The organism is Haemophilus haemolyticus, assembly GCF_003493605.1.
Classification (GTDB): Bacteria; Pseudomonadota; Gammaproteobacteria; order Enterobacterales; family Pasteurellaceae; genus Haemophilus; species Haemophilus haemolyticus_J.
On record NZ_QQKA01000002.1, the window covers coordinates 230,687 to 288,357 of the forward strand.

Genomic DNA, 57,671 nt, shown 5'->3' on the forward strand with positions numbered 1-57,671 from the left:
CCGCCGCAATCCCCGTTTCTTTCTCCACAATAGAAGCCAAAATCAGCATCTGATACGGATCCGCTAATGGGAGGTTTTCATCACGTTCATTCCACGCTTTATCTAAGGCTTTTTGTAGACGAGTCGTTGAACGTTTTAATAATTCAAGATCTGTTGAGTTTGGCGTGTAATTATAGGTATCTGGATACAACCACCCATCCATGTTATTCCATTCGTAAACGGCTTTTGCAATGGCTGGAATATCCAATAACGCCATAATTTCTTTATCACTTTTACCTTGCAAGGTTTGTTTTAAGTGCGGTGCGTTTTCAAGGTTTTTACGCCATTCCTTGAACGTTTTACCTTCAATAAACTTCACACTAAATTGCGCTTCCTTGCCGGAATTAATGATATCCAATAAATCTTGCAACGTTTTCACACCCTTAAGAGAATAAGTTCCTGCTTTTATTTTATTTAGCTCAGGTTTCAACTTCAGTAAATAAGGTAATAATTTCCCATCATCAATTAACTTTTCTTGCTCAAAAAGTGCGGCTAATTTTGAACCTGTTGTGCCACGTTCAATCGTTAAAAGCTGATCTGCCTGCGCATTTACTGGTGTTTTTACAAATTCAGTCATTTTGTAATAAGCAAAACTCGCCACGCCCGCTAAAATCAAAATTAAAAGTAAAATCGCAATTAAAAATTTCTTCATAAGATATAAGAAAGAGAAAATAAAAAACAACAAAAGGGGCAATTAAGCCCCTTTATTTTTGATACTTTGTTATTTATTAAAATACTGAATATTCGCTCTTTTACGCAATGCTTTAACCCAATCCTTTGTTGCATCTTGTAATTGAGTATTTACTAAACGTTCATACGCTTTTTGTGTGTAGGCTTCTGCTGTAAGATCGCCGTCACGTGTGCCAGTTACTTCCAAAATATGCCAACCAAACTCAGTTTTAAATGGTGCAGAAATCACACCTTGTTTACTTTTCACGACGGTTTGCGCAAACTGTGGTGCATAAGTTTCTGGGAACGCATAACCTAAACTACCGCCATTCGCACCCGATAAATAATCTTTAGAATATTTTAATGCGGCATCAGCGAAAGTTGTTTTACCTGCAATAATATCAGAACGGATTCTGGTTAATTCTGTTTTGGCTTGTGCATCATTTAATATCGGGTTAAGTTTTAACAAAATGTGACGCACTTCGTATTCTTTACCTGTAACTTTTTGTGCGCTGCCTTGTGATTTTGCTTCATCTAACATTTTTTGACCAAGTGCAACCACTTCTTCACGCGTTACATCAATACTTTCTTGAATAGCTTTGTTACGTACAGCCCCCATCACCATTTGATTGGCAATTTGCTGACGAAATGCATTTAATGAAATGCCTTGATAATCTAACGCATCCAAAAATTGACCATAAGTTAAGCCATTTCTAGCTGCAGTGTCTTCCACAATATGATCAATTTCATGCGGATCAATTTTTACACCTGATTCTTGAATTGCTTTCTGCACTAAAATATCATCAATAATTTTATCAAGTGCACTTTGGCGATCGCCTTTTTTACCTATATTTGCACGAACTTGGCTTTCTAAAATAGGAATACCATCTACTGTTGCGACAACACGTTCCCCAGCTTGAGCCATAGAAGTAAAAGCAACACAACCTAAAGTAGCCAATAAAAAAGATTTTAGAATAAATTTTTTCATTTTCATCTCATCAAAAAAGAGTCAATAACGTTGGTTAGAGTAACAATTCTACTGAAGGTTCACAATAGGCAAGATTTATTTCCCTAGGATGGCAACTTCGTAACAGCCATCTTGTTTTTCAGTGCGAACTTGTACAAGTTCATCACGGCTTGTTGGCACATTTTTGCCTACATAATCAGCGCGAATTGGTAATTCACGATGGCCACGATCAACAAAAATCACTAATTCAATTTTTGCAGCACGACCAAAATCAGTCAGAGCATCCATTGCAGCTCGAATGGTTCGACCAGTAAACAACACATCATCAACCAAAATGACGGTTTTATCTTGAATATTCAAATATTGTGATGAACCACTATAAACTGGCATTTTATCTTCCTGATCAACCAAAGTTAAATCATCGCGATAAAAGGTGATATCCAGCTCCATTGAGGGTAAATTTATACCACTTAATTCTTCAACTCGACGTTGTAATAATTCTGCAATTTCCGCGCCACGGCGTTTAATCCCAACAATAACAAGATCATCCAACGTTTGATGTTTTTCAATAATTTCGTGAGAAATACGCGAAATCGTGCGAAGAAAACGATCGTGGTCGATAATAATTTTTTCCATTTTTCCCAGCTTTATCAATAATGTTTTAATGTGCAAAGTATAAAGAAAATACGCCTAAAAAGCGATGGTATTTGCACCATTTTTATCCTTCGTTATACTATCCAAAACATTCCATCAAAGGAAATAAAATTATGCGCTACTCCATTCAAGATTTTATCCAACTCATTGCCCAACTTCGTAATCCAAATGGCGGATGCCCTTGGGATTTAAAACAAAATTATGAATCCATGATTCCCTGCTTAACGGAAGAAACTTACGAAGTAATTGAAGCGATTGAGAAAAAAGATATACCAAATTTACGCGAAGAATTAGGGGATTTATTGTTACAAGTCGTTTTCTTCAGCCAACTTGCTACAGAAGATAAATACTTTACTTTTGACGATGTGTTACAAGATGTCGCTGAAAAAATTGTGCGCCGTCATCCCCACGTGTTTGGCGATGCAAAAGCGGGGGACGAAACAGAAGCCCTTTCCCGTTGGAACGAAATGAAAGCCAAAGAAAAACAAGGTAAAAGTGAAGAAACCTCTATTTTAGATAATGTGCCTCGTGCTTTACCTTCTCTTACGCGAGCAGCAAAATTACAAAAACGTTGTTCAAAAGTAGGGTTTGATTGGGAAGAAATTTCACCCGTATTAGACAAAGTGCGGGAAGAATTAGAAGAAGTTCAAGCTGAAATGAACCGCACTTCGATTGAACAAAATAAAGTGGAAGAGGAAATGGGCGATTTATTGTTCGCAACCGTCAATCTTGCTCGCCACTTAAAATGTGATCCTGAAGATGCATTACGGAAAGCAAATTTAAAATTTGAACGTCGTTTTCGAGCAGTAGAACAAGCGGTTCAACAACAAGGTAAGCAAGTTAATGATGTGCCACTTATTGAATTAGATTTATTGTGGAATGAAGTGAAAAAACAAGAAAATTAATTGAAAAGTGCGGTAAAAATTTCTCTCATTTTTACCGCACTTTCTTCGTTAAAGTTGCTGAATATCCAATGCCATTTGGTCTAACATTTCATAACGTTTACGATACATAGAACGTTTTTTACTTGCGATATCTTCTAATTGTTTGCGTTCAAGATCTAAAGGTAATTGCCAATAATTATGGCGATATTCCCCTTGATTCTCTTGCCAGAACTCATCGTAATTAAACAAAATCTTACTGCGCGCAGAAAGACGATATTTTCCTTGTGCTTTGTGCGGAATACCCACTAACTCACATTGCCATTTTTCAGCAAGCATTTTGAATGCATTAACCAACAGAAACATTGGACGCATACCGTGCAATGCTTTCGTAGCCTGTTTTACAAGTTCTTGAGCATTGTCACTTGAAGGGCCTTGAATCGAGGCGATAAGCAATTTATTCGGGCTCAAAAAAGTGAAAGAAGCATCATATACTCGCTCATTATGTTGATTGCGAATATTAATAGAAAAATACCCTTCAAATGGATCGATATGATTGATACTCAAAGATAAACGCAAATCATCAGTTAATTGCGTTAACACGATATTTTGTTGTTCCAATAATTGTTGGCAAAGCGAACGTCCCATTTTCTCTTCTGCCAAACGTAAATTCTCCGTAATCGCCGTTAAACGTTCTGAAGCAGAAAAGCGTTTATCGCAAAAAGTAGTAAGAATTGTATTGATACGATAATAATCTTGTGTAAATAAAGGCTGCCATTGAGTTTCTGTATTAAGAAAATCCACTAATTGGCTACATTGCTTTTGATAGAGCCATTTATAGCCATAATAACGTAATTTTTCCCGCACTTGTTTGAGAAAAGGGCGATCCTTGGAATAAGGATACATTTGAACGTAAGTGGGGAAAATAAAATTATTTTTCGTGGACATAACTCAATATTTTGTGAAATTTAATAAAATTATCAGTCATTTTAGCGATTATCACTTCATTTGCCAAAATTCTTTTTTGTTTAAAACCCACTTTACAACTCAGATTTTGTTATAATCTTTTCCTTGAATTCCTTTTTCCCTACCCCAATATTTACCCAAATTATCAGAAAGAATTAAGAGAGATAAATTATGGCGAAGAATACCCAACGTACGATGCCCGTATTGCCATTACGCGATGTCGTCGTTTTCCCTTATATGGTGATGCCACTTTTTGTAGGGCGTGCAAAATCAATTAATGCTCTTGAAGAAGCGATGAACGATGATAAACAGCTTCTTTTGGTATCTCAAAGAGAAGCCGATTTGGAAGAGCCAACCCCTGAAGATTTATTTGATGTGGGTACCATTGCTAACATTATTCAATTACTAAAACTACCTGATGGCACAGTGAAAGTGCTAGTTGAAGGTCAAAATCGCGCGAAAATTAACAGCCTTGAAGATGGCGAAAAGTGCTTTTCCGCAAAAATTACATCTATCGAAACCACTTATGGTGATGAAAAAGAGTTAGATGTTGCGAAAAAAGCGGTACTTTCTGAATTCGAAAATTATCTCACCTTAAATAAAAAAATCCCTGCAGATGTATTAAATGCACTTCATCGCCTTGGTGATGCAGATCGTTTATCAGACACAATAGCGGCTCATTTACCGGTAAGTGTTCGCCATAAACAAAGCGTGTTGGAACTTGCTAACGTACAAGACCGCTTAGAATATCTGCTTGGTATGATGGAATCAGAAGCGGACATTCTTCAAGTTGAAAAACGCATTCGCGGCCGCGTAAAAAAACAAATGGAGAAAAGCCAGCGTAACTATTATCTAAGTGAACAAATTAAAGCCATTCGCAAAGAAATGGATAGTGGTGAAAATGAAGACACGATTGATGAAGTTGAACAACTTCGTCAAAAAGTTGAAGCAGCAGGCATGCCGGCAGAGGTACGCGACAAAGTTGAAAATGAGTTACAAAAACTCAAAATGATGTCAGCTATGTCTTCTGAAGCGACCGTTGTGCGTAGCTATATTGAATGGATGATCCAAGTACCTTGGCATCAACGTTCTAAAGTGAAAAAAGACATTTCAAAAGCACAACAAGTATTAGATGCCGATCACTATGGTTTAGAACGAGTGAAAGAACGTATTCTTGAATATCTTGCAGTACAAGCTCGTTTAAACAAAGTGAAAGGGCCAATTCTTTGCTTAGTTGGCCCTCCAGGTGTGGGTAAAACTTCTCTTGGTCAGTCTATTGCCAATGCCACGGGTCGTAAATATGTACGCATGGCATTAGGCGGTGTTCGCGATGAGGCAGAAATCCGTGGTCACCGTAAAACCTATATTGGTGCATTGCCGGGTAAATTAATTCAAAAAATGGCAAAAGTGGGGGTGAAAAATCCATTATTCTTGCTTGATGAAATCGACAAAATGGCATCCGATATGCGAGGTGATCCAGCGTCAGCATTGCTTGAGGTACTCGACCCTGAGCAAAACACCACGTTTAACGATCACTATTTAGAAGTGGATTATGATCTTTCTGATGTGATGTTTGTGGCAACATCAAACTCCATGAACATTCCAGGCCCATTATTGGATCGTATGGAAGTTATTCGTCTTTCTGGTTATACCGAAGATGAAAAACTTAATATCGCGATGCGCCATCTGTTAGCGAAACAAATTGAACGTAATGGTTTGAAGAAAGGCGAACTTACCGTCGAAGAAAGCGCAATTTTAGATATTATCCGCTATTACACGCGTGAAGCGGGTGTTCGTGGATTAGAACGTGAAATTTCAAAAATCTGCCGTAAAGCAGTGAAAAATTTATTGGTAAATCCAAAACTTAAATCTATCACGGTAAATTCAGATAATCTGCACGATTATCTTGGCGTAAAACGTTTTGAATTTGGCAAAGCTGACACGCAAAATCGTATTGGCGAAGTGACTGGTTTAGCTTGGACAGAAGTGGGCGGCGATTTACTTACCATTGAAACAGCCTCCGTTGTGGGCAAAGGAAAACTTTCTTTCACTGGTTCATTAGGTGATGTGATGAAAGAATCCATTCAAGCAGCCATGACGGTTGTGCGCGCACGTGCGGATAAACTGGGTATTAATTCTGAGTTCCACGAAAAACGTGACATTCATATTCACGTGCCAGATGGTGCGACACCAAAAGATGGTCCGAGTGCAGGTATTGCAATGTGTACTGCATTAGTTTCTTGTTTAACAGGTAATCCTGTACGTGCGGATGTAGCCATGACAGGTGAAATCAGTTTACGCGGTAAAGTATTACCAATCGGTGGATTAAAAGAAAAACTTCTTGCAGCACATCGTGGCGGAATTAAAACCGTATTAATTCCAAAAGAGAACGTTAAAGATCTCGAAGAAATTCCAGAAAACGTAAAACAAAATCTTGCGATTCATGCTGTAGAAACCATTGATGAAGTGCTTGGTCTTGCGTTAGAAAATCCACCAGAAGGCATTGAATTTGTTAAAGTAGAGGCTAAACCTAAAGCACCACGCCGTAAAGTGACGAGTAAATCGGAAAGAGCGGTCAATTAATTGAATGTTTTAGGGCTTGTGAAAACAAGCCCTTTTATCGACATTTAGGGCATCAGCAACAATTTCATTTTTACACAAGGTTAATTTATACTTTTCCAAATTGAAAACTTATTAATAACACAATGCTCAAACTTCCTCCACTTTCCCTTTATGTACACATTCCATGGTGCGTTCAAAAATGTCCTTATTGTGATTTCAATTCGCACGCACAAAAAGGCGATATACCAGAACAAGACTATATTTATCATCTTCTGCAAGATTTGCAGGCTGATTTACAACGCTTTAAAGATTCTATTCAACAACGAAAACTCCATTCAATTTTTATTGGTGGCGGTACACCAAGTTTGTTCTCGGCAGAAAGCATTGCGTATCTCTTAAAAGAAATAAAAAAACAGATTGATTTTGAAGATAATATTGAAATCACATTAGAAGCGAATCCTGGCACGGTAGAAGCTGAACGCTTTAAAGGTTATGTTTCAGCAGGCATTACGCGAATTTCCATGGGAATTCAAAGTTTCAATGATGACAAATTACAACGTCTTGGGCGGATTCATAATGCAGCAGAGGCAAAAAGTGCGGTCAATTTAGCGAAAGTTTCTGGGCTAAAAAGTTTTAATTTGGATTTAATGCACGGTTTGCCGAACCAAACGCTGGAAGAAGCCTTAGATGATCTTCGCCAAGCTATTGAGCTATCTCCTCCTCACCTTTCTTGGTATCAGCTCACTATTGAGCCAAATACGATGTTTGCTTACCGCCCACCTAAATTACCAGATGACGATGAGCTTTGGGATATTTTTGAGCAAGGCCACCAACTTTTAACGGTGGCAGGCTACCAGCAATATGAAACCTCGGCTTACGCAAAAGCGGGTTTTCAATGTAAACATAATTTGAATTATTGGCGGTTTGGGGATTATTTAGCCATTGGCTGTGGCGCACATGGAAAACTGACCTTCCCTAATGGCGAGATTACCCGCTTTTCTAAAACCAAACACCCGAAAGGTTATTTGCGTGGCGAATATCTTTACGAAGAAAAAAATGTGCCAGAAATTGACCGCCCTTTTGAGTTTTTTATGAATCGCTTTCGTTTGTTAGAAGCAGTGCCCAAACAAGAATTTGAAGATTACACAGGTTTATCGAAAAGTGCGGTAAAAAATCAAATTGATTTTGCAATTCAACAAAACTATATTGTGGAAAACGCTGATTCTTGGCAAATCACTGAGCATGGCAAATTATTTCTCAATGAACTATTGGAATTATTTTTAACGGAATCGTAGCTCATCCGTTAAACCTCTCATTGCTAAAAAATTACACTTGTTTATTAAATACTCTCGTAATAAAGTAAAGCAATCGTTTACTTATTAAAATAAGGAAAAGAAATGAATCAATTAGAAATGAAAAAACTCGCCGCACAAGCCGCATTACAATATGTAAAAGCAGATACGATTGTTGGGGTGGGAAGCGGCTCCACAGTGAACTGCTTTATTGAGGCTTTAGGTACAATCAAAGATAAAATTCAAGGCGCCGTTGCAGCTTCAAAAGCATCAGAAGAATTATTACGTAAACAAGGTATCGAAGTATTTAATGCAAATGATGTCTCGAGCTTAGATATTTATGTGGATGGTGCAGATGAAATCAATCCACAAAAAATGATGATTAAAGGCGGCGGCGCAGCGCTCACTCGTGAAAAAATCGTCGCTGCATTAGCGAAAAAATTTATTTGTATTGTGGATTCGAGTAAACAAGTGGATGTATTAGGTTCGACCTTCCCATTACCAGTTGAAGTTATTCCAATGGCTCGTTCACAAGTAGGCAGAAAATTAGCCGCACTTGGTGGTGCGCCTGAATATCGTGAAGGGGTGGTGACTGACAACGGCAATGTGATTTTAGATGTGCACAACTTCACTATTTTAAATCCAGTTGAAATGGAAAAAGAATTAAACAACATTGCAGGTGTCGTCACTAACGGGATATTCGCGTTACGTGGCGCAGACGTTGTGATCGTCGGGACGCCTGAAGGCGCCAAAATTATTGACTAATTCATAATAAAAATCATAAGGAAGCAAACATGACAAACAAAGTTTCACTCGACAAATCAAAAATCAAATTTGTATTGTTTGAAGGTGTGCATCAAAGCGCACTTGATACGCTCCATGCGGCAGGCTATACCAATATTGATTACTATAAAAAAGCGCTAGATGGTGATGAATTAAAAGAAGCCATTAAAAATGCACACTTTATCGGCTTGCGTTCTCGCACCCATTTAACGGCAGAAATGATTGAAGCCGCACCCAAATTAATCGCTGTGGGATGTTTCTGTATTGGTACCAACCAAGTGGATTTAAATGCAGCAAAAGCGCGTGGAATCCCTGTATTTAATGCCCCATTCTCAAACACTCGTTCCGTCGCAGAACTTGTATTAGGCGAGATTTTATTACTTATGCGCAATGTGCCACAGGCTAATGCCGAAGTACATCGTGGTGTCTGGAATAAATCAGCGACTGGATCTCATGAAGTGCGGGGTAAAAAACTAGGAATTATTGGTTACGGCCACATTGGTTCACAATTAAGTATTATTGCTGAATCATTAGGCATGGATGTATATTTCTACGATATTGAAAATAAACTTCCGCTCGGTAATGCCAAACAGGTTCGTAGCCTTGAAGAATTACTCAGTTACTGCGATGTGGTTTCATTACATGTGCCAGAACTGCCATCCACCAAAAACTTAATGAACGCTGAGCGTATCGCACAATTAAAACAAGGTGCAATTTTGATCAATGCTGCGCGTGGCACAGTAGTAGATATTGATGCGCTCGCTCAAGCATTAAAAGACGGTAAAATTCACGGCGCTGCCATTGATGTATTCCCAATTGAACCTGCGTCAATTAATGAAGAATTTGTCTCACCGTTACGCGAATTTGATAATGTGATTTTAACGCCACATATCGGCGGTTCAACAGCAGAAGCACAGGAAAATATCGGTTTTGAAGTGGCAGGCAAATTTGTCAAATATTCAGACAATGGTTCTACGCTTTCTTCCGTCAACTTCCCTGAAGTATCTTTACCAGAACATGGAGGAACAAAACGCTTATTGCATATTCACGAAAATCGTCCTGGTATATTGAACAAACTGAACCAAATTTTCGTCGAAGCCAACCTCAATATTGCGGCGCAATATTTACAAACTGATCCGAAAATTGGTTATGTTGTCGTTGATGTAGAAACGAATGATGCATCGCCATTACTGACGAAATTAAAGGAAATCGATGGCACAATTCGTGCGCGGGTACTTTACTAAATAGAAAAAAGATCAGGTTAATGCTTGATCTTTTTTGCTTTATTATTCAGTAATCGAATAAGGTAATTGCACTCGCTCTAACAATATTTCACTATTCGGCAATCTAAATTGTTGTTCCGAATCAATGTCGTTATTCATCACAACTTGCAACCATAAAACACCGTCTAAATTGACCGCACTTGTAATCGTACCAGTCTTACGCCAATTGGCTTCAAGCTGCATTTCAATTTCACTGCCAATTTCCGCTTCCTGCTGAGTTTGTGCTTTAAAAATAAACATTGCGCGTTTGTTTGCACCACGATATTTCGCACGAGCTACCGTTTCTTGTCCAATATAGCAACCTTTGGTAAAAGAAATGGCTTGCTCAATAACCTGTAAATTTAGCGCTTGTGGGATAAATTCATTTTGCGTTTTCGGGCTTAAATTTGGCAATCCCGCTTGAATATCGGCTACATCCCAAATTTTTTCATCGCCATTAAAATTCACGGGCAATTCGGTTTCATTCAATAAAATTGAACGCTGTCCATCAATTTCCCATGAAAAGTGCGGTGTGATTTTTCCACATTTTTCACCTATCACACCAATGATTTTCCAATCACGTAAATCAAAACTGACTTTTGAAAATACCGCATATTTTTTCAAAGCATCTAGCCCACTTGGCAATAGATCTTTCTTAATGAGCAAAAAGAATTGTTCGCTACTTACTTTAAACAAACGGTAAATTGCATTCATTTTACCTTTTGGATCGCAGTGAGCAGTAAGAGTTGTTGCTCCACTTGCTAATCGCACAACATCCGTTGTTAACTGCCCTTGCAAATATTTTTCTGCATCCGCACCATGTGCCTCAATCAGTTGATATTGAGTAAGAGAAATAAATTGAGACATTCTGCTTTCCTATTCTAAATTCTGAATTTGCTCACGCATTTGTTCGATAAGCACTTTTAGCTCCACCGCAGAAGCCGTGATATCGGCATTAATGGATTTGGACGCAAGGGTATTCGATTCACGATTCAATTCTTGCATCATAAAATCTAATTTACGCCCAACCGCACCACCTTTTTTCAAAATATTCGTGGTTTCTTTCACGTGCATTTGTAAACGATCGAGTTCTTCCGCCACATCAACGCGTTGAGCGAGTAAAATCATTTCTTGTTCCACACGTTGCGGATCAAGATTCACTTGAGCATCTTCAAAACGTTGCAATAAACGTTCACGTTGCCATTGTAAAACTGCCGGCATTTGTGACCGCACTTTATCGGCCTCCACAGCAATAGCATCTAAGCGTTGTTGAATAATGTCGTTAAGTTTTTCCCCTTCACGACCACGCATTGCAATAAAATCTGTCAGTAAATCATCAAAGGCTGTCAACAAATCTTGACTAATCGCATCTAAGTCTTGCTCTTGCGCTTCTACCACACCGGGATAACGCAACACGTCTGTCAAATTAATTTCACCTTCTCCAGCTTGAGTTTTAATCCATTGCAAAGACTGAATCACTTGATTCGCAAGCTCTTTATTTAAATTCAATTCTGCATTTGCTTGTTTTTTTATTTCAATGCGCAAAGAACATTCAATTTTACCGCGAGTAAGACTCTGACGAAGTTTCTCACGCAACGTGTTTTCTAATCCGCGAAATTGCTCGGGCAAACGGAAAAAGTTTTCTAAATAACGTTGATTGACGGAACGAATTTCCCATACTGCATCGCCCCAATCTTTTTTCACTTCAAGGCGTGCAAAGGCGGTCATACTGTAAATCATAAGCTCTCCTATTTTGTCTTAGCTCTGTCTTAGTTGATTCGCTAAGTATTTTAACGAGATGAACACAGAAAGGGAAAAGAAAAGTGCGGTAAATAATAAAGATATTTTGTATTCTGTTGTTTACATGATGTAAATTTTAAAATACAATCACCGTAAATTTTTTATTACACAATAAGGAAGCAAACATGAACAAAACTGTAGGCAGCACACTTCTTGTTGCCGGTACGATGATTGGGGCGGGAATGTTGGCTATGCCACTCACTTCCGCTGGCATCGGATTCGGATTTACTTTAGTCTTATTATTGGGGCTTTGGGCATTATTAACTTTTAGCGCACTTTTATTTGTTGAGCTCTATCAAACCGCAGAAAGTGATGCAGGCATCGGCACACTCGCTGAACAATATTTTGGTAAAGCAGGACGTATTATTGCCACTGCAGTGCTAATTATTTTCTTATACGCATTAATTGCCGCTTATATCAGCGGTGGCGGTTCACTACTAAAAGATTTATTGCCTGAAAGTTTTGGCGATAAAGTCAGCATCTTATTATTTACCGTGATTTTCGGTTCATTTATTGTCATCGGCACACATAGCGTAGATAAAATTAATCGCGTGTTATTTTTTGTGATGCTTGCAGCCTTTGCGGTGGTGTTAAGCTTAATGTTGCCGGAAATCAAATTTGATAACTTAATGGCGACGCCAATTGATAACGCTTTAATTATCTCTGCAAGCCCTGTATTTTTCACAGCATTTGGTTTCCACGGTTCCATTCCAAGTTTAAATAAATACTTAGACGGCAACGTAAAAGCATTACGCATTTCTATTTTGGTCGGTTCAGCAATTACCCTTTGCGCTTATATTTTATGGCAAATGTCCACTCATGGTTTGCTCACACAAAATGAGTTCTTACAAATCTTAAAAGAAGATGCCACCTTAAATGGCTTAGTAAAAGCAACGCTTGCTATCACTGGCAGTAACATGATCGCAGGTGCGGTAAAATTATTCTCAACTTTGGCGCTGGTTACTTCTTTCTTAGGCGTAGGGCTTGGCTTGTTGGAATGTATCGAAGATTTATTAAAACGATCCTTTAATATTTCTGCAGGGCGCATCTCACTTGGCTTAATGACGTTCATTCCTCCACTCGTCTTTGCGCTTTTCTATCCTGAAGGTTTTATTTTAGCGCTAGGCTACGCAGGCCAAATGTTTGCATTCTATGCCGTAGTATTGCCAGTTAGCCTCGCTTGGAAAGCTCGTCGAGCTCACACCAATTTGCCATATAAAGTATGGGGAGGAAATCTGACTTTAATCATCGTATTGGTATTAGGCGTAATCATTACATCTATTCCATTTGCGATTCGTGCGGGTTACTTGCCATTTGTGGTGGGTTAATAATATAAAAACACCGTTCAATTTTGAACGGTGCTTTTTTAACGCCAAATCATATTCAGTTTACGATGATTTATTGCGCAATCTTTTAAATAGGCATTAATTAAAGTTTGATAAGGAATACCTACCTCTTTAGATAATGCCTTAAAGTAATCAACCGCATCATCGTCTAAACGAATTGTCACCATTTTTTTCGCTTTCAATTGTCCCGCATAAGGGTTACGAATCCCCTGAGAAAAATCATATTCATCTTTCATCATAAATTCTCCTTATATTGTTTGCTTTCATAAATAGTTGCTAAGCGAGCTGAAATAATCCGAATATTCTCATCTCGTTCACAATGAACAACCACAAGTGTATTATTTTTTTCACTACGTCCTAACAATAAAAAACGTTCTTCATAAAAAGAATGCTCTGGATCGGGTATTAACAATGCATAATCATCATAAAATACTGTCATCGCTTCTTCAAAGCTTATACCATGTTTAATTTTATTGAGTTCTGCTTTATTACGATCCCATTCAAACCCATTTAGCATAAGTATTATTCAATATTAAAATGTCAATATATTATATTTATAATTTGATGAAAAAACAAACGACATATAAGTTATCATTACCGAACATTAACAAAAAACGCTAAGATTTTTATTTTTAGTGCTTTAAAAAATGCGGTGAATTTTTAATGAGTTTTATGGCTTGTGCTATACAAAATTTTGTCCGTATAAGCTAAAGCAATTGCCGACACTAAAAAGCCTAAATGCAACAATAATTGCCACATCATCGTTTTTTCTGGCATATTGCTTGCATTCACAAAAGTTTGCAACATATGGATAGATGAAATGCCGATAATAGACATAGAAAGTTTAACTTTCAACACGGTGGCATTTACGTGGCTCATCCATTCAGGTTGATCAGGATGATTACGCGTACGCAATTTAGATACGAAAATTTCATAGCCACCGATAGTCACCATCACAAGCAAGTTTGCGATCATCACGACATCAATCAAATTCAACACGCATAACATAATTGTGTTGGAATCCATATCATTGACATTAATCACCAACGCCCATAAGCCTTTAATAAACTTATAAGAGTAGATTGCAAGGGTGACAATCAAGCCCAAATAAATCGGCACTTGCAACCAGCGACTAGCAAAAATTATTTTCGCGATAATATTCGATTGTTCGTTATATTTCGCATAAGGATCAACAGGTTTGTTTTCTTTCATAAGATTTTATTCCTAAATTAAACAGTGGGTTAAATAAACAAAAAAACCGCAAGAAAATAGCAGTTTTTTTGAAAATAGCAATAGAGAAATCGAGTTATTCTAATTTTATTTGAAACTGTAAATAGACTCTCTTAACACACAAGTCGGTTCTAAAACCAAAGTGCGGTAATTTTCATTAGGATTTTTAATTCGTTGCAATAGTGTTTCAACAGCGAGTTTGCCAAGTTCAGCTTTCGGTTGGCAAATGCTGGAGAGAGGAGGCGAGAGGTAACGAGCCAATTCAATGTCATCATAACCCATAATTGAAAGATCTTGCGGAATACGTAAGCCTTGTTGCTGAATAGCTTGGTATGCACCAACAGCAATGGTGTCACTACAACAAAAAACTGCTGTTGGACGTGAAGATTGAGTAAGTAAAGATTGTATGCCAAGTACACCGCCTTCAAAGTCAAAATGACTTTCGACAATCCAATGAGGATTTAACGCAATTTTTGCTTCCGACAGTGCATTTTTATAACCTTGCAAACGATTTTGTGCGACAGATTTTTTGAGATTTCCCGTAATAATGCCAATTTTACGATGTCCTGCATCGATTAATGCTTTTGTCGCCAAATAGCCACCAAGTGCTGAATTTTCGAGTATTTTATCTGCATTTAACTCGGTAAACCACCAATCCATTACAACTAAAGGCAAAGATACTGTAAGCTCCATATCCGCTTGAAAACGGCTATCACCACACATCAAAAGCAAACCATCTACTTGTTTGTGCATTAGAGTTTGCAGATTTTGTTGTAGGCGTTTGGCATCACCGCCAGTGGTGGCAATAATAAGATTATATTGATGCTGCTGACAATATTGCTCCACGCCAGCCATCACTTCCGCAAAGAATGGATTATTTGTTGCGGTGACAAGTAGCCCGATAGTTTTGGTTTCGCGCACCTTAAGGCTTCGTGCAACAGCTGAGGGGGTGTAATTCAGTTCAGCGACAATACGCATCACTTTCTCACGAATTTCATCGCTAACAAAACGCGATCCATTAATGACATGCGAAACTGTGGAAGTCGAAACTTGTGCCAGTCGTGCAATATCTTTCATTGTCGCCATAAAACACCCTAAAAATTCACCGCACTTTAAGCGTGTTCAAGATAATCTAAAGTTTCTTGACGTGTTGGAATAGAGGATTGAGCCCCTTTTTTCGTCACACTAATCGCAGCGGCAGCTTGACCAAAACGAATGGCTTCATCAAAGGATTTTTCTTCCAATAAAGCCGTAACAAAACCGCCATTAAATGTATCACCAGCTGCGGTAGTATCTATTGCTTGCACACAAAAGCCCTTAATGATACGGCTTTTACCTTTTTGACTGACAAACACGCCTTTCGCGCCAAGAGTAATCATTACGGTTTCAATGCCTTTATCGTGAAAAACACTCGCAGCTTTCACCGCACTTTGCTCGTCGGTTACCGCTACCCCAGTCAGGATCTCAGCTTCAGTTTCATTTGGTGTAATAATATCAATCAAACTCAATAATTCGTCCGATAAAATCTGCGCTGGAGCAGGATTTAGCACAACCTTAACACCATTTTTCTTAGCGATTTGAGCAGCCAACTCCACACCAGAAAGTGGGGTTTCTAATTGCATTAACAAGCAATCCGATTGTGCAATTTGCGCCTCACTTTGACGAACAACCATCTCACCCAAATGTGCATTTGCACCGCTAGCCAGCACAATACTGTTCTCGCCCGATTGGGCAACTTGAATAAATGCCATTCCCGTCATTTCCTGTGAAACGGTATTAATATGGGTTGTATCAATTCCTTCTTGCGCAAACGCATTTTTCATTGTTTTGCCTAGGCTATCTGATCCAATGCAACTAATGAACGCGACCTTTGCCCCTAAACGAGCGGCTGCCACTGCTTGATTGGCACCTTTGCCACCATAGGCAATTTGATAATTTTGACCTGTTAGCGTTTCACCGGGTTTAGCAAAGTAAGGCACAGAAATAACGTGATCAGCATTGATACTACCGAGAATTGTGAGAGTCTTCCCTTTCATAATTATTCTCCACTATAAAAGTAGGCATATATCAAGCAATTATAAACCTAAAGTGCGGCTATTTTTACCGCACTTTTGAAACTTAAGCTAAAGCGACACCACTTAAACCAATAAAAAAACCTGCAATAGTTGCGCTTAATAAATTAGCTAAAGAGCCAGCAATAACAGCCTTAATTCCTAATCGAGCAATATCTCCTCGACGATTTGGCGCCATACCGCCAACACCTCCAATTAATACAGCAATAGAACCAAAATTGGCAAAACCACAAAGAGCAAAAGTAATTATAGCCTTTGTTTTATCAGTAAGTTCCATTGGCGGATTTGCTCCTAAATAAGTAGAGAATTCAGAGTAACCGACAAATTCATTTACAGTTAATTTAATACCAATCATATGCCCTGCAACTTCAGCATCACTCCAAGGTACTCCCATAACCCACGCTAATGGTTTAAAAATCCACCCCAAAATCATGCCTAAAGAAAGATCTGGTCGATTAAACAATTCTCCAATTCCACCTAACATACCATTAACAAGCGCAATTAAAGCGATAAATGCAACCAACATTGCCCCTATATTTAATGCCATACTCATTCCAGCCCCGGCACCAGAAGCAATAGCTTCAAGCGCATTAGCAGGTTTATCTAATTCAACCTCTTCTATTTCGTCATTAAATTCTTCTGTTTGAGGATATAACATTTTTGCAAATAATAAGCCTGCAGGCGCAGCCATAAAGGAGGCTGCAATTAAATATGTCAAAGGAACACCAAGCCCAGCGTATCCAGCTAAAACAGAACCTGAAATAGACGCCAACCCTCCACACATAATAGCGAAAAGTTCAGATTCAGTCATTTTACTAATGTAAGGTTTGACAACCAAAGGAGCTTCGGTTTGTCCAACAAAAATATTAGCTGCTGCAGACATTGATTCAGATTTTGATGTACCCAATACTTTTTGTAATGCACCACCAATTAATTTGATAATCCATTGCATTACACCGATATAATAAAGCAAAGAAATCAATGCAGAGAAAAAAACTATGACAGGAAGGACCTTAATAGCAAAAATAAAACCAACACTTTCACCCGATGCCAATCCACCAAAAACAAATGAAATACCTTCATTTGCGTAAGCAATAACTTTACTTACTGCATTAGACATACCCAAAAGGGCATCTCGACCAATAGGCACATATAAAATAAATGCTCCTATAACAATTTGAATTACTAATGCGCCCAAAACAGTTCTTATACAAATAGCTTTTCTATTATTGGAAAGGAGATAGGCTATGCCTAACAATACAACAATCCCTAAGATACTAATAAATGCATCCATAGTTTGACCTCATTGTAAATAAAAGGAAGATAATAAAAATAAACTTTTTTGTTAATTTAATCGTTTGATTGCATCAATAATTAAATTCCAAAATCTCTCTTTATCTAGCTTTGTAGCTACTTTCGTATTGCAAAGCTTAGGTGGATAACGGAAATCAGCAACTGTCATTCCTAGGGTATGTGTACCAGTTAATTCAATATTAACTGGTACACTTACTGTTTCTATTAACGTTGGATCAATAACATAAGCTACAGCACAAGGATCATGAACTGGAGGATAATTAAAGCCTTGGGCTTGTTTATACATTTTTCCAAAAAATTCAAGTAATTCGACAACAAATTCAGCAGGCTTAGTATCAATTTTCGAGATACGCTCAACAACATCGGGGGTGGCTAATGCTTGGTGTGTTAAATCTAATCCAACCATAGTTACTTTCCATCCAGCATTAAATACAATATGCGCAGCTTCTGGATCAATTTTTATATTAAACTCAGCTACGGCACTCCAATTTCCAGTATGATACCCTCCCCCCATTAATACAACTTCTTTTACTCTCTCAATAATTTTCGGTTCTAATCTTGCAGCTAAAGCAATATTCGTCAACCCTCCTGTTGGGACAAGAGTAATTGTTTTCTCTGGGTGAGACATAATAAGATCAATGATTAATTCCACAGCATGCTTTTTATTGAAAGTTCGATTAGATTCTGGTAGTTTTGGACCATCTAATCCTGATTCACCATGAATACTAGGTGCAACCTCAATTTCCCTAACAATAGGTCTGTCTGCGCCCTTCGCAAAAGGAACATTTTTCATTTGCGCAATTTCAGCAATTGCCAAAGCATTTCGTGATACTTTCTCTAATGTTTGATTACCTACTACGGTAGTGACTGCTAGCAGTTCAATCTCAGGATTACCATAAGCAAGTAACATAGCTATGGCATCATCATGTCCAGGATCACAATCCAAAATAATTTTTTTACGCATTCTTTACTCCTATATTTTTCATAGTCATAAACTGCTGACCTCTACATCGAAACGTTTCGACAAAACAAATATAAAGAACAAAAATAGAAAAACAACAAAGAAATATCAGATTTGAGAACTTAATCACAAAATATTTATGTTCTGTACCTGATAATGATCAATGCATTGAAAACGCCCTGTTAAACAACAGGGCGTTCATATTTCACTACCATTGATACATTGCACCAGCGCCTACGCCGACTTTACCTTGCGTGTTGCTGGAAAACGAGCCTTTAAAAATCCATTTTCCATTATCAGTCATTCTTGATGCACCAAGGGAAATTGAGGATTGATCACCGTAGAAACCACTTCCGATACCTATGCCCATTTTACCAGGGGCTGAAACTTGTGGAATTGAGCCTTGAGCAATTGCACTTGCCGTACCAGCATCTGCTTTTTTACTCACTTTATCAATGCGGCGTTGGATATTCCGTTCTGCCTGATCAAGCTGGGCTTTGTTTACCGCATCCATCGGATTAACCCCCGAAGCTACATTGACAATACGGTTTCCACCATTATTTAGCCCCTTCTCGGTTAGCGAGACTTGGCTATCGCCACTGCCAATAGTTACGCCTTTTTCATTCATTACCGTCTCGCCAGATTTAAATTCTTTGGAGGAAACGCTGTTTAAATTTTTGATGTCTTTATTCAGGCTAATTTTTACCTGTTTTTTTCCACCTTGGGTTTGATGAATAATCTCAAGATTGCTGTCTTGGTTGTCCATAACGATTTCAGTGGATTGCCCATCTTGACCATTCTTACCGTCTTTGCCGTCTTTTCCAGCTAAGCCAGTATCTCCTTTATCTCCTTTATCTCCTTTTTCCCCTTTATCTCCTTTAAAAGCAGGATCATTTTGGAGAGAGGTTTTGTCTAAACCTACGAAGAGAACCTTTTTATTTCCAACTGTTTTTATCTCTGCTTTCAAGCCATCAGTGAAATTAATATTCAAATTGTTTAATGGAAGTGAGGCGGCATTTCCCAATTTCGTCTCAGAACCCTTGTTATAAAAAGAAACAGGTGCATTTGCCAAAGCTTTTAATTGCGCCACATTAACTGCATCGGTATCTTCAGTACCCGCTGCAAGATTATTAATTTGGCGACTGATGCCTAATTCTGAATTACCAACAGACACACCAGCTCTTGTAGACTGCCAAATATGCACGAGTTTATCCGCCTCAGCTTTTTTCTTACTTGCGTTTTGTCTGTGTAGGTTACGTTTATCCACAGTCTTCTGCCATTCTTGAGCCGCTTGGTTTCTTTGAGTTTGTAGATTTGCTTTTTCAGAAGGATCTAACTCAGCTTTAATCTTTTCATCTAATTCTTTGATGCGTTGAGATACATTAAGAAAATCCTGATTAGCTGTATCTGCTTTTTGGATCTCTTCATGATATTCAGTATAAAGATTTGTGTACTTTTCATAATTTTCCTGACTAACCACTGCTTCGATATTGGTTAATCCAATTGGCGAATAACCAAAAATTTTTTCATTTTTTTCAGTTAATGAATGTGAACCAATCGCCACACCATCATTCAATGTTGCTTTTGCAGAATAACCAAGCCCTATTGATCTATCTGCTGATGAATGCGCCAAAGAACCTAAAGCAACGGAGCCATTACCTGATGAGGAAGAATTTCCACCAACGGAAATCGCATAAGTACCATTGGCATTACTTTCCACCCCAACGGCGATAGCATAAGCATTATAATTACCTGCACTATTTGTCGATGTATTCGCTTTTGCATTATTCCCTAAAGCAGTTGAATTAAATCCAAACGCTTGCGCTCCACGTCCAAACGCACCACTTCCCCAACCTTTAGCTTGCGCATCTGCACCAACAGCTGTAGCCCAAGATTGAGTTGTTAATGCATTTTCACCAATAGCAACACTACGCTCCCCAGATAAAACATTTTCGCCATGATTTGTTGTTGGTGTATTTTGCGAACTTTCAACTCTTGCATTTTGACCAATCGCAACAGAATGGAGGCTTTTTGCATCAATATAAGCCTTAGGACCTATCGCGACGGAATTAACACTTTTCGCGCCATCATTATTGAAATTAGATCCTTCCCCAGTTTCTGTAGAATAAATAGACACATATTTTGTTTGGCTACTCCCAGTTCCAATTTTAGATACGACCTCTTTTAATTGCGCGACATTAACCGCATCGGTGTCTTCAGTACCCGCCGCCAGATTATTAATTTGGCGAGTGATACCTAATTCTGAATTACCAACAGATACACCTGCTGCAGTACTTTGCCATGGGGTAATATCTTTTATCTTATTCTTACGCTCCTCGATATTCTCTCTATTCTTTTTAATCTTTTCCTTTAATGTATTGATTTCACTTGTTAGTCTCGTGTTTTCTTCTAATGTAACTGTGGAATACGCTAATTTATCTTCTTTTTCTTGAAGTAATATTTCATTATTTAGTAGTTCATCACCTTCAGTTTTTAGCTTTGTTAGAGCATCATCATACTGCTCTTTAGTCATAGAGCCTCTAATAGCTTCTATATTTTTACCCGCAGGATGATAACCAAATTGATCTTTATCAATCTCTGTTTTTGATCGAGAGCCTAACGCCACCCCCTCAGAAATATTTGCATTTGCTTGATAGCCTAAAGCTAACGCTCTATCTTGTGTTACTCTGGTTTTAAAACCTAAAGCAACGGATTCTGCGGAGCCTCTTTCAACAAGAGCGTGATCACCAATAGCAATTGCACTAGAAGAGAATGTTTTTACTTGGGCATTTTGACCTATAGCCACAGCTTGCTCAGATGCAAACGAAGATCTACCAATTGAAATACCGCCCGTTTGCTCCGCTCTTGCTTTTTCACCTATACTTATCGTGCCATTATTTAACGATTTTGCGCCGTAACCAATCGCAATTGAAGAGACATCACTTCCCCCGCAATTACCATCGTAACATTCTGTTCCAGCTAGACTTTCTGTACCGATGGCAATTGAACTTTGCGATGTCGCTTTAGCTTTTACACCGATTGCCATTGCATTTTTAGAATTTTGTAACCCATTCTTACTCTTATAAATTGCACCACGATTATCATAATTTGAGTCCTCCCCTTTTTCATCTGCATTAATGCTGAAATAGTGGGTTTCTGCTTGCTTTAACTGTGCCACATTCACTGCATCAGTATCCTCTTTGCCTGCAGCCACGTCTTTGATTTGGTGTAATTTGCTATCAGTTGTGCCGAGATTGTGGGCAGTGCCAATATAATTCGGCATTGGGAACAAAGCGTCAATTTGGGCTTGTGCCGCTTGTTTCTCACTTTCGTCTGCTGAACCATTTGCGACAATAGTCATATTATTAATAAATGTCGTGACTTTCTCGTCAGTGCCTAAAATCGACTTCCATTTATCTTTGATGGCTTGTACTTTATTTTGAGCTTCTTGTGCCTCGCTGAAACGTGCTGTCCATTCAGCTCTAGCAGCATCCATCTCTGGACCTGAATAAATTCCTCTGCCTACTAGAGCAGTCATTTTTGCTCTGGCAGCATCACGTTCTGTAGCTTTTGTTGCGTTCAACGTTACCTGTTGTTGATATTCCTGCCATTTGTCTAAACCAAAAGCAGGATCTTTTGCGTTAATAGTTTGAGAGATTTTCGGATCATATCCACCCATTAATGGATTTACATCAGTAGCAAACACTGGGGCATTTAACACCGAAAACACAGCGAGGGTAGCAAAAGAAAATTTTGTATAAAAGTGCGGTGATTTTTGGATGGATTTAGCTAGACTTGTTTGTTTGTTTGTTTGTTTGTTTGTTTGTCTGTCGGAGTGTATTCATTTGATATATCCTTAGATACAAGTTATTACAACAAAATTCCATTTACTATTTTGTAAAATAGGAAGAGGTTTAAATTCTAGCACGCCCCTCTCCCCGAGGGGGAGCAATTTTTGAGAAATAATAGATTTATTTAGATAAGTTCAATGCTTCTAACCTCGCCAAATCCACCTGATTATTTAACAGATCCACATCGGACATTGTTTTATTGGCTTTTGCGGAAAGGGTTTTAAATCGTTCTACTTTACCAACTAAACCTTGTTGGCCAACAAGTGCGGTTACTGTGCTGTTGTATTGGTTGCTGACGGTGGAAAGGGTATTACCAAGCTTACTTAAACGTTCTGCGACCAAGCAAATTTGGTTATAAATTTCGCCCGCTTTTTCAGCGATTTCTTTGGCTTCAGCATTGCCGCGTTCGATGCGCCATAGGTTTGCCACGGTGCGTAAAATCGGCATTAGCGTAGTGTGAGAAACCATAATTACATTACGTTCATAACCGTAATTAAATAAAGCAGGATCAGATTTTAAAGCCTCAATATACGCCGGTTCTACCGCAATAAACATAAGAACAAAATTTGGGCTACGCATGCCAATAAGATTGCTGTAATCTTTTTTATGCAGATCGTTAATATGGGTTTTTAATGCAGAAATATGTTCTTTGAGTAAACGCTCACGTTCAAAATCATCGTCAGAATTTACCGCACTTTCGTAAGCCACGAGCGACATTTTACTGTCGATAATTAAATGTTTATCATCGGGTAAATTCAACACAAAATCAGGGTAATTGCGTCCACCTTGTTCATCTTTAAAATGCGCTTGAGCACGGTAATGCACATTTTCTTCAAGCCCTGCCAGTTGCAACGCTCGTTCTAATTGTACTTCGCCCCAGTTACCTAACGTTTTCTTTTCGCCTTTCAGTGCAGAAGTTAAATTACTCGCCTCTTGTGACATATTCAGACCAATTTCCAGCACTTTTTTGATTTCAGCTTCCAAGCCTGCATTGCCCTTTACGGATTCGGAGTGAATTTCATTGACACGTTTTTGGAAACCTTCAATTTGCTCACGGAAAGGCTTGAGCAAGGTTTCCAATGCCGTTTGATTTGATTGACTAAATGATCGACTTTTTTCATCTAAAATCCGATTGGCTAAATTTTGAAATTCCACGCCCAACTGCTGCTTAGATTGTTCAAAGTTCTGTTGTTGTTCCGAAAAATGTTTTTCTTTCTCTGCTAAAGTTGTTTTTAATCCCGTCAATTCTTGAGAAAGTGCGGTCAATTTTTCGGTCAAATTTTGTCGTTCTTGCGTGAGATGATGTATTTGTTCATCACGTTCAGTTAAACGATATTGCAGTCCTTGATTTTCAGTCTGTACTTTAATTGTTTGTTGTTCAAACTGGTTTTTAACGCCACTGAGCTCATCAAATTTACTAGCAAGTTGATTATAATCTTGAGTCGTTTTCGATAATTCTTGATGAAGATGTGTATATTTTTGCTGGCGTAGAATAAGCAATAAAATCAATAGAGCAACGATTGCTAACAAGCTAAAAAGCCACAAATTCTCTGACATATATCCCCCTTAAAATGATGCCTTAAATTGTAACATAGAAATGTGACTTAAATTTTAGCTTTAAGTGCGGTGAAATTATCTTACTCACCGCCCTTATCATAGGCTGCATCAGTCAACGTTTTCAAAAATGCTTCCAACGCATCAATTTCTGCATCAGTAAGAGGTTTACCTTTAAGATCACTATGGCTTACCGTTGGCGCATATTCTGCTGCCGACCAAGGCTTGCCCGTTTCGGGATTAATCTTACGTTCAGGATTGTTATGGCTATCTAAAAATAATAATACGGTATGTAGTTCTTTAAATACGCCGTTATGCATATAAGGTGCGGTCACGGCGACATTACGCAATGTCGGCACTTTAAATTTGCCTTTTTGAGCGATGTCACCTTTCACCATTGGATTATCTAACAATCCATTATCCACCCAATCTTCGCCTAATTTATTGTGAGCAATCAATGCCTCATTTTTCGGTACGCCGAGATTGAAATAACGGTAATTTGTAAAAGTTTCTTCACGATGATCTTTTTCATTCAGCTGATGACAATTACTGCAAGTTGTTTTTTCTTTATCAAAAAATAACGCCTTGCCTAATGCCTCTTGCTCAGTAAATTTATCTTGCCCTGCCAAAGTGCGGTCATATTTAGAACTGAATTGAGCAAACAAATCTAATTGCTGAAATGCAGCAAGTGCCTGTTCCATAATGGCGTAAATTTTCTCATCATCTTGCCAAATTTCCTCGCCCCAATGCTTGGTAATGTAATCTTTCACTGCTTGATTTTCGGCAATACGTTTTACCACGCTGGCTTTGTCTTTCATGCCCATTTCAACTGGGTTGATTGGAGGCCCCCCCGCCTGCTCAGCTAAATGTTTTGCTCGACCATCCCAGAATTGGCCGCCAACATAATCCTTAATTTTTTCATCAAAATGAAAATCAGGGGAATATTTTGCATAAATTGCCGTTGGTGTATTGCGATTACCAAACTTTGTCGGATCATCACCTTGTGAAACCATTTTATCGATATCATTTTCACGTAAATCCGCAAAAGCGGCTGCAGGCATATGGCAAGTAGAGCAACTCTGTGTTTTATTGTGAGAAAGTGATTTATCAAAAAAGAAAGCCTGACCCAATCCAAGCAATGCGGGATTTATGGGTTCTTCTTGAGCAAAACAAAAAATAGGTAAGGCAAATAATGACAAGAAATATTTTTTCATTCTAACTCCATGGGTATAAAAAATAACTGCACTTAGTCAAAGTAAATCCACTATTATAAATTTAGACTGTACACAAATTAACTTAAACATTGATATCTTACACCAAACTCAAATTTTTAAACCTTGTCTTACATACTTAAATTAACTACTACTTCTAGTAGAAAGGCAATACTTTTGGGAATTGAAAAACTGTTAAAACATTTTTTAACTGCGCTTTTTGGATGATCTCGATCAAAAATAACCTACTAATTTAGTCAATTACTTTATTATAGGTATTATTTTAGTGTCATAATACCCGATATAATTAGTCGGGTATTTTGCTTTGTGTAAAATATTTACCTATGATTTTAATAGGAAGTTAATTTTTCAATAACCTAGGAGTGATAAAATGGGACAGTATAAAAAGTTCTGGTACCTATTAGTCGCCGTATTGATTGGAGCATTCTCCATTCTCGGTTACTATGGGTTTGAAGTTTATCGTGAAGCACCACCGATTCCACAACAATATGTTTCAGAATCAGGTGAGAAAGTGATTACTCACGATGATATTTTACATGGTCAAACAGCTTGGCAAACTACTGGCGGTATGCAAGTGGGTTCTGTTTGGGGGCACGGTGCATATCAAGCACCAGACTGGACAGCAGATTGGCTTCACCGTGAATTAACTAATTGGTTGGACATTACAGCGAATCAAGAGTTTAGTAAAAACTTTGCAGATTTAAATGATGAACAACAAACTTTATTAAAAGCGCGTTTAACCAAAGAATATCGCGGCAGCAAAGTTGAAAACGGTACCGTTGTGCTTTCGAACACCCGCTTAGCGGCAATGGAAAAAACAGCACAATACTATATCTCTTTATACGGTGATGATCCTGCAACCAAAGTGACCCGTGAACACTTTGCGATGAAGGATAATACTCTTCCTGATTTACAAGCTCGTAAAGACTTAGCTAAATTCTTCTTCTGGACAGCATGGACTGCATCAGCTGAACGTCCAAACACTCACGCAAGTTACACCAACAACTGGCCACATGAACCGTTAATTAATAACGTACCAACACCAGAAAATGTGATTTGGTCTATTGCGAGTGTGGTATTCCTAATTGCAGGTATTGGTTTTGTGGTATGGATTTGGTCATTCAAAAAACGTGAAGATGAAAAAGAACCACCAATGCCTGAGTTCGATCCACTCACAAAATTACAACTTACTCCTTCTCAACGTGCGTTAGGCAAATATCTCTTTACGGTGCTTGCACTATTCTTATTGCAAGTGAATTTAGGGGCGATTGTTGCTCACTATACTGTTGAAGGTCAGGAATTCTATGGTATTGATATTTCTCAATACTTCCCATATTCATTAGTGCGTACATGGCATATTCAAGCTGCCTTATTCTGGATTGCAATGGCATTCTTAGCCGGTGGTTTATTCCTTGCACCAATCATTAATGGCGGTAAAGATCCGAAATTCCAAAAATTGGGTGTGGATGTTCTCTACTGGGCATTAGTAGTATTAGTCGTCGGTTCATTCACCGGTAGCTATTTAGCGATTGCGCATATTCTCCCTGAAGAATGGAGCTTCATGTTCGGTCACCAAGGCTATGAGTTCATTGACTTAGGTCGTTTCTGGCAAGCAGTGAAATTCGCAGGCATCTTATTCTGGTTAGTCTTAATGCTTCGCGGTACAGTGAACGCATTCAAACAACCAGGAGACAAAAACTTATTAGCGTTATTCTTCGCTTCTGTCATTGCAATCGGCTTATTCTATGGCCCTGCATTATTCTACGGCGAGCACACTCACATTTCTGTGATGGAATACTGGCGTTGGTGGGTAGTTCACCTATGGGTAGAAGGCTTCTTCGAAGTATTCTCTGTAGCGGCGCTTTCATTCATCTTCGTAAGTTTAGGTTTAGTTTCACGTCGTACAGCGACAGTGGCAACCATTACTGAAGCAGCATTATTCTTAATCGGTGGTATCCCAGGTACATTCCACCACTTATACTTCGCGGGTGCAACCACACCAATTATCGCAGTAGGTGCGTCATTCTCAGCACTTGAAGTAGTTCCATTAGTGTTATTAGGTCATGAAGCTTGGGAACACTGGGCAATGCAACAAAAAACACCTTGGATGGACCGTTTAAAATGGCCTCTTTACTGCTTTGTTGCCGTCGCATTCTGGAATATGTTAGGTGCAGGTGTATTTGGTTTCTTAATCAATCCACCAATTTCACTCTACTATGTTCAAGGCTTGAACACGACTGCCGTTCACGCTCACGCTGCATTATTCGGTGTGTATGGTTTCTTAGCATTAGGCTTCGTATTCTTAATCGCTCGTTATTTACGTCCAGATACGCCATTTAACGATAAGTTAATGAAATGGGGCTTCTGGTTATTAAACGGCGGTTTAGTACTCATGATCGTATCAAGCTTACTACCTATCGGTGTTATTCAAGGATATGCAAGTATCTCTGAAGGCTTATGGTATGCACGTAGTGAAGAATTTATGCAACAACCATTATTCGATACCTTACGTTGGGTTCGTTTAGGGGGCGACGTTGTCTTCATCTTCGGTGCACTCGCCTTCTTCTGGCAAATCTTTACGATGATTTTCTTCAGACCTAAACATACTTAGTTAGGTTATCCCCCAAAGCGGCTTATGTGAAAGTAAGTCGCTTTTTTATTCTTATCTACAATACCTTATATATAAGCTTACAAAGTTTTTTATATTAACTTAGCATTAATATTAGATAAACATTAAAAATATTAGAGGCTAAAGTAGATTAGCAATGATGTTAATCTGCTTCAGCCCCTTAAATAATATCGAATAATGCTTGTTAATAATCTACACCTTAATCAATTGGTTATTTAGTCCAAATTTTGGGGACAGATCAAAGTGCGGTCAGATTTATGATTATTCTTCTTTTGGTAATCGAATCAGGGCGTAAACCAATCCACCCCATACCAAAGCGAGAGACACGATCATCATAATAATTGCACCAGTACTCATTTTATTCTCCTTTAGTTTCATCAATCGTTAATTTGGTTTCGCTTTTCCATTTTAAGCGAGAAAGGAAAAATGCCACGACAAGTAAGCTAATAGACATTCCCCAACCAAAGGTGTTTACGAACCAGTTTGGATAACCTTCGTAACCTTCAGAGAAGACTTTCGCGCCTTCACTGAAAAGCATGAATGCTAAAACACCACTCGTTAATACAATGCATAAACGCCAGAAGAAACCTACTTTGAAAGATGATGTTTCGTTTAAGTGATTACCTAATAAACCGAGTTTTTCATTTGCCACAATCGCAATTAAAGAAGCAAATGCTACGGCAACAATACCGAAATAGTTCACGAATTTATCGAATACATCTAACATTGGTAAGCCAGTTGTCGTACCGAATAAGATGACAGAAACTAACATCATTGGCACACCCACGATGAATGCTACTTTCCCACGGCTAATACGAATTTTATCTTGAATTGCGGAAATAATTACTTCGATAACGGAGATGAATGAAGTCAATGCGGCAAAGGTTAATGATCCAAAGAACAATACGCCTAGCACTTCGCCAAATGGTGCTTTGTTGATGATGGTTGGAAACGCAAAAAATGCTAAACCAATTCCACCTTTTGCTACTTCACTAACTTCTTGACCTTGCGCTGTTGCAATAAAACCTAATGCTGCAAATACGCCGATACCCGCTAACACTTCAAAGCTACTGTTAGCAAAACCTACAACCAAGCCACTTCCCGTTAAATCGGATTCTTTTTTAAGATAAGAGGCGTAAGTCACCATAATCCCAAATCCAATAGAAAGAGAGAAGAAGATTTGTCCATAAGCGGCAATCCATACACTTGGATTGGATAATTTTGTCCAATCTGGTGTAAATAATGCATCTAAACCTTTTGCTGCGCCGGGTAAGAATAAGGAATAAATCACAAGTGCCATAAACATCACAACAAGCACTGGCATTAATACGGAGGAAACCTTAGCAATTCCTTTTTGGACGCCCATAGAAAGTACGCCTAAGGCAACAATCCACATCGCAATTAATGGGGCGGTTACCATACCAACAAATTCAAAGCTGATACCGTTTTTAATATCGCCCATTTTTAAAAATTCGCCGATGAAGAAATCAATAGGTTTATCACCCCACGCGCCAGTGAAAGAAAAATATGTGTAGCTTGCCGCCCAGCCTAATACTACAGCGTAGTATAATCCGATGATGACATTTACCATCATTTGCCACCAGCCAAACACCTCAAAATGCGGGCTAAAACGACGATAAGAAAGTGGCGCACCACCACGATGACGGTGCCCAATTGCATAATCTAGGAATAAAAGAGGAATCCCTGCGGTTAACAACGCGATAAGGTAAGGGATAATAAATGCGCCACCACCGTTTTCATAAGTGGTGTAAGGGAAACGCCAAATATTACCAAGACCAACGGCAGAACCAATTGCTGCCAGAATAAATGCACGACGACCAGAAAAAGTCTCACGCTTTTGTGCTTTTGGGACTGAGTGAGCCATAAATTATCCTATGTAAAAAAATGAAAAGAGTTTCAATATAATGAAATCTAATCATCAGTCAATAAATAAGCCAAAAGAGCGGTAAAAATTAATGAATTTTTTAATAAAAAGAACATAAACATTCAAAGCAAGCCAATTTTCACCGCACTTTTTTCGTTTTTTTCGCGCCAAGCCCTACCAATGACTCGAAATTTCGCTACAATGCTGAACTTATCCCAAAATAAAAACAACAGGAAACAAACACAATGACAGGTGCACAACTCATCATGGAGTGCCTGAAAGCACACCATGTCACGACTCTTTTCGGCTATCCAGGCGGTGCAATCATGCCAACCTACGATGCCCTTTATGATGCAGGCTTAGATCACTTACTTTGTCGCAATGAACAAGGGGCTGCAATGGCTGCGATTGGCTATGCTCGCTCCACGGGAAAAGTGGGCGTCTGTATTGCTACATCAGGCCCTGGCGCAACGAATTTAGTCACTGGATTAGGTGATGCCATGATGGACTCCATTCCAGTTGTAGCCATTACCGGTCAAGTTTCCTCTCCATTAATCGGCACGGATGCGTTTCAAGAAGCGGATGTTCTAGGTCTTTCCCTTGCTTGTACCAAACACAGTTTTATCGTTCAAAGTGCGGATGAATTAGCTGATGTTTTTGCGGAAGCCTTTGAAATTGCCCAAAGCGGACGTCCTGGACCAGTTCTTATTGATGTGCCTCGTGATATTCAAGTTGGTGAAGTGCCTGCGAATGTAAAAGCCTACGTTAAAACATTAGAAAAACCGACCGCACTTTCGGCAGATAAACTCGCTGAAGCAAAAGAATTATTAAAAAATGCTAAAAAACCGGTGCTTTATGTGGGTGGTGGCGTTGGTATGGCGAAAGCTGTTCCTACCTTACGCGAATTTTTAGCCCAGACCCAAATACCATCCGTCTCAACTTTAAAAGGTTTAGGAGCAATTGATCCAAATGATGATGTGTATATGGGCATGATTGGTATGCATGGCACAAAAGTTGCTAATTTTGCTGTGCAAGAAAGTGATTTATTACTCGTATGCGGTGCGCGTTTTGACGATCGTGTAACAGGTAAACTCGATACTTTTGCGCCTCATGCCAAAGTGATTCATTGTGATATTGATGCAGCGGAAATCCATAAATTACGCCGTGCAGATGTTGCATTACAAGGGGATTTAATCCAAGCACTTAATGCACTTAAACAAGATCTTGATATTGAACCTTGGCGTGAACAAATCAGAAATTTCAAAGCAAAATTAGATTTCACTTATGTTGAAAATCAAGGCAATCGCCCGATTGATCCTTGGGCATTACTCAACACCCTATCTAATCGCAAACCAAATAATGCAGTAATTTGTACCGATGTGGGTCAGCATCAAATGTGGTCAGCGCAACACATGAAGCATTTTGCGCCAGAAAACTACATTACATCGGCAGGTTTCGGCACAATGGGTTTTGGCTTACCCGCTGCAGTGGGAGCAAAAAAAGCACGCCCACAAGATGAAGTCATTTTGGTCACGGGTGATGGCTCACTCATGATGAATATCCAAGAATTAGGTTCAATCAAACGTGGCAATTTACCGGTAAAAATTTTGCTATTGGATAACCAACGCTTAGGTATGGTTCGTCAATGGCAGGATTTATTCTGGAATAAACGTCGCAGTGAAACCATTTTAGATGACAACCCAGATTTTGTGATGCTTGCTAACGCATTCGGTATTCCTGCAGAACGTATTGAGTCAGCCGATGATGTGGATGCCGCACTCAACCGATTATTAAACAGCAAAACAGCCTATTTATTACAAGTATGTATTCCACCTGATGAATGTGTATGGCCACTTGTGCCACCGGGCGCATGTAACGCGGATATGGTAGAGGAGATGAACTAATGAATGAATATAAACTTGAACTCGTTGCTCGTCATCGCCCTGAAGTACTAGAACGCATTTTACGCGTAGCACGCCACCGCGGTTTTACCGTTACAACGATGGACATGACACTAATTGAAACCCAAGTGCGGTTAAAAATCACCGTAAAATCTGACCGCACTTTAGATCTATTAGTGAATCAGTTGGCAAAATTGCCAGATGTTTTAAATATTATTTAAAAAGGAAGACATTATGACTAAATTTTTTAAATCATTTTTAGCCGTATCAGGATTAGTATTCGCAACTTCATCACAAGCTGCTTATGTTCTCACTTATTTGCAAAACTATACAGGCTATATGACAACACTCTCAATTCATAATACAAAAGAGCATTGTGAAAAGGCGAAAGAAAATTTTCAAAAAGAATTTGAAGGACAATACGATACAAAACAAATGGTTTACAAGTGTGTAGATATAGCTAATGGAGCAATTTAATTTAAATGTGGTTAAAAATTACTATTAAATCTGACCGCACTTTTATTTTAATCGGTAGGCTCTTTATCTAAATAATTGCATTTATAAACTTAATTTTATCGAATAATTTCTTCGTATTATCTTCTGTCAAATCTCCCCACCCCCTCTTTGCTAAAGAGGGGGAGTAACGAGCGAGATTTTGTATCATTGTTCTACTTTGATATGGCAAATATAAATTAGTCAGATGACAGCAAATTTATAAAGAAAATCCCCTCTTTAGCAAAGAGGGGGTGGGGAGATTTGGCAGTCTTAATTAATGAAGAAATTAGTAATACAAACAAACCCTAAAATTTTACTCGGAGAGATTATTTATGCCAAAACTACGTTCAGCGACTAGTACACAAGGTCGTAATATGGCAGGCGCACGTGCCTTATGGCGTGCAACAGGGATGAAAGAAAATGACTTTGGTAAACCGATTATTGCGGTGGTGAACTCTTTCACTCAATTCGTACCTGGGCATGTGCATTTAAAAGATATGGGACAGCTTGTTGCTGCTGAAATTGAAAAAGCGGGCGGCGTAGCAAAAGAATTCAATACTATTGCGGTGGATGATGGTATCGCGATGGGACATGGCGGGATGCTTTATTCTTTACCAAGCCGTGATTTAATCGCTGATAGCGTAGAATATATGGTCAATGCGCACTGTGCTGATGCGATGGTGTGTATTTCCAACTGTGACAAAATCACTCCAGGAATGTTGATGGCGGCAATGCGTTTGAACATTCCGACAATTTTTGTCTCAGGCGGCCCGATGGAAGCAGGTAAAACTAAACTTTCTGATCAATTAATCCGCTTAGATTTAGTAGATGCGATGATTGAGGCAGCCGATCCGAATGTAAGCGATGAGCGTATTGATGCGATTGAGCGTAGCGCTTGCCCAACTTGTGGTTCTTGCTCTGGCATGTTTACCGCTAACTCAATGAACTGCTTAACTGAAGCCTTAGGTTTATCTTTACCTGGTAACGGTTCCATGTTAGCCACTCACGCAGACCGTAAAGAATTATTCTTAAAAGCAGGTCGTCAAATTGTCGAGCTTTGCAAACGTTATTACGAACAAGATGATGCAAGCGTATTGCCTCGTTCAATCGGTACTTTTGATGCCTTTGAAAATGCAATGAGCCTCGATATCGCAATGGGTGGTTCAAGTAACACTGTTTTACACTTATTAGCGGCAGCACAAGAAGCAGGCGTGGATTTTAAAATGGAAGATATTGACCGTTTATCGCGCAAAGTGCCTTGTTTAAGCAAAATTGCACCAAACACCAATAAATATCATATGGAAGACGTACACCGTGCAGGCGGTATTATGGGATTGTTGGGTGAATTAGATCGTGCTGGATTAATTCATAAAAATACACACACCGTGCTTGGAATGAGCATGGGAGAGCAACTAGACCAATACGATATTATTCGCAATCAAGATGAAGAATTACATAAATTCTTCCGTGCAGGCCCTGCAGGTATCCGCACAACTCAAGCATTCTCACAAGATTGCCGCTGGGATACCGTTGATAATGATCGTGTAAACGGTTGTATTCGCAATAAAGAAAATGCGATTTCACAAGAAGGTGGCTTAGCCGTATTATTCGGTAATCTCGCTGAAGACGGATGTATCGTTAAAACCGCTGGTGTAGATGAATCTATTTGGAAATTCACAGGCACTGCTATCGTATTTGAAAGCCAAGAAGATGCGGTTGCAGGCATTTTAGGCGGTAAAGTCAAAGAAGGTCATGTTGTTGTTATCCGTTACGAAGGCCCTAAAGGTGGACCTGGTATGCAAGAAATGTTATACCCAACCAGTTACTTAAAATCGATGGGCTTAGGCAAAAAATGCGCTTTATTAACGGATGGGCGTTTCTCTGGTGGTACATCAGGCTTGTCTATTGGACACGCATCACCAGAAGCTGCTTCTGGCGGTGCAATAGGCTTAGTACGTGATGGCGATATTATCAACATTGATATTCCAAATCGTGCAATTAACTTAGAAATCAGTAATGAAGAACTCGCAGCACGCAGAGCCGAACAAGATCAAAAAGGTTGGCAGCCTGCTCACCGTGAGCGTGAAGTATCTTTCGCATTGAAAGTATTCGGTCACTTTGCGACCTCAGCGGACAAAGGTGCGGTACGCGATAAAACATTATTAAGATAATTTAACGGTTCCCCCTCTTTCATAAGAGGGGGATAAAACAAAGGAAAAACTAACCGCACTTCATCATCAAAACAAACACTATGAAAAACCTACTCAGCAATCCTCAACCTTCTCAATCAGATTATATCAATGCCATTGTTAAACTTGGTTCACGCGTATATGAAGCAGCGCAAGTGACCCCTTTACAAAAAATGGGAAAACTTTCTGAACGACTGCACAATAATATCTGGATTAAACGAGAAGACCGTCAGCCAGTAAATAGCTTTAAACTACGCGGCGCTTACGCAATGATTTCTAGCCTTTCAGCAGAACAAAAAGAAGCGGGCGTGATAGCGGCATCTGCAGGTAACCATGCGCAAGGCGTGGCATTATCAGCGAAACAATTAGGCTTAAAAGCATTGATTGTCATGCCACAAAACACCCCAAGCATTAAAGTGGATGCAGTGCGTGGTTTTGGTGGCGAGGTGTTGTTGCACGGTGCTAATTTTGATGAAGCTAAAGCAAAAGCGATTGAGCTTTCAAAAGAAAAAAATATGACATTTATTCCTCCATTCGATCATCCATTAGTGATCGCAGGGCAAGGCACGTTAGCGATGGAAATGCTACAACAAGTGGCAGATTTGGATTATGTGTTTGTACAAGTCGGTGGAGGCGGTTTAGCTGCAGGTGTGGCAATTTTGCTTAAGCAATTTATGCCAGAAATTAAAATCATCGGTGTAGAATCAAAAGATTCCGCGTGCTTAAAAGCCGCTCTCGATAAAGGCGAACCAACAGATTTAACCCATGTTGGATTATTTGCCGATGGCGTTGCCGTAAAACGCATTGGCGACGAAACATTCCGCCTATGTCAGCGATATCTTGATGATATGGTATTGGTCGATAGTGACGAAGTATGCGCAGCAATGAAAGATTTATTTGAGAACGTTCGTGCTGTTGCAGAACCATCAGGTGCGTTAGGTTTAGCCGGTTTGAAAAAATATGCAAAACAAAACCATATTGAAGGCAAAAATATGGCGGCAATTTTGTCTGGCGCGAACTTGAATTTCCACACATTACGTTATGTATCTGAACGTTGTGAAATTGGTGAAAACAGAGAAGCTTTATTAGCCGTGACCATGCCTGAACAACCTGGTAGTTTCTTAAAATTTGCTTATGTATTAGGTAATCGAGCAGTAACCGAATTCAGTTACCGTTATGCAGATGATAAACGTGCTTGCGTGTTTGTTGGGGTAAGAACGACAAATGAGCAAGAAAATGCAGATATTATTGCAGACCTCACTAAAAATGGTTTTGATGTTGAGGATATGTCTGATGATGATATTGCGAAAACGCACGTTCGCTATTTAATGGGAGGTCGAGCAGCCAATAATAACGAACGCTTATATACGTTTGAATTTCCTGAGCAAAAAGGTGCGTTATTGAAATTTTTAGAAACCTTGCAAAATCGTTGGAATATTTCATTATTCCATTATCGTGCCCATGGTGCGGACTATGGAAATATCCTTGCTGGGTTCCAAATTGAAGAATGCGAACAAGCAGAATTTGAACAGGCACTTGCCCAACTCAATTATGTTTTTGAAGATGTAACAGAAAGCAAATCTTATCGTTATTTCTTACGTTAATCTTATAAAAAGGCGTGATATTTTTCACGCCTTTGTCTTATTCAAACTCTAATTCCACCGCACTTTCGCCAAGTAAATTCACTAATTCCGTCAGAATTTCATCTGTTGGAATAATTGACCATTGCACGCCTAAACGTAACAACGCACGACCTTTCGGACTTTGATAATACACGTTAATCGGCAAGGTTCCACCACTCACTGGCTCAAGTAATGCTTTAAGTTGTTTAATGAAACTTGGTGTAATTTGATGATCAGAAAGACTAATAGCTAAAGATTTGACATAACGAGAACGCGCCTCATCCAAGGTCATTAACTCTCGCACCGCCATTTTTAAGCCGCCAGAAAAATCATCAAAGCTCACTTGCCCAGAAGCAACAACAACGGTATCTTTTTGTAATTTCTCACCAAATTGCTCTAGGCTTTCGCCAAATAATGTTAAATCTAAGCGACCAGAACGATCGTCTAATGTAGCAATGCCTAAGCGATTGCCTTTTTTTGTGATTGCAATTCGTGATGCGACCAATAATCCCGCCACAGTGCTAATTTGTCCACGGCGATTGGGTGCAAGATCTTTCAACCGCGTCGATGTGTAATGGGAAAGTTCTTTTAAATAACGGCTAACAGGATGGCTGCTTAAATAAAGCCCCAAGGTTTCTCGCTCACCATCAAGGATTTGTTTTTCGGTATAAGGCGGTGTATTGGAGTAGGCATTTTCCACTTCTTCATGGGTTTCAGTCAGCACACCGAACATATCCGTTTGCCCCATTGCTTCATCTTTCGCATGCTGATCGGACGCTCTAAGCGCATCTTCTAAATTCTTAGAAAGTGCGGCGCGATGTGGGCCTAATTTATCAAAGGCACCCGACATAATTAGGCTTTCAAAGGTACGACGGTTAATTTTTTTCAAATCTACACGAGCGCATAAATCGAATAAATCTTTGAAAATCCCCCCTTCATTTCTTGCCGTCACAAGTGCTTCAATCGGGCCTTCTCCTACCCCTTTAATCGCACCAATCCCATATACAATTTCGCCTTGTTCATTGACGCTAAAATGGTGTTTGCCGATATTAATATCTGGTGGCGTTACTTTTAAGCCCATACGTAAACATTCATCGTACAAACCTACGATTTTATCCGTATTATCCATTTCAGATGTCATCACTGCAGCCATAAATTCTGCAGGGAAATGGGTTTTGAGCCAAAGGGTTTGGTAAGACACCAAGGCATAAGCAGCGGAGTGAGATTTATTAAAACCATAGCCAGCAAATTTTTCCACCAAGTCGAAAATCTTCATGGATAGCTCGCCATCTACGCCGTTTTTCTCCGCACCTTCTTTAAATACAGAACGCTGTTTTGCCATTTCTTCTGGTTTCTTTTTACCCATTGCTCGACGCAATAAGTCAGCCCCACCCAAGGTATAGCCAGCCAACACCTGCGCAATTTGCATCACTTGTTCTTGATACAAAATAATACCGTAAGTCGGCTCAAGAATAGGTTTCAAGCTTTCATGTTGATATTCTGCGTCAGGGTAAGAAACTTCTTCTCGCCCATGTTTACGGTCGATAAAGTTATCCACCATACCTGATTGTAACGGACCAGGACGGAACAATGCCACCAACGCGATAATATCCTCAAAACAGTCAGGCTGCAGGCGCTTAATCAAATCCTTCATACCTCGCGATTCCAGCTGGAACACGGCTGTAGTTTCGGAACGTTTAAGTAATTCAAAAGATTCAGGATCATCAAGTGGAATGGAGGCAATATCAACTCGAGGCTTGCCTTCACGCACCATACGAGCATTAATCATATCCAATGCCCATTTAATGATGGTGAGAGTGCGCAAGCCTAAGAAGTCGAATTTAACAAGCCCCGCATATTCCACATCATTTTTATCAAAGTGAGTAACCGGATGTAAGCCTTCATTATCACAATAGAGCGGTGCAAAATCAGTAATTAAGGTTGGCGAAATGACCACGCCTCCAGCATGTTTACCCGCATTACGCGTCACACCTTCCAGCTTACGCGCCATATCAATCAACGCTTGCACTTCTTCATCGCTGTCGTAGGCGGTCTGTAATTGTGGTTCGGCTTCAAATGCTTTCGCAAGCGTCATTCCAGGATCTGGCGGAATTAATTTCGAAATACGATCAACGAAACCATACGGATGCCCCAATACGCGCCCCACATCACGAATCACCGCTTTTGCCGCCATTGTACCAAAGGTAATAATTTGTGATACCGCGCCACGGCCGTAGGTTTCAGCAACGTGTTCAATCACGCGATCGCGACCGTCCATACAGAAATCCACGTCGAAATCAGGCATAGACACACGTTCTGGATTTAAGAAACGCTCAAATAGCAAATCAAACTCTAACGGATCTAAATCAGTGATTTTTAATGCATAAGCCACTAATGAACCCGCACCAGAACCACGACCGGGCCCTACTGGAATATCGTTATCCTTAGACCATTGAATAAATTCCATTACGATCAAGAAATAACCCGGGAACCCCATTTGGTTAATTACATCTAGCTCAACTTGCAAACGTTCATCATATTTTGGCCGTTTTTCTAACCGCACTTTTTCATCAGGGAATAAAAAAGCTAAACGTTCTTCCAAACCTTCTTTAGCTTTTTGCACTAAGAAATCTTCTGTACTTAAATCTCCCGTCGGGAATTGAGGCAAGAAATATTGACCAAGGCGCAAAGTCACACTACAACGCTGCGCAATTAATAAGGTATTTTCGAGAGCGGAAGGAATGTCTGCAAACAGCTTACACATTTCGTCTTCGCTGCGGAAATATTGCTGTGAGGTATAACATTTTGGACGTTTAGGATCGTCTAAAGTATAGCCATCGTGAATCGCTACGCGAATTTCATGAGCCTCAAAATCATCAGATTTCAAAAACATCACATCGTTCGTCGCCACCAAAGGCAATCCATGACTTTTAGCTAATTTTAATGCTGCTTGGATATAACGTTCTTCATCAGGTCTGCCAGTGCGCGTAAGCGCAAGATAAAAATGATCAGCAAAAAACTCTTGGTAAAAAGCGACCGCACTTTCAATTTCGGCTACGTTTTCTTTCAACAATTTTTTACCTACATCGCCTTGCGTCCCTCCCGATAAAATAATCACTCCCTCGCGATGTTCAATTAACCAATTTTGATCGATATAAGGATAGTCATCATAACCGCGCTGATAGGCTTTTGAGAGTAATAATGTAATGTTTTTATAGCCTTCGTTATTTTTAGCCAGCAAAGTAAGATCAAAGTATTCATCGCCACACAATGCGCTTTTGACCTTTACATCTGCCCCGATAATTGGCTTCATCCCCGAAGAAAGCATTTCGCCATAAAAACGCACCACACCACAAAAATTAGTAAAATCCGTTAATCCCATCGCGACCATTTCATTGGCAGCACAAGCTTTCACCAGAGGTTTCACTTTGACAATACTATCAATCATCGAAAAATCTGTGTGCGTGCGAAGATGGACGAAACGAGGCTGGGATGACATTGAAAATCCTTAAAGTGCGGTTAAATTTTGCCGTAAATATTGAGGTGGTATTATAGCGAATTTTTCAAATAAATGCCTATGCAACAAACGGCTTTCCTAATTCGCTCGGATAACCGATTGCGTGAACAAAAAATGTTAAATAGATCAAAATTTTGATAATTATCCGTTCCCATTTTGGGTGATTTCGGCTAGTCTAACAGCGATTTATTTCAAGAGAATAAGGATGATCCTATGACAACTCTTTTTCATATAGCGCAAAATTGGTTAAACCAAGATCCTGACGCAGAAACTCGTGCAGAATTAACCGCACTTTTAGATGCGGCAAAAGGCGGAGATAAAGCGGTTGAAGCAGAATTGCACGCACGTTTTGATGGTCGCTTACAATTTGGTACGGCTGGTTTACGTGGCCGTTTACAAGCTGGCTCAATGGGGATGAACCGAGTGTTAGTTTCTCAAGCTGCTGGCGGTTTAGCGGAATATTTAAAAGGTTACGATAAAGAACCATCAATCGTAATTGGTTACGATGGCCGTAAAAACTCTGATGTATTTGCCCGTGACACCGCTGAAATTATGGCAGGCGCAGGCGTAAAAGCCTATTTATTACCACGCAAATTACCGACTCCAGTTTTAGCTTATGCTGTCCAATATTTTGATACCACTGCAGGTGTAATGGTAACAGCAAGCCATAATCCACCGGAAGATAACGGCTATAAAGTGTATTTGGGCAAAGCAAATGGCGGCGGTCAAATCGTTTCACCGGCAGATAAAGACATCGCAGCATTAATTGATAAAGTTGCGGCTGGCAATATCCAAGATTTACCACGTAGCGATAATTATGTAGTGTTAAATGATGAAGTTGTAGATGCGTACATTACAAAAACTGCATCATTAGCTAAAGAGCCAGCTTGCGACATTAACTATGTTTATACCGCTATGCACGGTGTTGGCTATGAAGTTTTAAGTAAAACGCTAGCAAAAGCAGGCTTACCACAACCTCACGTAGTCGCAGATCAAGTTTGGCCAGATGGCACATTCCCAACTGTGAATTTCCCAAATCCAGAAGAAAAAGGCGCATTAGATTTAGCAATTAAAGTGGCAAAAGAAAAGAATGCTGAATTTATCATTGCTAATGACCCAGATGCAGACCGTTTAGCCGTTGCGGTGCCTGATGCGCAAGGCAACTGGAAATCACTACACGGCAACGTAGTAGGCTGTTTCTTAGGTTGGTACTTAGCAAAACAATATCAAGGTAAACAAGGCACATTGGCTTGCTCACTTGTTTCTTCTCCTGCACTCGCTGAAATTGCGAAAAAATACGGTTTCCAATCAGAAGAAACCTTAACTGGTTTCAAATACATCGGTAAAGTATCTGGCTTATTGTTCGGTTTTGAAGAGGCATTGGGCTATTTAGTGGACCCAGACAAAGTACGCGATAAAGACGGTATTTCTGCAGCAATCGTGTTCTTAGATCTTGTGCGTAACTTGAAAAAACAAGGCAAAACTTTAGCAGATTATGCTGATGAATTTACCAAAGAATTTGGTGCTTATGTAAGTGGACAAATCTCTATTCGAGTCAGCGATCTTTCAGAAATTGGAAAATTAATGACCGCACTTCGTAACAATCCACCAGCAGAAATTGCTAGCGTGAAAGTGGCGCAATTTATCGATCATACTAAAACAGATCGTCAAAGCGATATCCTTGTATTCAACTTAGAAAATGACGGACGCTTAATTGCTCGTCCTTCAGGTACTGAACCAAAAATTAAATTCTACTTAGATGCGCGCGGTAAAGATCCAAAAGATGCAGATCGCGTATTGGCAGAATTTGATGAAGGTGTTCGTCACATTCTTCGCCAAGATGCTTATGGTAAGCAAGATTGCTAATTAATCGCTTCTAAAAATAAAACGCACTTTGTAGAAAGTGCGTTTTTATGAGCCTAATATTGCTAAAAAAATCAATTGTTAGTCATTTAATAAAATGCAATAAATTTTTACCGCACTTTCGATTTTTATAAACTAATTTCTAGCTGTTCATAAGCTTGTTTTACCTTTTCCAACGCTTTTTCAACGGATACATCGCGCGCAAGTAAAACGCCTAAGCGTCGATGACCATTCACTTCACCTTTGCCAAATAATCGAATATTAGTATGAGGTTGTGCCAGTGCTTTTTCGATTCCACCAAATTGCACATTTTGTGATTTGCCTTCCACAACAATAGCTTTAGATGCCGATGGGCTAATCAACGTAATTTCGGGGATTGGTAAACCTAAAATCGCACGAGCATGCAAAGCGAATTCAGAAAGCTCTTGAGAAATCAGCGTTACCATTCCTGTATCATGAGGACGCGGTGATACTTCATTGAAAATCACCTCATCACCACACACAAACATCTCTACACCGAAAATACCGAATCCACCCAATGCACTGGTAATCTTCTCAGCAATCGATTGCGCTTTTGATAGTGCAATATCCGACATAGCTTGAGGCTGCCAAGATTCCCGATAATCACCATCTTCTTGACGATGACCTATTGGCGCGAGGAAACTTGTACTATTGATATGGCGTACTGTCAGTAACGTGATTTCATAATCAAATTTGACAAAACCTTCAACAATTACTCGACCAGCGCCAGCACGCCCACCTTCTTGCGCGTAATCCCAAGCTTTTTGAATATCATCTTTAGACTTTAAAATGCTTTGCCCATGTCCAGAAGAAGACATAATCGGTTTCACCACGCAAGGAATACCAATTTTTTCGACCGCACTTTGAAAGTCCGAAAAATTATCCACAAATTGGTAAGGCGAAGTTGGTAGCCCTAACTCTTCTGAAGCTAAACGACGAATCCCTTCACGATTCATCGTAAGTTGAGTGGCTTTTGCAGTCGGCACAACATTAAAGCCGGCTTGTTCTAATTCAACCAAAGTGGCAGTCGAAATAGCTTCAACTTCGGGAACAATGTAGTCAGGCTTTTCTTTCTCCACAAGCGTTTTCAATGCATTACCATCTAACATAGAAATGGTGTATGCACGATGTGCCACTTGTTGTGCTGGGGCATTTTCATAGCGATCAACTGCAATAACTTCAACGCCTAAACGTTGCAATTCAATCACTACTTCTTTACCTAGTTCACCAGAACCCAACATCATTACTTTGGTTGCATTAGGGGTTAATGCTGTGCCAAGTGTTGTCATGATTTCTCCTATTTTAATAACGAATCATCGAGTGCCAAATCTTCATTTTTATTCACGTCCACACCACGAGCGATAACATTTTTTGCAATTTCGTGTGCTTCTTCCAAAGAATGTTCGGTATAAGTACCGCATTGATAAATATTTAATTCAGGGATAGTTGTTTGATCTCGCACACCTAAAATATCCTTCATTGAAGCCAACCAAGCTTGTGCTACTTGCTGTTCATTTGGTGTACCAATCAAGGACATATAGAATCCCGTGCGACATCCCATCGGAGAAATATCAATAATTTCAACGCTATCGCTATTTAAATGATCACGCATGAAACCCGCAAACAAATGTTCAAGCGTATGAATACCTTTTGGAGGAAGAATTTCTTTATTTGGAATACAAAAACGTAAATCAAAAATGGTAATGTCATCACCTTTTGGTGTACGCATCGTTTTTGCAACACGTACTGCTGGTGCATTCATTTTGGTATGATCCACTTTAAAACTATCAAGTAATGGCATAAAGTTTTCCTTATAAATCAGTAAATTAAAAATAAATTTGAATAAATGTTCATTTTTTTGCAAATTCTAATGAACTTTATGGCAAGGCTCATTGTCTTATGTAACAAGCAACTTGCAGTTGTTTTAATAAAATTGGTTCCTTAGGTTATTTGCCCCACATTTATTGTGGGGCTTTTTTTATCCCGAATTTTTATTTAAAAAATTTTTAGAAAAATTTGAACTTTCTTATAAAGTGCTAGTCTCATAGAACAAGCAACTTGCAGTTGTTTTAATAAAATTGGTTCCTTGGGTTATTTGCCCCGCATTCATTGTGGGGCTTTTTCTTGCGCATTTTATAATAAGAATGGTGCACTAAAAAACAATAACGCAACATAACGAACCAGTTTTCCAAGAAAGATAAAGACGCTACTTGCCACAAAATTTAATCTTAACCAACCTGCTATGGCACAAAATAAATCACCAACGACAGGTAACCAGCTTAAAAGTAAAGTAATCGCCCCATAACGCTTTATCTGATTCATGACCCATAAAGTGCGGTGATTTTTTGGATCGAATTTTGGCATCCATCGCCCAATCCCGTAAGTAGTTAAACTCCCCAATCCATTGCCAAGCGTGGCGAAAAAAACGAGTGCCAATATATCTGTACTAAATAAAGATCCCAACACTAATTTAGGTACAGCAATAGCAACAAACACAACTTCTGAATTACCTGGTAATACCGTTGCACTCAAGAATGCACTGACAAACATAAGGCATAACGCATGAGTTTGCCAAAAATCAGCGCTAAAAAATGAAAAAATATCCATTATCTTGGCGAAATGATTTCTCGTGTACGCACATCAAACACGTCCATTCCCGCATTTAATCCCGCTTGCACGCCTAAATCAGCATCTTCAAATACGATACAACGACTTGGATTCGCTTGAATTAATTCCGCACAACGTAAAAAAGTTTCTGGATGTGGTTTATGTTCTTTTACATCATCTGCACTGACAATGACATTAAAGTAAGGTGCAATAGCCAGTTTATCCATCAACATATCAATAATTTTACGGTGTGAGCCAGAACCTAGAGCAATCGGCTTTTTCTGATGAAAAGATTTAACAATTTCAAAGGTTGGCAATAACTTTGATTGAGTCGGAATAAGTTGATAAGACAACTCACGTTTTGCAGCCAACACATCCTCAATTCGATCAAGTGGCATATTCGCTGCTTTCATCATTTCCCCCGCGATGGTTCGAACCGTCGCCCCGCCGAAGTTATACATAATTTGGCAATCAAATTCATAGCCAAATCGCTCTCCCACCATCGTCCAAGCCTGTGCATGCACGGGCATGGTATCGATTAAAGTGCCATCCATATCAAAAATCAATCCTTCATATGGATTGAACATCTCATAATCTAACATTTTTACATCCTTACAAATTTTTTACCATTTTGCTACAAAACTGTGATCTGTGCACTGTTTTATTTCAGTAAAGTGCGGTAAATTAGTGAACAAATTTTGAACTAATAAAAACAAATGCGGTTATTTAAGCAACTAGAACGTTGGAAAATTCGCAGGCAAATAAATCAATCTATTATTGATGCGGTATTTCGTTTACGAGATCGATTAGCTCATTACTGGCAAGCTGATGTGAATACGCCTCAAATGGATTTTATGCTACTCCACATTGCTTGCAGCTTAGGTCGAATAGAACGAGGGGCTTGCGTTTCACCACTTTATCCAGAAATGCTCGAAGAAATTCAAAGTGCGGTCATTTTTCCACAAGTTTTAGCCATCCATCAAGATTTGCTCAAGTTGATGCCGTTTTCCATTCCTGAAGCAGAACAAACTTATTTTTTAGCGAACATTCATTCTTTGGTTCTTGCACAGAAGCAATTAAAACATGTGGTGATAAATAAGCCCACTTATAAAAAATGACCTAGCTTTTAAACTAGGTCATTTTTATATCTTAACGATATTTATCTAGAAATTTGTAATACTGCACACCAATTTTTGTCGCAAGATCTTTGATAATTCGACCACCGTAAACAGAAGGGACTTTCAGACCTTCAAAAATAGATAAACGTTCATCGTCACCCAAAATCGCCTCCGCTACAATTCGCCCCGCAAGACCAGTCAAAGCAACACCGTGACCAGAATAACCATGAGCAAAATAAATGTGCGGAGAAATACGACCAAAATGTGGCGTTGAATTTAACGTCATATCAATCGGACCAGCCCATCCATAATCAATTTTTACATTTTCAAGTTGCGGGAATACGCGTAACATATTTTTCCGCATAATCGCGACCATATCTTTTTCTGAGCTAGAATCACTACCAAAGAGCAAGCGATTGTCCGCACTTAAACGATAATAGTCTAATAATAAATTGTTATCGCACACCGACATTCCATTATTAATCACGGAATCAGCAACCGCTTGGCTTAACGGCTCTGTGGCAATAATAAAACTTTCTACAGGTAATATTTTACGATTAATTCCGTGATGAATAGATTTTGGGAGAGCATCAATATAAGCATTGGTGGCTAAAATAACGTCTTGAGAAATAACCGCACTTTTAGCTGTTTTAACCTCAACGCAACCATTTTTCTCAACCATATCCACTACGGGAGATTGTTCAAAAATCTGAACACCAAGATCGACACAAGCTTTCGCTAAACCTAAGCAATAATTAAGTGGATGTAAATGCCCTGAGTTACTATCAAATAAGCCCCCTACATAAATATCACTGCCTAAGTGCTGTTTTAATTTAGCCTTATCCCAAAGTTGCATATTCTGATAGCCAAAATTCTCATGACTTTCTTTTTCAATTTCAATTAAGTCATCCATTCGGCGTTCATTTAATGCCAATGTGGCATAGCCTTTTTTCCAGTCGCACTGAATGCCATATTTTTCAATACGTTCATCAATAATATCAATGGCCTCTAATGACATATTCCAAAGTTTATGCGCTTTATCTTCGCCAACTTGTTTAACGTATTCATCAATGCCTTCTTCAAAACCATTAATTGCCTGCCCACCACTGCGACCAGAAGCACCAAAGCCTACTCGAGCGCCCTCTAATACAATAACTTTTTTTCCTTTCTCCGCCAGTTCTAATGCCGCAGATAAACCAAAAAATCCAGCCCCGATCACACACACATCAGCATGTTCAATTTGAGTTAATGGAGGGAATTGAAAATCTTGGTTACGAGAGTCGAAATAATAAGAGCGAACGTGTTCTTGATAGGCAAAATTAAGCATAAAAAATCTCTTAGGAAAAAACTGGCAAAATCTTACCCCGAAAGGGAAATATGTCAAACCTTTTACGAAAAAAATGCTATACTGCGCGCGCGCAAAATTTGCGCGTTTTATGATGAACGATAACCCTCGGAGGTCAATAAATTGAAAAAATTCTTTGCTCACTCACTCAAAAATCTTTTCCTTTCCACTACCGCACTTTTCGCGGCTTCTGCTTTTGCCAATAACAAACTTTACGTCTATAACTGGACAGACTATGTACCTTCTGATTTAGTCGCACAGTTCTCTAAAGAAACCGGCATCGAGGTGATTTATTCTACCTTTGAAAGCAACGAAGAAATGTACGCGAAACTCAAACTTACTCAGAATACAGGCTCTGGCTATGATTTGGTGTTTCCATCAAGTTACTACGTAAATAAAATGATTAAGGAAAAGATGCTTCAACCGATTGATCAAAGTAAATTGACCAATATTCATCAAATCCCTAAACATTTATTAAATAAAGAATTCGACCCAGAAAATAAATATTCATTACCTTATGTTTACGGCTTAACAGGTATTGAAGTTAATGCAGATGAAATTGATCCTAAAACCATCACCAGCTGGGCGGATTTATGGAAACCTGAATTTAAAGGTAAAGTTCTTATGACCAGTGATGCGCGTGAAGTGTTCCACGTAGCATTATTACTTGATGGTAAATCGCCAAATACCACCAATGAAGAAGACATCAAAACAGCTTATGAGCGTTTAGAAAAACTTTTACCAAATGTGGCGACCTTTAACTCTGATTCGCCAGAAGTCCCTTACGTACAAGGTGAAGCAGCAATTGGTATGATTTGGAATGGTTCTGCTTATTTAGCACATAAAGAAAATCCATCTCTTCAATTTGTGTATCCCAAAGAAGGCGCAATTTTCTGGATGGATAACTATGCGATTCCAACTACAGCAAAAAATGTTGAAGGCGCGCATAAGTTCATTGACTTCTTACTTCGCCCAAAAAATGCCAAAGTTGTGGTAGAACGCATGGGCTTTTCTATGCCAAATAATGGGGCGAAAACACTGCTAAGCGCGGAAGTTGCTAACGATCCAAAATTATTCCCACCTGCGGAAGAAGTGGAAAAAGGAATTATGCAAGGCGATGTAGGAGAAGCTGTTGATATTTATGAAAAATATTGGAGCAAATTAAAAACCAATTAATTTCTAAATTTAGAAAACAAAAAAGTGCGGTGAAAATTCACCGCACTTCTTGTATCAGGAAAGAAAATATTTAAAGAATAAAACGACTTAAATCTTCATTTTCAACCACTTCGCCAAGTGCATCCGCTACATAAGCCGCATCAATATTGATAGTTTGACCATTCATGTCACTTGCACTGAAAGAAATTTTATCCATCAAACGTTCCATTACCGTATGTAAACGACGTGCACCGATATTTTCCGTTTTTTCATTCACACGGAATGCAGCCTCAGCAATTTTCTTCACTGCGTCGGTTGTAAATTCAATATTCACCCCTTCTGTTGCCATCAAGGCTTTGTATTGCTCGGTTAAAGAGGCATGTGGCTCCGTTAAAATACGCTCAAAATCAGCCGCACTTAATGCGGTAAGTTCCACACGAATCGGCAAACGTCCCTGCAACTCTGGAATTAAATCTGAAGGACGAGCAACTTGGAATGCACCAGATGCAATAAATAAGATATGATCAGTTTTAACCATTCCGTGTTTGGTGCTAACGGTTGAACCTTCCACTAACGGAAGTAAATCACGTTGCACGCCTTCACGCGATACATCAGCCCCACTGTATTCACCTTTCTTACAAATTTTGTCGATTTCATCAATGAAGACGATACCATTTTGTTCCACAGCATCAATGGCTTTTTGTTTAAGTTCTTCAGGGTTAATTAATTTCGCTGCTTCATCATCAATCAATGCTTTCAACGCATCTTTAATTTTCATTTTGCGTTTTTTCGTTTTATCTGAACCCAAATTTTGGAACAATGATTGCAACTGGTTTGTCATTTCTTCCATGCCCGGAGGAGCCATAATTTCAACGCCCATAGACACGCCCGCCGACACATCAATTTCGATTTCTTTATCATCTAATTGACCTTCACGTAATTTTTTACGGAACGCTTGGCGAGTGCTGCTGTGACTATCATGGTTTTCAACTTCGCCCCATTGATTTTTAGCTGGAGGAAGTAAAGCATCTAAGATACGCTCTTCGGCAGCATCTTCAGCTCTTGCTCTGTTCTTCGCAATTTCCTGCTGGCGAACAAGCTTCATCGCACTATCCGTTAAATCACGAATAATGGAATCCACCTCTTTCCCCACGTAACCTACTTCAGTAAATTTCGTTGCTTCCACTTTGATAAATGGTGCGTTAGCTAATTTTGCTAAACGGCGCGCAATTTCAGTTTTACCCACACCAGTTGGGCCAATCATCAGGATATTTTTTGGGGTTACTTCGTGACGCAGAGGTTCTTGAAGCTGCATACGACGCCAACGGTTACGCAACGCAATCGCCACAGCACGTTTTGCATCGGCTTGACCAATAATATGTTGATCTAATTCAGAAACTATTTCGCGAGGAGTCATTTCAGACATAGCTTTTTCCTTAATTCGGTAATTCTTCAATAGTGAAATTGGTATTTGTGAACACGCAAATATCACCAGCAATTCTTAAAGATTTTTCAACAATTTCACGAGCAGAAAGTTCGGTATTTTCCACCAATGCACGTGCTGCAGACAACGCATAGTTACCACCCGATCCGATTGCTAAAATTTGATCTTCTTCGGGCTGAACCACATCGCCAATACCCGTGATGATTAAACTTTCTTTTTCATCCGCCACAATTAACATCGCTTCTAACTTACGAAGTGCACGATCTGTACGCCAATCTTTCGCTAATTCCACCGCACTTTTTAGCAAATGCCCTTGATGCATTTCAAGTTTACGTTCAAATAATTCAAAAAGTGTAAATGCATCTGCCGTTCCACCCGCAAAACCAGCAAGTACCTTACCATTATATAAACGGCGTACTTTACGAGCATTACCTTTCATTACGGTATTGCCTAAAGAAACTTGTCCATCACCGCCTACGACGACTTGCCCATTGCGACGTACGCTTACAATCGTTGTCATTGTTCTGTCCTTTATAAAGTGAAAAGTTGTTCGTTATATGGCGGTAAATTAACAAAATTCAAGGGAAAATACTCTTTTGCCGATTTATTCGCCAAAAATAATCAAAAAATGTGAGCCGGATCATACTTCAAGATAGCAAACGTTTGCTTTAAATTGATATAAAACATAGAATGTGTATGATACATAGCATTCAATGACCATCCAACTAGGAGTTTTTATGAAAAATATGATTAAGCTATCTGTCGTAGCTTTATTAACCGCAGCAGCAATTCCAGCTATGGCAGGAAAAACTGAGCCTTATACTCAATCAGGTACAAATGCACGTGAAATGTTGCAAGAACAACCAATTCACTGGATCTCAGTAGATCAAATCAAAAAAGAATTAGAAGGCAAAGGCCCAATTAATGTCAGCTTTGATATTGATGACACCGTACTTTTCAGCAGCCCTTGTTTCCATTATGGTCAACAAAAATATTCTCCAGGTAAACAAGACTACTTGAAAAACCAAGATTTCTGGAATGAAGTTAACGCAGGTTGCGACAAATACTCAATTCCAAAACAAATCGGCGTTGATTTGATCAAAATGCACCAAGAACGTGGAGACCAAATTTATTTTATTACAGGTCGTACTGCAGGGAACGTGGATGGCGTAACACCTGTATTACAAAAAGCGTTTGATATTAAAAATATGCACCCTGTTGAATTTATGGGCGGACGTGAACGCACAACTAAATACAACAAAACCCCAGGCATTATTGCGCACAAAGTTACCATTCACTATGGCGACAGCGATGATGATGTGCTAGCAGCTAAAGAAGCGGGTATTCGTGGTATTCGTTTAATGCGTGCAGCAAACTCTACTTATCAACCAATGCCAACTTTAGGCGGCTATGGCGAAGAAGTGTTAATCAATTCAAGCTATTAATTGACCGCACTTTAACAACAAAAAAGGCAAGTTAGGATTCCTAGCTTGCCTTTTGTTTTACCACTTAATTAGTGTTTAGTTTGACCTTCTTCAGATTTTTCTTCTGCATTTTCTGCTTGTTGACGATTCATATATTCAACAAATAATGCATCAAAGTTTACTGGAGATAAATTCAACGCAGGGAACGTGCCGCGATTTACTAGGTTAGACACTAATTCACGCGCATAAGGAAAAAGCATATTCGGGCATTGAGAGGTTAAACAATGCGCCATTTGAACATCTTCTAAACCGCTAATCGTGAATACGCCCGCTTGTTTTACTTCACAAATAAATGCGACATCACCACTATCTTCAAGTGTAGTTTCAACAGAAATGTTTAATACTACTTCATATAAGTCATCACCAACTTGGGTTGTTTCGGTACTTAAATCAAAACCAAGTTTTGGTTTCCATTCTTGTTGGAAAATATGTGGCAGATTTGGTGCTTCAAAAGACACATCTTTCACATAAATACGTTGAATTTGAAGAACCGGTTGTTGTTCTTCTGTTGCTGCAACGTCTTGTTTTTGTTCTGACATTTTCGATTCCTTATTTATGTTTTTTAACTAAAGGTAAATTTGCCGCTGCCCATGCAGAAATGCCTTCTTTTAACACAAACACACGGTTAAAACCTTGTTTCGCTAAAAGTGTAGCTGAAGCTGGTGCGGAAACACCGTTAATATCTACCAACACAATTGCTTTTTCTTTGTGTTGTTCAATTTTACCGATGTTTTGATTTTTAATTTCGCTTGGAAGTAAATTAATGCTATCAATGATATGACCACGTTGAAATTCTTCAATACTACGTAAATCCACCACAATAGCTTCATCCGCGTTGATTAAACGAATCACCTCATTGTGAGTGATGACTTTAAATTTACTCGTTGCGCCTTTATAGAAGGTATAAATTACCATCACGAAAATCGCAAACCAAGAAACCGCTAAAAGAGTATGTTTTTGAGCAAACTCTGTTGCCATTGGGATAAATTCTTGCATTGTTTTCTCTACTGATTAAGTACATCAAAATAGGGTTCAAGTATAACCGCACTTGGGTTATCTTTCAAAAAAATTCTTATGAACGTTAAATACCTTGAATTATACATCTATTTCTAAACTAGAAATAACCGCACTTTTGACCACAATTTATTGATCCATGTTATGGAATCTATACCTATTTGTTGCTATATTAAGCGCTGTTTTAACAAATAAAACAAAGATGTTTTTTAATTAACTTAGGGGGCAGTATGTCTGCAATGTTCTTACTACAATTTGCCATCGTATTATTGTGTATCTTTGTGGGTGCACGTGTAGGTGGTATCGGGTTAGGTGTATTTGGTGGTTTAGGCCTTGCTATTCTTTCTTTTGGCTTTGGTCTAAAACCAGCAGGTTTACCTATTGATGTTATGTTTATGATTATGGCTGTAGTTTCTGCAGCAGCGGCAATGCAAGCGGCTGGCGGTTTAGACTATATGATCAAAATCGCAACGAAAATCTTACGTCGTAATCCTAAACATATTACTTTTATCGCGCCAGCAGTAACTTGGTTATTCACTTTCTTAGCGGGTACTGGTCACGTAGCATATTCTGTATTACCAGTTATCGCTGAAGTGAGCCGTCAAAACGGTATCCGTCCAGAACGTCCAATGTCAATGGCGGTAATCGCATCACAATTTGCTATCGTAGCAAGCCCTATTGCGGCAGCTGTTGTAGCGGTCGTAGCTTACCTTGAACCTCAAGGCATTCATCTTGGCGACGTATTAATGGTAACTATTCCTTCAACCATCTTAGGTATTTTTATTGCTTGTTTATTTGTAAACAAAATGGGTAAAGAATTAAAAGATGATCCGGAATATCAACGTCGTTTAAATGATCCAAAATATGCAGATATTTTTGCTTCTACCACTTCAGTCAAAGAAGTAGAAGTGAGCAAAACAGCTAAAATTTCTGTTTCTTTATTCTTATTTGGTTCATTACTTGTTGTAATCATGGGTGCGGTTCCATCTTTACGTCCGGTATTTGATGGTAAACCAATGGGTATGGCACACACTATCGAAATCATTATGTTATCGATTGGTGCGTTAATCATCTTAACTTGTAAACCAGATGGCACTGAAATCACTAAAGGTTCTGTGTTCCACGCAGGTATGCGTGCAGTAATCGCAATCTTCGGTATTGCATGGTTAGGTGACACCTTGATGCAAGCGCACATGACCGAAGTAAAAGAAATGGTGAAAGGCTTAGTTGAAACTGCACCATGGGCATTTGCTTTCGCGCTATTTGTACTTTCAGTATTAGTAAACAGCCAAGGTGCAACAGTAGCAACATTGTTCCCACTTGGTATCGCATTAGGTATCCCAGCACCAGTATTAATCGGTGTATTTGTTGCGGTAAATGGTTACTTCTTTATCCCTAACTATGGCCCAATCATCGCGTCTCTTGACTTCGATACCACGGGTACAACCAAAATCGGTAAATACATTTTAAACCACAGCTTTATGCTTCCAGGTTTATTGAGCATGCTTTTCTGCTTATTAATCGGTTTAGGTCTTTCTCACGTTATTCTTTAAAATGTGATTCGATAACAAAGAACGGTGCTGAAATAGCACCGTTTTTTATTTCTCAAATATAAACAGAAAATAGATAAAAAAATACCGCACTTTAATATCTCAAAGTGCGGTAATTTTCATCAAAATTTTTAACTACACATCATAAGTGGTAGAGGCTATATTCCCACCACGACCTGTCCAGTTAGTATGGAAGAATTCGCCACGTGGTTTATCAGTACGCTCGTAAGTGTGCGCACCAAAATAATCACGTTGTGCTTGTAATAAGTTTGCTGGTAAACGTGCTGAAGTGTAACCATCTAAGAAAGTGATTGCAGACGCCATACAAGGCATTGGAATACCCACTTCGATAGATTTTGCCACCATTTTACGCCAGTCGCTTAATGCGTTTTCTAAAATACCTTTGAAGTAACTATCTGAACCCAAGAAGATTAAATCTGGGTTCGCTTCGTACGCATCGCGGATGTTACCTAAGAAACGGCTACGAATGATACAACCTTCACGCCATAACAATGCGGTTGCACCATAGTTGATATTCCAACCAAACTGTTCTGATGCTTCACGAATGAGCATAAAACCTTGTGCGTAAGAGATGATTTTTGAAGCTAATAATGCTTTACGCACCGCTTCGATCCAAACTTTTTTGTCACCTTCAACTGGAGTAACAGTTTTATTGAATAATTGATTTGCTGCAACACGTTGATCTTTAAATGAAGAAACACAGCGTGCAAAGACGGATTCAGTGATTAAGGTTAATGGAATACCGAAATCTAATGCGTTGATACCGGTCCATTTACCTGTCCCTTTTTGACCAGCGGTATCTAAGATTTTTTCAACTAATGGCTCACCATCGGAATCTTTATAACCAAGAATGTCAGTGGTGATATCGATTAGATAACTATCAAGTTCCGTTTTTTTCCATTCTGCGAAGATAGCTTTCATTTCTTCATAGCTTAAGCCTAAACCTTCTTTTAAGAATTGGTAGGCTTCACAGATTAATTGCATATCGCCGTATTCGATACCATTGTGAACCATTTTCACAAAGTGGCCAGCGCCTTCACCCCCAACCCAGTCACAGCAAGGTTCGCCTTGTTCTGTTTTAGCTGAGATTGCTTGGAAGATAGGTTTAACATATGGCCATGCTTCTGCATTACCGCCAGGCATAATGGAAGGCCCGTGACGTGCACCCTCTTCACCGCCAGAAACCCCCGAACCAATAAAGCGAATACCTTTTTCCGCTAACGCTTTTACACGACGATTTGTATCTGGGTAGTTTGAGTTACCACCATCAATAATAATGTCGCCCTCTTCTAAATGTGGTAATAATGCTTCAATGAATTGATCCACCACATCACCTGCGCGCACCATTAACATCACTTTACGTGGTTTTTCTAATTTAGCAGCTAAATCTTCTAAAGAGTATGCACCGATAATATTGGTGCCTTTTGCCGCACCTTGTAAAAATTCATCCACTTTTGAGGTGGTACGGTTGTACGCCACCACTTTAAACCCGTGGTCGTTCATATTTAAAATGAGGTTTTGCCCCATTACGGCTAAGCCGATAACACCGATGTCGCCTTTTACTGACATTGTTTTCTCCTGTTTGTAAGGTGCTCACGCACCTATTATTTAGTATTTTTTTATAAAGTATGTGAAGGTTATTACAGATATTCTACCGCGGTAAAACCTCACTTAAATTTCTCTAATTAATGAGTTACCTTGCTCTAACGTGTCTAACCACTGCCATTTTTCATGACCAATGAGTTTACTATTTTCTAAAGAAAATGTGGTACAACAACGCCCCAAACGATTTTCTAGAGATTGATTTAAATGTTGATACGTAAATTCAACTTGAGTATCGTTAATCCATTTTCCAATTAAAAAACCTTTTAAAATTTCACCACCACAATATTCGGCCCAAATCATTTCACCTTGTTGATGATAATGAAATTCTGTTTGGCTACTCACTTCACCATTTGCGGTGTTTTCAACAGCAACAAATTTTTTATTATCTAAATTCAACATTAAGTCACTCCGCATCTGATGTATCTATATTTTAATCTTACTTTAATCCATACAATGCTAATAAATTAACTCTTCGTCCATGCACTCATATGCTGCGTAAATCCAATATGCGGATAATAATCCACGGCTTGTGGAGCCGATAAAAGCACAATTTTGGCTTGTGGATGTAAGGCTTGCTTAGTGTGTTCAATCAATTGCAATCCAATACCTTGCTTTTGATATTTTTCATCAACCGCTAAGTCAGATAAATAACAGCAATAGGCAAAATCCGTCACGGAACGTGCTAAACCCACTAATCGTTCACCATCCCAAGCGGTCACTAATAAATCCGCATGGTGTAACATTGCTGCGACACGTTTTTCATCCTCTAACGGACGGCGTGCCCCGAGCGTTGTTTTATTTAGCAATTCAATAAATTGTTTAACTGAAATCGGTTCATTCACTTTGTAGTCTATCATTTTGCAAGCCGGTGATATTTGATACTCAACTTGTTATAGCAATTTAGCCGCCGCTTTATCCAAATACCATTCCGTTACACCATTTTTTGCTTTAATTTTTGCAGCTGGATAAGGGAGGTTTTCAGCGGGTGTAGTTTGAATTTCTTTGAGGATTTCCGCTTTACTTTCACCCGTTACCAAATAGGTAATGCGTTTGGCTTGTTCAATGAGTTTGGCTGTTTTAGAAATGCGAATTTGACCACTTTCAGGGTGCTTGGCAATGACAACAAGGTTTTCATCAGCAAAATTGGTTTGATGTGGGAAGAGAGACGCGGTATGACCGTCTGTTCCCATACCTAAAATAATCCAATCAAAAACACCGTTTGGAATGACCGCACTTAATTCTTCTTCGAAACGTTTTAGCTCAAAGTGCGGTTCATTTTCACCACGAATTCGATGAATATTTTCTGCTGGAATTTGAATATGATCGAATAAGAGTTTTTGCACTTCACCATAGTTACTTTCAGGATCAGATGGCGGAACCATACGATCATCTCCCCACCAAAAATGCAGATTCTTCCAGTTAATTTGTTCCGCATAAGGCGCTTTGGCTAGGGTTTTAAACAATAACTTAGGCGTTGAACCACCAGAAAGGGAAATATGCACAGGGTGATTTAATTGGCCATAAATCAAAAATTCTTGTGCAATCTTATCGACTGCGTGTTGAGCCGTTGGGAAGCTGATATAGTTCATTGATTTTCCGTTGGGTTTTAGCCCACAATTTATTATGTTAGATATTAAGAGCGGTGGGCTAAATCCCACCCTACATTAGATTAATTAAACTTTTTTCTTCATTAAACCTGTCGGTTTACGCCAAACTTTGCCTTGTTTTGCAATTAATTTATCGGCTGCCACAGGGCCCCAAGTGCCGGCTTCATATTCGTGAATCCGACCACCATTAGCTTTGTAATCTAAAATCGGTTGCACAAATTTCCATGCAGCATGCACAGCATCAGTACGAGCAAACAAGGTAGCATCACCTTTCATCGCATCTAACAATAAGCGTTCATAAGCGGTTAATACTTGTGCGCCTGCTAAATCTGCATAACGGAAATCCATTGATACTTCTTTCGCTTCAAAACCTGCGCCTGGTTTTTTCAAACCAAAACGCATTGAAATTGCTTCATCAGGTTGAATACGAATAATCAATTTATTCTCTGGTGCATTTTGGCTGAACACAGGATGTGGCGTAGTTTTAAAATGGATCACAATTTCAGTCACTCGAGCCGGTAAGCGTTTACCCGTACGGACATAGAATGGCACACCAGCCCAACGCCAGTTTTCAATTTCACAACGCAATGCGATGTAGGTTTCAGTGCGAGAATCTGCTGGTACACCTTTTTCTTCTAAATAGCCGTTTTCCATTTTGCCGTTAATTTCAGCCGCAGTGTATTGACCTAAAACAAGGTTATGCTCCATATCTTCTGCAGTTAACGGACGCAAACTATGCATTACTTTTGCTACTTCATCACGCATTGAATTCGCATTAATAATCGCTGGCGGCTCCATTGCCACCATCGCTAATACTTGCAATAAATGGTTTTGGAACATATCGCGCATTGCACCAGAACCATCATAATAGCCACCGCGCTCTTCCACGCCAATAGATTCTGCACCAGTAATTTCTACATAATCAATGAAATTACGGTTCCAAAGCGGTTCAAACCAACCATTTGAGAAACGTAATACGAGCAAGTTTTGAACAGTTTCTTTACCTAAATAATGGTCGATACGATAAATTTGGTGTTCTTCAAAGAAACGGTGGATTTGTACGTCTAGTGCTTGTGCTGTTTTTTCATCATAACCAAAAGGTTTTTCAACGATAATACGTTTCCAACCATATTCTTCCGTATTTAAACCATGTGCAGCCAAACA

General features: G+C 39.2%; 50 protein-coding genes (2 of these 50 running past the window's edge). 17 read left to right on the top strand and 33 right to left on the bottom strand.

The features are described 5' to 3' along the window. The 3 genes from mltG to pyrR form a co-directional block, all read right to left on the bottom strand. Nucleotides 1-691: the 5' portion of an endolytic transglycosylase MltG gene (mltG, locus tag DV424_RS02820; protein WP_118859046.1), read on the bottom strand. The gene continues 356 nt to the left of window position 1, outside the view; the window shows 691 of its 1,047 coding nt (coding positions 1-691); it begins with the start codon at nt 689-691; the stop codon falls past the left edge of the window. A gap of 69 nt (nt 692-760) precedes the next feature. Beyond that, a complete protein-coding gene (locus DV424_RS02825) occupies nt 761-1,696 on the bottom strand; it encodes a peptidylprolyl isomerase (protein WP_192880632.1) in 936 nt (311 codons plus the stop codon). A 75-nt stretch (nt 1,697-1,771) separates the two neighbouring features. After that, nucleotides 1,772-2,311: a bifunctional pyr operon transcriptional regulator/uracil phosphoribosyltransferase PyrR gene (pyrR, locus tag DV424_RS02830; protein WP_005626142.1), complete on the bottom strand. Its 540-nt coding sequence runs from the start codon at nt 2,309-2,311 to the stop codon at nt 1,772-1,774. Between the two features lie 131 nt (nt 2,312-2,442). Between pyrR and mazG the strand changes: the two genes are divergently transcribed. After that, complete coding sequence (gene mazG / locus DV424_RS02835) at nt 2,443-3,234, top strand: nucleoside triphosphate pyrophosphohydrolase (protein WP_118858991.1); 792 nt, start codon at nt 2,443-2,445, stop codon at nt 3,232-3,234. Nucleotides 3,235-3,282: 48 nt separating this feature from the next. On the opposite strand, the gene DV424_RS02840 is transcribed toward mazG, so the two are convergent. Beyond that, nucleotides 3,283-4,158 carry a VirK/YbjX family protein gene (locus DV424_RS02840; RefSeq protein ID WP_118858992.1) on the bottom strand — a complete coding sequence of 292 codons (876 nt, stop codon included), beginning with the start codon at nt 4,156-4,158 and terminating at the stop codon, nt 3,283-3,285. Nucleotides 4,159-4,347: 189 nt separating this feature from the next. Here DV424_RS02840 and lon point away from each other — a divergent pair, with 189 nt between their 5' ends. The 4 genes from lon to serA all read left to right on the top strand — a co-directional run bounded on the left by lon (nt 4,348) and on the right by serA (nt 10,057). After that, nucleotides 4,348-6,759 carry an endopeptidase La gene (gene lon / locus DV424_RS02845; RefSeq protein WP_118858993.1) on the top strand — a complete coding sequence of 804 codons (2,412 nt, stop codon included), beginning with the start codon at nt 4,348-4,350 and terminating at the stop codon, nt 6,757-6,759. 122 nt (nt 6,760-6,881) lie between these two features. Continuing rightward, complete coding sequence (hemW, locus tag DV424_RS02850; protein WP_118858994.1) at nt 6,882-8,033, top strand: radical SAM family heme chaperone HemW; 1,152 nt, start codon at nt 6,882-6,884, stop codon at nt 8,031-8,033. Between the two features lie 102 nt (nt 8,034-8,135). Beyond that, a complete protein-coding gene (gene rpiA / locus DV424_RS02855; RefSeq protein ID WP_118858995.1) occupies nt 8,136-8,795 on the top strand; it encodes a ribose-5-phosphate isomerase RpiA in 660 nt (219 codons plus the stop codon). Between the two features lie 29 nt (nt 8,796-8,824). After that, nucleotides 8,825-10,057: a phosphoglycerate dehydrogenase gene (gene serA, locus DV424_RS02860; protein ID WP_118858996.1), complete on the top strand. Its 1,233-nt coding sequence runs from the start codon at nt 8,825-8,827 to the stop codon at nt 10,055-10,057. Nucleotides 10,058-10,099: 42 nt separating this feature from the next. Here serA and ygfZ read toward each other — a convergent pair whose 3' ends face one another. Both ygfZ and DV424_RS02870 read right to left on the bottom strand, forming a co-directional pair. Next, a complete protein-coding gene (gene ygfZ, locus DV424_RS02865) occupies nt 10,100-10,942 on the bottom strand; it encodes a CAF17-like 4Fe-4S cluster assembly/insertion protein YgfZ (RefSeq protein WP_118858997.1) in 843 nt (280 codons plus the stop codon). Nucleotides 10,943-10,951: 9 nt separating this feature from the next. After that, a complete protein-coding gene (locus DV424_RS02870) occupies nt 10,952-11,815 on the bottom strand; it encodes a YicC/YloC family endoribonuclease (protein WP_118858998.1) in 864 nt (287 codons plus the stop codon). A 185-nt stretch (nt 11,816-12,000) separates the two neighbouring features. On the opposite strand from DV424_RS02870, the gene DV424_RS02875 reads away from it, so the two are divergent. Further along, entirely contained in the window at nt 12,001-13,203 is a 1,203-nt protein-coding gene (locus DV424_RS02875; RefSeq protein ID WP_118858999.1) for an aromatic amino acid transporter, read from the top strand. A 38-nt stretch (nt 13,204-13,241) separates the two neighbouring features. On the opposite strand, the gene DV424_RS02880 is transcribed toward DV424_RS02875, so the two are convergent. The 10 genes from DV424_RS02880 to DV424_RS02925 form a co-directional block, all read right to left on the bottom strand. Then, on the bottom strand, nt 13,242-13,460 hold the full coding sequence (locus tag DV424_RS02880; protein WP_239990918.1) for a BrnA antitoxin family protein: 219 nt from the start codon (nt 13,458-13,460) through the stop codon (nt 13,242-13,244). Next, nucleotides 13,457-13,738 carry a BrnT family toxin gene (locus tag DV424_RS02885; RefSeq protein ID WP_005632698.1) on the bottom strand — a complete coding sequence of 94 codons (282 nt, stop codon included), beginning with the start codon at nt 13,736-13,738 and terminating at the stop codon, nt 13,457-13,459. Before DV424_RS02885 ends, DV424_RS02880 begins: the two co-directional genes overlap by 4 nt. 143 nt (nt 13,739-13,881) lie before the next feature. Then, a complete protein-coding gene (locus DV424_RS02890; protein WP_118859000.1) occupies nt 13,882-14,433 on the bottom strand; it encodes a TIGR00645 family protein in 552 nt (183 codons plus the stop codon). Nucleotides 14,434-14,538: 105 nt separating this feature from the next. Next, entirely contained in the window at nt 14,539-15,537 is a 999-nt protein-coding gene (locus DV424_RS02895) for a substrate-binding domain-containing protein (RefSeq protein WP_118859001.1), read from the bottom strand. A 26-nt stretch (nt 15,538-15,563) separates the two neighbouring features. After that, on the bottom strand, nt 15,564-16,487 hold the full coding sequence (gene rbsK, locus DV424_RS02900) for a ribokinase (RefSeq protein WP_118859002.1): 924 nt from the start codon (nt 16,485-16,487) through the stop codon (nt 15,564-15,566). Between the two features lie 82 nt (nt 16,488-16,569). Next, entirely contained in the window at nt 16,570-17,817 is a 1,248-nt protein-coding gene (locus DV424_RS02905; protein ID WP_118859003.1) for a NupC/NupG family nucleoside CNT transporter, read from the bottom strand. Between the two features lie 51 nt (nt 17,818-17,868). After that, nucleotides 17,869-18,801, bottom strand: coding sequence for a uridine-preferring nucleoside hydrolase UriH (gene uriH, locus DV424_RS02910; RefSeq protein WP_118859004.1), 933 nt, complete (start codon nt 18,799-18,801; stop codon nt 17,869-17,871). A gap of 205 nt (nt 18,802-19,006) precedes the next feature. Further along, the gene (locus tag DV424_RS02915) at nt 19,007-22,528 is read right to left on the bottom strand and encodes a YadA-like family protein (protein ID WP_192880633.1); all 3,522 of its coding nucleotides are present in this window, start codon (nt 22,526-22,528) and stop codon (nt 19,007-19,009) included. Between the two features lie 241 nt (nt 22,529-22,769). Continuing rightward, the gene (locus tag DV424_RS02920; RefSeq protein WP_118859006.1) at nt 22,770-24,206 is read right to left on the bottom strand and encodes a DNA recombination protein RmuC; all 1,437 of its coding nucleotides are present in this window, start codon (nt 24,204-24,206) and stop codon (nt 22,770-22,772) included. A gap of 80 nt (nt 24,207-24,286) precedes the next feature. Beyond that, complete coding sequence (locus DV424_RS02925) at nt 24,287-25,417, bottom strand: cytochrome-c peroxidase (RefSeq protein ID WP_053466288.1); 1,131 nt, start codon at nt 25,415-25,417, stop codon at nt 24,287-24,289. A 388-nt stretch (nt 25,418-25,805) separates the two neighbouring features. On the opposite strand from DV424_RS02925, the gene DV424_RS02930 reads away from it, so the two are divergent. Next, the gene (locus tag DV424_RS02930) at nt 25,806-28,046 is read left to right on the top strand and encodes a nitric-oxide reductase large subunit (protein WP_118859007.1); all 2,241 of its coding nucleotides are present in this window, start codon (nt 25,806-25,808) and stop codon (nt 28,044-28,046) included. A gap of 279 nt (nt 28,047-28,325) precedes the next feature. Here DV424_RS02930 and DV424_RS02935 read toward each other — a convergent pair whose 3' ends face one another. Further along, a complete protein-coding gene (locus tag DV424_RS02935) occupies nt 28,326-28,421 on the bottom strand; it encodes a methionine/alanine import family NSS transporter small subunit (RefSeq protein WP_005629210.1) in 96 nt (31 codons plus the stop codon). 1 nt (nt 28,422) lies between these two features. After that, nucleotides 28,423-29,949: a sodium-dependent transporter gene (locus DV424_RS02940; RefSeq protein ID WP_118859008.1), complete on the bottom strand. Its 1,527-nt coding sequence runs from the start codon at nt 29,947-29,949 to the stop codon at nt 28,423-28,425. 245 nt (nt 29,950-30,194) lie between these two features. Here DV424_RS02940 and ilvG point away from each other — a divergent pair, with 245 nt between their 5' ends. From ilvG to ilvA, 5 genes are all read left to right on the top strand, one after another. Further along, nucleotides 30,195-31,853 (top strand): acetolactate synthase 2 catalytic subunit, encoded by a 1,659-nt coding sequence (ilvG, locus tag DV424_RS02945; protein ID WP_118859009.1) that lies wholly within the window; start codon nt 30,195-30,197, stop codon nt 31,851-31,853. Continuing rightward, nucleotides 31,853-32,071 (top strand): acetolactate synthase 2 small subunit, encoded by a 219-nt coding sequence (gene ilvM, locus DV424_RS02950; protein ID WP_118859010.1) that lies wholly within the window; start codon nt 31,853-31,855, stop codon nt 32,069-32,071. The genes ilvG and ilvM overlap by 1 nt, the downstream gene beginning before the upstream one ends. Before the next feature lie 13 nt (nt 32,072-32,084). Then, complete coding sequence (locus DV424_RS02955; RefSeq protein WP_118859011.1) at nt 32,085-32,327, top strand: hypothetical protein; 243 nt, start codon at nt 32,085-32,087, stop codon at nt 32,325-32,327. Nucleotides 32,328-32,677: 350 nt separating this feature from the next. Further along, nucleotides 32,678-34,516: a dihydroxy-acid dehydratase gene (ilvD, locus tag DV424_RS02960; RefSeq protein WP_105888077.1), complete on the top strand. Its 1,839-nt coding sequence runs from the start codon at nt 32,678-32,680 to the stop codon at nt 34,514-34,516. An 80-nt stretch (nt 34,517-34,596) separates the two neighbouring features. Continuing rightward, complete coding sequence (gene ilvA / locus DV424_RS02965; protein ID WP_118859012.1) at nt 34,597-36,138, top strand: threonine ammonia-lyase, biosynthetic; 1,542 nt, start codon at nt 34,597-34,599, stop codon at nt 36,136-36,138. A gap of 37 nt (nt 36,139-36,175) precedes the next feature. Here the strand turns inward: ilvA and dnaE are convergent, their stop codons facing one another. Next, nucleotides 36,176-39,655 carry a DNA polymerase III subunit alpha gene (dnaE, locus tag DV424_RS02970; RefSeq protein ID WP_118859013.1) on the bottom strand — a complete coding sequence of 1,160 codons (3,480 nt, stop codon included), beginning with the start codon at nt 39,653-39,655 and terminating at the stop codon, nt 36,176-36,178. 231 nt (nt 39,656-39,886) lie between these two features. Between dnaE and DV424_RS02975 the strand changes: the two genes are divergently transcribed. Beyond that, entirely contained in the window at nt 39,887-41,539 is a 1,653-nt protein-coding gene (locus DV424_RS02975) for a phospho-sugar mutase (protein WP_118859014.1), read from the top strand. A 125-nt stretch (nt 41,540-41,664) separates the two neighbouring features. Here the strand turns inward: DV424_RS02975 and purT are convergent, their stop codons facing one another. The 4 genes from purT to DV424_RS02995 form a co-directional block, all read right to left on the bottom strand. Continuing rightward, nucleotides 41,665-42,846: a formate-dependent phosphoribosylglycinamide formyltransferase gene (gene purT, locus DV424_RS02980; RefSeq protein WP_118859015.1), complete on the bottom strand. Its 1,182-nt coding sequence runs from the start codon at nt 42,844-42,846 to the stop codon at nt 41,665-41,667. 8 nt (nt 42,847-42,854) lie between these two features. Further along, nucleotides 42,855-43,358, bottom strand: a complete 504-nt coding sequence (gene luxS, locus DV424_RS02985; RefSeq protein WP_118859016.1) for an S-ribosylhomocysteine lyase — start codon at nt 43,356-43,358, stop codon at nt 42,855-42,857. Between the two features lie 332 nt (nt 43,359-43,690). After that, nucleotides 43,691-44,164: a YqaA family protein gene (locus DV424_RS02990; RefSeq protein WP_118859017.1), complete on the bottom strand. Its 474-nt coding sequence runs from the start codon at nt 44,162-44,164 to the stop codon at nt 43,691-43,693. Then, complete coding sequence (locus DV424_RS02995; protein WP_118859018.1) at nt 44,164-44,766, bottom strand: beta-phosphoglucomutase family hydrolase; 603 nt, start codon at nt 44,764-44,766, stop codon at nt 44,164-44,166. The genes DV424_RS02990 and DV424_RS02995 overlap by 1 nt, the downstream gene beginning before the upstream one ends. 114 nt (nt 44,767-44,880) lie before the next feature. Here DV424_RS02995 and DV424_RS03000 point away from each other — a divergent pair, with 114 nt between their 5' ends. Then, a complete protein-coding gene (locus DV424_RS03000; RefSeq protein ID WP_118859019.1) occupies nt 44,881-45,282 on the top strand; it encodes a PRD domain-containing protein in 402 nt (133 codons plus the stop codon). Between the two features lie 31 nt (nt 45,283-45,313). Here DV424_RS03000 and DV424_RS03005 read toward each other — a convergent pair whose 3' ends face one another. Then, complete coding sequence (locus DV424_RS03005; protein ID WP_118781869.1) at nt 45,314-46,609, bottom strand: NAD(P)/FAD-dependent oxidoreductase; 1,296 nt, start codon at nt 46,607-46,609, stop codon at nt 45,314-45,316. A gap of 141 nt (nt 46,610-46,750) precedes the next feature. Here DV424_RS03005 and DV424_RS03010 point away from each other — a divergent pair, with 141 nt between their 5' ends. Beyond that, complete coding sequence (locus DV424_RS03010; RefSeq protein ID WP_118859020.1) at nt 46,751-47,803, top strand: extracellular solute-binding protein; 1,053 nt, start codon at nt 46,751-46,753, stop codon at nt 47,801-47,803. 70 nt (nt 47,804-47,873) lie between these two features. Here DV424_RS03010 and hslU read toward each other — a convergent pair whose 3' ends face one another. Together hslU and hslV are read right to left on the bottom strand one after the other, a co-directional pair. Beyond that, a complete protein-coding gene (gene hslU, locus DV424_RS03015) occupies nt 47,874-49,208 on the bottom strand; it encodes an HslU--HslV peptidase ATPase subunit (RefSeq protein WP_118859021.1) in 1,335 nt (444 codons plus the stop codon). Between the two features lie 10 nt (nt 49,209-49,218). Then, entirely contained in the window at nt 49,219-49,746 is a 528-nt protein-coding gene (hslV, locus tag DV424_RS03020; RefSeq protein ID WP_005652018.1) for an ATP-dependent protease subunit HslV, read from the bottom strand. A 217-nt stretch (nt 49,747-49,963) separates the two neighbouring features. On the opposite strand from hslV, the gene aphA reads away from it, so the two are divergent. Further along, entirely contained in the window at nt 49,964-50,671 is a 708-nt protein-coding gene (aphA, locus tag DV424_RS03025; RefSeq protein ID WP_118776364.1) for an acid phosphatase AphA, read from the top strand. A 68-nt stretch (nt 50,672-50,739) separates the two neighbouring features. On the opposite strand, the gene secB is transcribed toward aphA, so the two are convergent. Then, nucleotides 50,740-51,249: a protein-export chaperone SecB gene (gene secB, locus DV424_RS03030; protein WP_005629412.1), complete on the bottom strand. Its 510-nt coding sequence runs from the start codon at nt 51,247-51,249 to the stop codon at nt 50,740-50,742. A 10-nt stretch (nt 51,250-51,259) separates the two neighbouring features. Beyond that, nucleotides 51,260-51,706 (bottom strand): rhodanese-like domain-containing protein, encoded by a 447-nt coding sequence (locus DV424_RS03035; protein WP_005635667.1) that lies wholly within the window; start codon nt 51,704-51,706, stop codon nt 51,260-51,262. A gap of 248 nt (nt 51,707-51,954) precedes the next feature. On the opposite strand from DV424_RS03035, the gene DV424_RS03040 reads away from it, so the two are divergent. After that, entirely contained in the window at nt 51,955-53,277 is a 1,323-nt protein-coding gene (locus tag DV424_RS03040) for an anaerobic C4-dicarboxylate transporter (RefSeq protein ID WP_118776362.1), read from the top strand. 132 nt (nt 53,278-53,409) lie between these two features. Here DV424_RS03040 and gnd read toward each other — a convergent pair whose 3' ends face one another. The 5 genes from gnd to zwf form a co-directional block, all read right to left on the bottom strand. Further along, nucleotides 53,410-54,864, bottom strand: coding sequence for a decarboxylating NADP(+)-dependent phosphogluconate dehydrogenase (gnd, locus tag DV424_RS03045; RefSeq protein ID WP_118859022.1), 1,455 nt, complete (start codon nt 54,862-54,864; stop codon nt 53,410-53,412). Between the two features lie 102 nt (nt 54,865-54,966). Further along, the gene (locus DV424_RS03050) at nt 54,967-55,299 is read right to left on the bottom strand and encodes an avidin-fold protein (RefSeq protein ID WP_118859023.1); all 333 of its coding nucleotides are present in this window, start codon (nt 55,297-55,299) and stop codon (nt 54,967-54,969) included. 65 nt (nt 55,300-55,364) lie between these two features. Beyond that, nucleotides 55,365-55,757, bottom strand: coding sequence for a GNAT family N-acetyltransferase (locus tag DV424_RS03055; protein ID WP_118859024.1), 393 nt, complete (start codon nt 55,755-55,757; stop codon nt 55,365-55,367). A 33-nt stretch (nt 55,758-55,790) separates the two neighbouring features. Then, the gene (pgl, locus tag DV424_RS03060; protein WP_118859025.1) at nt 55,791-56,489 is read right to left on the bottom strand and encodes a 6-phosphogluconolactonase; all 699 of its coding nucleotides are present in this window, start codon (nt 56,487-56,489) and stop codon (nt 55,791-55,793) included. An 84-nt stretch (nt 56,490-56,573) separates the two neighbouring features. After that, nucleotides 56,574-57,671: the 3' portion of a glucose-6-phosphate dehydrogenase gene (zwf, locus tag DV424_RS03065; protein WP_118859026.1), read on the bottom strand. Its footprint extends 387 nt past the window's final position; the window shows 1,098 of its 1,485 coding nt (coding positions 388-1,485); the start codon falls outside the window, past its right edge; the stop codon is at nt 56,574-56,576.

Coding starts and splice junctions, on each gene's coding strand:
- DV424_RS02825 (WP_192880632.1), bottom strand. CDS start 1,696: ATGAAAAAATTTATTCTAAAATCTTTTTTATTGGCTACTTTAGGTTGT.
- pyrR (WP_005626142.1), bottom strand. CDS start 2,311: ATGGAAAAAATTATTATCGACCACGATCGTTTTCTTCGCACGATTTCG.
- mazG (WP_118858991.1), top strand. CDS start 2,443: ATGCGCTACTCCATTCAAGATTTTATCCAACTCATTGCCCAACTTCGT.
- DV424_RS02840 (WP_118858992.1), bottom strand. CDS start 4,158: ATGTCCACGAAAAATAATTTTATTTTCCCCACTTACGTTCAAATGTAT.
- lon (WP_118858993.1), top strand. CDS start 4,348: ATGGCGAAGAATACCCAACGTACGATGCCCGTATTGCCATTACGCGAT.
- hemW (WP_118858994.1), top strand. CDS start 6,882: ATGCTCAAACTTCCTCCACTTTCCCTTTATGTACACATTCCATGGTGC.
- rpiA (WP_118858995.1), top strand. CDS start 8,136: ATGAATCAATTAGAAATGAAAAAACTCGCCGCACAAGCCGCATTACAA.
- serA (WP_118858996.1), top strand. CDS start 8,825: ATGACAAACAAAGTTTCACTCGACAAATCAAAAATCAAATTTGTATTG.
- ygfZ (WP_118858997.1), bottom strand. CDS start 10,942: ATGTCTCAATTTATTTCTCTTACTCAATATCAACTGATTGAGGCACAT.
- DV424_RS02870 (WP_118858998.1), bottom strand. CDS start 11,815: ATGATTTACAGTATGACCGCCTTTGCACGCCTTGAAGTGAAAAAAGAT.
- DV424_RS02875 (WP_118858999.1), top strand. CDS start 12,001: ATGAACAAAACTGTAGGCAGCACACTTCTTGTTGCCGGTACGATGATT.
- DV424_RS02880 (WP_239990918.1), bottom strand. CDS start 13,460: ATGATGAAAGATGAATATGATTTTTCTCAGGGGATTCGTAACCCTTAT.
- DV424_RS02885 (WP_005632698.1), bottom strand. CDS start 13,738: ATGCTAAATGGGTTTGAATGGGATCGTAATAAAGCAGAACTCAATAAA.
- DV424_RS02890 (WP_118859000.1), bottom strand. CDS start 14,433: ATGAAAGAAAACAAACCTGTTGATCCTTATGCGAAATATAACGAACAA.
- DV424_RS02895 (WP_118859001.1), bottom strand. CDS start 15,537: ATGGCGACAATGAAAGATATTGCACGACTGGCACAAGTTTCGACTTCC.
- rbsK (WP_118859002.1), bottom strand. CDS start 16,487: ATGAAAGGGAAGACTCTCACAATTCTCGGTAGTATCAATGCTGATCAC.
- DV424_RS02905 (WP_118859003.1), bottom strand. CDS start 17,817: ATGGATGCATTTATTAGTATCTTAGGGATTGTTGTATTGTTAGGCATA.
- uriH (WP_118859004.1), bottom strand. CDS start 18,801: ATGCGTAAAAAAATTATTTTGGATTGTGATCCTGGACATGATGATGCC.
- DV424_RS02920 (WP_118859006.1), bottom strand. CDS start 24,206: ATGTCAGAGAATTTGTGGCTTTTTAGCTTGTTAGCAATCGTTGCTCTA.
- DV424_RS02925 (WP_053466288.1), bottom strand. CDS start 25,417: ATGAAAAAATATTTCTTGTCATTATTTGCCTTACCTATTTTTTGTTTT.
- DV424_RS02930 (WP_118859007.1), top strand. CDS start 25,806: ATGGGACAGTATAAAAAGTTCTGGTACCTATTAGTCGCCGTATTGATT.
- DV424_RS02935 (WP_005629210.1), bottom strand. CDS start 28,421: ATGAGTACTGGTGCAATTATTATGATGATCGTGTCTCTCGCTTTGGTA.
- DV424_RS02940 (WP_118859008.1), bottom strand. CDS start 29,949: ATGGCTCACTCAGTCCCAAAAGCACAAAAGCGTGAGACTTTTTCTGGT.
- ilvG (WP_118859009.1), top strand. CDS start 30,195: ATGACAGGTGCACAACTCATCATGGAGTGCCTGAAAGCACACCATGTC.
- ilvM (WP_118859010.1), top strand. CDS start 31,853: ATGAATGAATATAAACTTGAACTCGTTGCTCGTCATCGCCCTGAAGTA.
- DV424_RS02955 (WP_118859011.1), top strand. CDS start 32,085: ATGACTAAATTTTTTAAATCATTTTTAGCCGTATCAGGATTAGTATTC.
- ilvD (WP_105888077.1), top strand. CDS start 32,678: ATGCCAAAACTACGTTCAGCGACTAGTACACAAGGTCGTAATATGGCA.
- ilvA (WP_118859012.1), top strand. CDS start 34,597: ATGAAAAACCTACTCAGCAATCCTCAACCTTCTCAATCAGATTATATC.
- dnaE (WP_118859013.1), bottom strand. CDS start 39,655: ATGTCATCCCAGCCTCGTTTCGTCCATCTTCGCACGCACACAGATTTT.
- DV424_RS02975 (WP_118859014.1), top strand. CDS start 39,887: ATGACAACTCTTTTTCATATAGCGCAAAATTGGTTAAACCAAGATCCT.
- purT (WP_118859015.1), bottom strand. CDS start 42,846: ATGACAACACTTGGCACAGCATTAACCCCTAATGCAACCAAAGTAATG.
- luxS (WP_118859016.1), bottom strand. CDS start 43,358: ATGCCATTACTTGATAGTTTTAAAGTGGATCATACCAAAATGAATGCA.
- DV424_RS02990 (WP_118859017.1), bottom strand. CDS start 44,164: ATGGATATTTTTTCATTTTTTAGCGCTGATTTTTGGCAAACTCATGCG.
- DV424_RS02995 (WP_118859018.1), bottom strand. CDS start 44,766: ATGTTAGATTATGAGATGTTCAATCCATATGAAGGATTGATTTTTGAT.
- DV424_RS03000 (WP_118859019.1), top strand. CDS start 44,881: ATGCGGTTATTTAAGCAACTAGAACGTTGGAAAATTCGCAGGCAAATA.
- DV424_RS03005 (WP_118781869.1), bottom strand. CDS start 46,609: ATGCTTAATTTTGCCTATCAAGAACACGTTCGCTCTTATTATTTCGAC.
- hslU (WP_118859021.1), bottom strand. CDS start 49,208: ATGTCTGAAATGACTCCTCGCGAAATAGTTTCTGAATTAGATCAACAT.
- hslV (WP_005652018.1), bottom strand. CDS start 49,746: ATGACAACGATTGTAAGCGTACGTCGCAATGGGCAAGTCGTCGTAGGC.
- aphA (WP_118776364.1), top strand. CDS start 49,964: ATGAAAAATATGATTAAGCTATCTGTCGTAGCTTTATTAACCGCAGCA.
- secB (WP_005629412.1), bottom strand. CDS start 51,249: ATGTCAGAACAAAAACAAGACGTTGCAGCAACAGAAGAACAACAACCG.
- DV424_RS03035 (WP_005635667.1), bottom strand. CDS start 51,706: ATGCAAGAATTTATCCCAATGGCAACAGAGTTTGCTCAAAAACATACT.
- DV424_RS03040 (WP_118776362.1), top strand. CDS start 51,955: ATGTCTGCAATGTTCTTACTACAATTTGCCATCGTATTATTGTGTATC.
- gnd (WP_118859022.1), bottom strand. CDS start 54,864: ATGTCAGTAAAAGGCGACATCGGTGTTATCGGCTTAGCCGTAATGGGG.
- DV424_RS03050 (WP_118859023.1), bottom strand. CDS start 55,299: ATGTTGAATTTAGATAATAAAAAATTTGTTGCTGTTGAAAACACCGCA.
- DV424_RS03055 (WP_118859024.1), bottom strand. CDS start 55,757: ATGATAGACTACAAAGTGAATGAACCGATTTCAGTTAAACAATTTATT.
- pgl (WP_118859025.1), bottom strand. CDS start 56,489: ATGAACTATATCAGCTTCCCAACGGCTCAACACGCAGTCGATAAGATT.